Here is a 54,258-nt window from a genome sequence, read left to right as displayed (position 1 = left end):
GGAGTCGCGAGCGTTGGTCAGGCCGAGGTGGCAGAAGAGACCGATAAGTTGATCTACTTTGTAAAGGGCGGGGGTCGTTGTGAGCCAGTGCCTCAAGCCGCAGAAGCCTCAACGATGGCGAGGGCCCTCTGCTTGCGGATCAGGGTGGCGAGCTCCTCGATCGACAGTCCGCCCGGTGTGAAGGCAGCGTGCGCGGCCTCTTCGGGGGAGAGGGCGTCGCGGCGAGCCCGCGCCTGGGCGAGCGTGCGGCCGGCGGCGGCGAGTGCTTGAGCGCGCGTCGTCACCCTGTGATTATCTCACACAATCGACACATTCATACACAGGACGTTCGGGCGGAGCGGCACAGCACGCCGCCGAATCACATCGCTATTACGGTTGCCACAAGGCTGCGCGTGCCTACCCTCTATGTTGCTATAACTCGGAAGCGCGATCGAGGACCGCGCCCGACTCATTCCGGCCATCGGCTACGTGAGAGTGTCGATGATGCTGGAGGAAAAGATCTCGCCAGCCATCCGGCGTGACGCCATTGAGGCATTAGCCGCCCGGCGGGGCTACTGCATCCCGCCGGGCGCATGGCCGGACGGCGGCTGAATTGAAGACCTGGACGTGTCCGGCAGGAGCTTCCAACGGACAATCATGGAGGCCGTCTCCCACGTCGAATCGGGGTTGGCCAAGGCGATCCGCCGGTGGCGAGCTGGTGTCGGCGACCGAAGAGGTGGACGCCAGCACTGCGGTTGGGAAACTGACCCGCGGCATGCTGATGGAGTTGGCCGCGTTCGAGAGCGACCGATCTGGTGAGCAGTGGGCTGAGGCGTACCACAACCGCCTCGCCCGCGGCCTGCCGCCGTTCGGCGCTCAGTACTTCGGGTACGTGCGCCGAGGCCGGCAGCCTCATCCGCTGGATCCGAAGCGCACGCTGCGAAACCCCGCCGATGGCGAAGAACGCTACGTACCCGACATCGGCTCCGGAGCGGCAGAGGCATTAGCTGGCTGATACCAGACATATATGGCGGATCAGAATTTCGCCTACCTGGCCCGCAGGCTCAACCGGGATGGGTACACCACCGAGGGTGGTCTGCCGTGGAGCGCCGAGACTCTTCGCCAGGTCATGGATCAGGGGTTCGCTGCCGGTCTGCTCCGCATCCATGATCCCGAGTGCAGATGTCGCAGAGCGGCCCGCTGCCAGCAGAAGGTGTTCCGGCCCGGGGCACCAACCGCTCATCGAGGCTGAGCTGTGGGATCGGTACGTCAAGTTGAGAGACGCGAAAGTCACGCGCCCCTCGCGCTCGGTGCACGAGTTCACCGGCTTCATCCGCATGTGCGAGAACCACGAGACGCCGCCATCGGAGATGGCCGGAGTTGTCGGCACACTGTCTCGCTTCGCTGTCCGCCGCGAGGGGATCGCGCAGCAGCGCGCCATCCAACGCGTGAAGCGCTACGCCGACCAGCTGTGCCAAACCGGAAGCCGCGCGGTCCTTGGCCGCGCGGCTTTCGCGTGTCGGCGAGCCCCCCACCCCCCACCCCCCGCCTGGAGTTGGTGTCGGGTTTTGGTTCATGCTGGTGGTGTGTGGGTGGATCTTGTGGGTGCGGCTGCGCGGTGTGGGGTGTCGGTGGGATCGGCTCGGCGGTGGGTGGGGGAGGGGTGGTTTGGGCCGGACGCGGCTGGGCGGGTGACGACGCGGTTGGATGCGTCGGGCCGGCGGGTGGTGCGTGTTGATCGGTTGTTGCAGGTGGAGCGTGCGGTGCGGGCGCGGCGCTGCAATCGGGGTGCGCGGCCGGTGGGGAAGAGGGCGCGGTAGGTGCCGATCGTCAGGTGGGTGATGACGAGGGCGAGTGCGATGAGGCCGCCGATGGCGATGATGAGCAGCATGAGCTGGTCGATGGCTTCGCGGGTGGCCTGAACAGCGGAGGGCATGCTGGTCCCTTCCAGGTTCTGGAAGGGACGGCGTTGGCCCTTGGTATTTGGTGCTGCGCCATCCAGTCTGCCACGTTTCGTGGGGCAGGTGGGGGTGGTTGCGTTTGTCTCGTGTCTTGGAAGACGCTGCAGGGGAGGGGGTGTTGTGGTGGCGGATGTGCGTGGAGAGCTGTCGGTGCAGCAGGCGGCGGACATGTTGGACGTGTCGCCGGCGTTCGCGGTGACGCTGTTGGAGGAGGGCGTGATCCCTGCGCGGGTGGATGACGGTGAATGGCGGGTGGCGCGGGCGGATGTCGAGGAGTTCCGGCGCCGGGATGATGTGGAGCGGCGTGCTGCTGCAGACGAGCTGGGGCGGCTGGGCCAGGAGTTGGGGTCTTCACCAGCAGCAGCGAGGCTTGCGCGCCCCGCAACGAACCTACGGCGGGTTCGCCCCGTGGAGAGCGATCCAACCCTGTACTAGGCACGCCTGTGTGATGATGCGGATACCAGCTCAGTGCAAGGCCGCCGACTTGGTGGCTGGAGGAGGTGGACCGTGGAAGTTCTAGCGGTACTGCTGTTGATCGGTCTGGTCATCTGGGCGATGGACGGCTCAGGCAGTGGCTCAGGCAGTGGCTCCGGCGGTAGCTCGGTCGGCAGCACCCGCAGCGCCAACAGGTACGCGAGGCGGGTCCAACGGAAGCGCGCGCGGGAGATCGACAACCTTGTGAGGAAGTCCCGCCAGGCCGAGGGGGGCGCCGGATACAGCGGGGGCCGGGGCGGCGAAGGCTTCGGTGGCGATGGGGGCGACGGCGGCGACTGACCGCTCTGCAGCAGCTCAGCAGGTTACCGGTTGGAGCTTTGACCGGTAACGATCTGTCGCTGACCTGCGATTCTCTGTCAGGTCGGGTGAGGCGCTGGGTGTCAGTTAGAGGACCTATCGAGGCGCCGTGGCGAATGTAATGCAGCGGCTCGGTGCCAGGACTCGGTTTCAGACGGCCTTGCTTGCTAAGGAACGGGGCTTGCTGTGATCAAACACCGTCCGGCATGCGCACGTATCGAAGCCGGGATCCGGGATCTTGCGGATGGTGCTGTGTGGTCGGGGTGTGTCTTCATGATTCCTCTCGACCCCTCATAATCCACGTTATGGGGGTATAGCATGATCGCTGTTGCATACCCGCGAGAGAGCAACTGATCATGAGCGACCCTCACGGTCTACCCCCACAGGCAGATGCGTCTCTTCGGCCTCCCACTCTTGAAACACCTGCATCTCGCGACGACCTCCATGAGGTTGCCGTCCTGGTAAAATGCCAGGACGGCACGCGGGATTGGACCATCGTCTGCGCCTTGCCCATGCGCCGGCCTGCCGAACTCTTGGCCAAGTCACATCTCATGCGCGTCGACGTTCAGGTCGAGGCTGTGCAGATCCGGCACAGGGGAGTGATCGTTGCCGATTACCGCCCCGAAGACTTCTTCGGAGACGCGCCGTGACGGCCGAGCTGGCCCCGCGGCACAGCGGCGAGGTGGCGTTCCCGCCCAAGCTGCTCGGGTACGTCCAGGACCTGTCGAAGGCGTGGCTCCTCAGCTACAACTCCGCGAACACCCGCGCCGCCTACAGGCGCGACATCGAGATGTGGTTCGACTTCCTCACCGAACACGACCTCGACATCGCCGAGGTACGACGCCCGCACGGCGACGTCTACAAGCGGTGGCTCGACCTGCAAGCCCACAAGCCCCTGCCAGCGAAGACGCTCGCGCGGCGGCTGGCCACCGTGTCGTCCTGGTACCGCTACCTGGTCGAGGAGGAGGCGGCCGACTTCAACCCGTTCGACAGGGTGAAGCGCCCGAAGGTCAACCGGCAGCACTCCGAGACGGTCGGTCTCACCGGCGCCGACGCCCGCGACGTGCTCCATGCGGCCGACCACGACCACGGCCGGGAACGCCTGCGCACCGCGGCGCTGATCCGGCTGCTCCTGCAGACCGGCATCCGGGAGACCGAGGCCCTGGCCGCCCAGATCGACGACCTCGGGTACGAGCGCGGTCACCGCACTTTGCGCATCGTCGGCAAGGGCGACAAGCCGAAGACGCGCAAGGTCCCGCCGGCGGCGGCGCACGCGATCGACGTGTACCTGGCTGACCGCGCGGGGCGGGCCGGGGTGGCGGTGGCGGAGCTGACCGGCCCGCTGTTCGCGTCCGCCACGGGGCGGCGGCTCGACCGCAAGGACGTGTACGAGCTGGTCCGGCGCGTCGGTCGTCAGGCCGGGATCGAGGGGCTGCACCCGCACAAGCTGCGGCACACGTTCGCGACGCTCGCCGAGGAGGCGGGCGTCAGCGTGAAGAAGATCCAGGAGGCGCTGGATCACGCTCAGTCCTCGACCACGGACATCTACCTGACGTCCGCTCGGCGGCTGGAGGACGACCCATCCGACCTCGTCGCTGCATCGATCGAATAGGCCACGAGGTCGCCCACGACTGTGATCAGTAGTCGTCCTTCCGACATGCTGATCCAGCGTTGTTCCAGCAGGTGGTCTGCTAGACGGCGTAGCCGTGTGCCCAGGCGGGCCTAACGGGCTATCGGAGCCGTCCTATCGCAACGCCGACGATGAGGGCAGCTCCTGCTACCGCAGCGGCACGCCAGTGCCTCTTGCCCGGTGCGGCTTGTGGAAGGGTTATGGGTACTGCTGGTACCCGAGTAGCGTTCGCCAGCTCTTCGTCCAGTATCCGGGAGAAAGCGCGGGTGCGGACGTTTCGCCGGTCGGCTCTGTACCCGTCGCTGTTCTCCACCCAGTGCCTCCGACCTGCCTCACCTGCGAAGAGACCTGAAGCAAACCGATGGATTTCCGAGTCATCCATCAGCCCGAAGTTGTGCATCGAGCGCCACTGCTCAAGCCAGAGGTTGATCAGGATGCGAAGCCGGAGGGGGAGGTCGTCTTCTGGGCCGTGCCACGGGACTCCCTCGAACTGCACGAGCTTCGGGTCATCGATGACAAGCTTCGCAAGTTCCAGTTGCGTGAGACGCCAGGTCTGCTCGCTGGCGATGCGGACGCTCCGGGCTTGGACGAGCGTCGAGATCATGACACCTACCAGCGACAATGCAGTGAGTCACACTGGGAACCTTGGCCGCCTAAGGTCTGCCCTGCCACACATCACATCACTGGTACAAGTCACGCAAGGCTGCGTGTCCCGACGTTGTACACGGTGGTGGAGCGGGCGAAGGGGCGGATGCGGCGCAGGCCGTCGCCGCCCAAGCGCGAGGCCAGGGTCCTCACCCCCACCTTCTGACAGGATCGCCCCGGCGCCGACCTCATGCGGCGCCGGGGCGATCCTTCGCCAGGTCGTGGATCAGGGGTTCGCCGCGGGTCTGCTCCGCGTCCAGGATCCCGAGTGCAGATGTCGCAGAGCGGCCCGCCGACGGCGGAAGGCGTTCCGGCCCGGGGCGCGTCACGTGTCCCTCGGGGCCGTGCGAACCGCTCTGCCAGCAGGGCGCCTGAGAAGATCGAGCAGGCCACCACAGAGGTAAACGTGAATGCCGTGCCCCGGACGTTCCAGGGCACGGCAAGTGGCGTCAGCGGATCAGATCCGGTCGACTCAGGCGGGCGGCGTGATGTCGACGAAGGGGCTGCAGTTGGCAGGCCAGGGCCGCGTCGTCATGGTGCCCGGAGGCGGGAAGACGGCGCACGTGCTCTGCGCTATGCGGGAGTGTGCGTTGAGCACGGTGACGTGCACGGTCGTCCCCTCGTCGGGCGCAGCCAGAGTGATGTCGACCAGGCGGCCGAAGTTCCTGGGCAGCCGCGAGGACAGGTCGTGCCACCGTGGGGTCGACCGCGGATCCCTGATCAGTACCTTGTCCTCCCGAACGACCCCCACGAACTTGGTCGGGGGCCTCTCCTCGTCCTCCGGGTCCCCCTGGAAGGCCGAGTCGATCGCGACAGCGTTGTCGTCGTCCACCCCGAGGGGGAAGGAGCGATGGTTTGCCTTCGCGACCTTGGCATCCGCGAGGCCGTGACCGCTGACGACCGATGTCGTCTGGACGTCGGCAGAGGCCGGCGCTGGAATGGAAAGAGCCGTGAGTGCGCTGGTCGCCGTAGCGGCAACGGCGAACGCCAACGTACGTGTGATGCTGAGTGGGTGCGAAGCGCGCCCGCTCTGGTGTTGAGCCACGTGTTTCCCCTGTAGATGCCAGATTCGAACGAAAGGGGCCAAGAGCTGGCCCTAAATGGTTGCGCGTTTGAGGTACCCCCTTCGATGTAGCGATAAAGCGCGTGAGTTTTCTGTGGAAGGTAAGGAATATCGAAAGGCAAATAAAAAAGCAATCATTTCAGATATTCGGCAGCAAATAGGGGCTGGCGCTCATATTTGGGCAAACGGTGCCAGGTGAGGCGAGCGGGCTCCGGACTTGCATGAACTGGACCCGGACGCGACCGTCCGACCCTGCCCTCTGTGCACCCGCGCCAGGTTTCGCCCAGGCGGCCCGTCCTCACCGCATCTCAGGGCCTTCCCCTCGACGACCTGCCGTCCGGCTGCGACAGCCAGCAGGGCACCACGCCACGTCAGACGCCTGTTCACGCCGGTGCGCTCTGACTGCTCAAGCACCTGCCCTGTCGATGCCCTCACCGGCGTCGCCCGACCGCATCTTCTGCTCCTCCTGGTCCTCGTCACCGCGACCCTTTGACGGCTTTGCCGTGGTAGACGACGTCGTGACGGCGCGCCGTCACCCAGGCGGTGGCGGCCTGCTCAACCTTGTCGCGCGGCGCCTCGTCGTCGGCGCCCGCGCGAAGATGCGGCCCTCTCAGAGCCACCTGTCCCCGCCGGGATGGGCGGTCAGGCCGCCGTTGCCGGTCTCAGTGACGAACCGGGACCGGTAGACGCCGTCCTTGCCGGCCTGTCGAGGACCGCCGACTCGCCCACCGGGCGGTCGGGATGGAGGTTGAGCGTCACACACGGCCCGGGGTCGACCGGGCCGTGACGTGGCTGAGGGGGCGTGCGCGTGCCGTACCTGACAGGTCTGTCGTCGTCATGACCCGTCGGACGCGTGCAGGATGAAGGCCAGCACATCGGCGAGCAGGGCCTGCTCCTGGTCTCGGTTCGAGCCGGCGCCGTGCCCGCCGTGCTCCTCGACGCGCATCAGCACCGGCCGGCCGGAGGCGGTGGCCGCCTGCAGGCGGGCGGCCAGCTTCGCCGGCTGCCACGGCGGCACCCGCGCGTCGCGCAGGCCGGTGGTCAGCAGCACCGCCGGGTACGGCACGCCGTCCCGGACCCGCAGGTAGGCATCGATGATCAGGAGGGCACGCAGGCCCTCCTCAGTGGTGACGCTGCCGAACTCGGGCACGTTGATCGGCCCGCTCTCGGTGAACTCGTTGCGGGTGGCGTTCACCGTCGGCACCCGCATCGCCATGGCCGCCCACAGATCGGGGCGCCGCACCAACGCGCCGCCGGTGGGGATGCCGCCGGCGCTGATGCCCTCGCCGGCCAGCCGACCCGGACGGGTGTAGCCGAGGGCGATGAGATGCTCGGCGCAGTCGATGAAGTCCGTGATGGTGGCCTCCTTGCGCTCGCCGCGCCCGGCCTCGTGCCACTCGCGGCCGTAGGCGCCGCCACCGCGCAGGTGCGCGACGGCGTAGACGCCGCCACGCTCGTACCAGGCGAGCATCTCGGGACGGAACTCCGGCAGGTCGATGAGCCCGCCGGAGCCGTGGCCGGTGAGCACGGCCGGGTTGTCGCCGTCCAGCTTCAGGTCCTTGTGGTGGATGACGGTGAGCGGGATCGGCGTCCCGTCCCTCGCGGGCACGTGCAGAGTACGGACGTGCACGTCGCCGAAGTGCACCGGTGAGCGGGGCGCCAGCCCGGTGTCCTGGAGTGACCGGCCGTCGTAGCGGTAGAGCCGCGGCGCGTGGGTCCAGCCGGCCACCAGCAGCAGGGCTTCGGGCCGCGTCGGGTGGGTGGTCCACTCCACGATGGCGCCGTCCACCGGCATCGGGAGGTCGGCGGGTTCGCCGCCGGACAGGGGCACGTGCCGTACCCGGCTGACGCCGCCGTCGAGATCGCGCACCAGCAGCCGGTCGCCCACCACCCGCACCGACTCCACCACCCGCTCACCTGCGGGTACGACCACTCGGGCTCGGGACAGATCGGGTGCGGCAAGCGGAACGGCCAGCACACGGGAGCGCGGCGCGTCCCGATGGGAGACCAGGTAGAGGGTGTCGTGGCTGGTGGCGAAGGCGGTTACGCCGTCCGCCACGCCCGCGACCAGCCGCCACGGGCAGGCGGCCGGGTCGGCCAGCCCGGCGCGCGGCGCCACGTACACCGTGCAGTCGCTCAGCTGCTCGCTGGTCCAGGGCCAGGGGCTGAGCGCGCTGTGGGAGATGATCGCCAGCATCCACTCGCCGTGCGGCGGCACCACCAGGAAAGGCCGGTCCCGCGGGGTCAGCTCGACGTGGGGGTTGAGGCCGCGGGCCAGTACCACCGTGTCCTGCGCCGGGTCGGCGCCCAGCTGATGCAGGAAGGAGCGGCTGTCCAAGAGGTGCTGCTCCGCGTAGCGGTGGTAGACGAACGACCGGCTGTCCTCCAGCCAGCTCAGGAAGGCGAAACGGGTCGTGGGCGGGATAGTCTCCCGGAGGACCCCCGAGTCGGCGTCGATCACGTGGATGGAGCTGTCCTCCGACCCGGAGTCGGAGACGGCGCAGGCGACGTGGCGGCCGTCGGGGGAGGGCACGTACCAGTCGATGGCGTGGTGTCCGTCGCCGGGCACCGTTCCGGGGTCGAACAGGACCCTGCTCGCTCCGTCGGCCTCGGTCACCGTCAGCACCGGCAGGCGGGCGTCCGGCTCGCGTACCAGGGCGAAGACCTTGTCGGCTGCCATCACCAGGCCGAAGCACCGCGTGAGCGCGCTGCCCAGTTCGCGGATCCGGGTCAGCAGGCCGGCGCGGTGCGGCAGGGCGTCCAGGTGCTCGCGGGCGTGCCTGGCCTGGCTGTCCAGCCAGTGGTGGAACTCCTCGCCTTCGGTTTCCATCCACCGGTAGGGGTCCTCGAGTGTGAGGCCGTGGAGGGTCTCGCGCACGACGTCCATCCGGGCGATCGCGGGTTCGGTGATGTCGCTCATAGGCGCATGATCATATGCCGGAGATCCAGCGACTTATCGGATCCAGCGCCGCCGGTCGGCTGGTGGTTGCAGAGCGTGCCGGGGCTCACGCCGAGCAGGCGCGCGTGATGGAGCGCTCGGGGTTGGGCAGCGGGTCCGGGCCGCCCGCAGCAGTTCAGGCCTGACCACGGTGGGCCGGCCCCCGATCCGGCCGCGGGCCCGGGCGGCGGACGGCAGGTCGTCAGGCGGCTGTGGAGAGGGCGTCACGAGCCGGAATCCCTAAGTTGCCGGCGAGTTACTTTGCCCCTCGCCGTGGCTCCGGGAGCGCGGGGCCTTCTCGGCGGGCGGATGGGTGGGCTTCAGTACTTCACCGGCGGGGCCGGTCACCACGTTCGAGGCTGTTCCCCACTCTTGCCTGCCAATCCGCGCATTCGCTACGTAGATGCGCGAGTTCCGGGTGTGGTTGAACCCGGGGTTGTCAGCGAAGCTCACCCGACTGAACGTGGCACCACGAGTGAAGGCGGTCCCATTGAAGCGGCTGTAGGTGGCGAAGATCGCCCCGTCGAAGTCGGTATGGCTCGCGAAGATCGCTCCGTTGAACGTGGCCTCGCCGGTGAAGGTCGCCCTGCTGAACCAGGCATCGCCGGCGCCCGATGCATCCGGCAGGAGGTCAACTTGAAGGAGATGAGCACGGCACCGGTGAGATCGAGGCTGATGCCGGGCCAGTAGTGCGGGTTGACGGCGGTGCGGCGCTGCCACCAGCGGCGCCGGTAGCAGCGTAGGTGGTCGGTGAGGAAACGCTGGGCGGTGAGCCGGACCTGTCGTTCCTCGTAGGGTCCCTGCCCGCCCGCGCCTGAGCACGGCCCGAAGCCGGGGTACGGGCAGCGCGCTGGGCGGCGCGGACCTGCTGGGACCGGTCCTGGACGTCCGGCGCTTTCCACGGCATGCGCAGGTAGGCGCAGATGACGTCCACAATGGTCTGGCGCAGCGCGGGGTTGTTCTCCGCGAGTTGTTCGAGGGCGTACAGGCCGCCGAGCCGGACCGGGGCTTGGCCGCTGCCGAGTTGCTCGACCGCCTTGCTGAAGCGGTCGGTGTCGTGACCGCGCTCGCCAAGCTGAAAGGTGCGGCGTGCGGTGTCGGCGTTGCGTGCGGTGTAGAACACCGCCAAGAGCGCGGCCAGGCCGGTGGCGATGGCCAGGACGTTGCCGCGGACGGCCGCGACGGCAGCGGCCCAATCCTTGCCGAGCAGCTCATCGGGAGGCAGGGTCGCCGGCGCGAGAACGTCGTCGTTCAGGGTGACGCCGTCCAGGTTCTCCAGCACCCAGGTAGCTCCCGGACCGAGCATCCATACCAAGGTCGGGACCGCCAGGAGCACCAGCGCTGCCACGACGATCGACGAGGGCCTCACCGTCGGGGCCACCGCTTCGAGCTTTTCTTGGCCATAGGCCTGATGATGCGCGTGCCAGGCGCCTGGCAGATGTGGAGTGACGGGATCGTGACCCCCATGAAGGAGCTGTGCAATGTGCGTGAGCCTCCCCCGATGAGGTCGCTCGGATCACCGGCACAACGGTCAAGGTCTTGCCGCAGCAGTCGTGCGTTTGATCTGTGATGGTGATGGACGCGATCTCCTCGCGCGGCACCGGTCCGGCAGCACCTCGTGCAGGCGCTGCCGGACCCTGGGGAGGAGCCAGAACTCGGTCAGCCTCGGAGGAAGCCGTTGACGATCAGTGGCAGTGAGGCGTCCAGGCCTGCCACGTTGAGCACACCGTCATCCTGGGGGTCGCCGATCGAGTAACCCGCCGCGGTCATCGCGGCCACGATCACACGGGCCCCCGGGGCCACGGCACGGCGGTAGGCGTCCAGTTCCTGCGACGGGTGAGCCCGGCCCGCCCACGTCTCGTTGTCGGTGAAGACGACGATCCCGTCCGTCCGCATGCGCTGCTCGCGCGCCCACCGGAACGGCAGGGACAGGTCGGTGCCACCGCCGGACGGCTGCCATGAGGCGATCTCACGCAGGTTGGTGCGAGGGGTCACCTTCGAGGCGTGGACGCCGGTGTCGACGTCGATGACGTGCACGTTGCCGCGCTCGATGCGGGCGAGCATGACCGCCATGGCGTTGCCGACCTCGTACGGCGACCCGATCGGCGAACCGCCCAGCCGGACGCCGCCGCCCCAGCTCATCGAGCCGGAGGAGTCCACCGCGACCAGCAGTCGCCTCCCGGACGGTTCGACCGCGCCGAACGCCGCCTCGTACGTCTCCTCCAGCGCGTCCAGGATGGCCGGGACGGGATGCCAGGTCTGGCGGCCCGCGCGCGGGTTCGGCTGAGCCTGCCCGGAGGCGTAGACGCGCAGGGCGAGCCAGGCGTCCATGGGGTGGATGCGGGCCCGCAGGACCGCCTGGCGGTCGGTGAGCCGCAGCACCGCACGCGACGTCGCCGCCGCCGTCGGCGTGAGCGTGCCCAGGCGGGTCATCCGTGCCAGGTTACGGATGAGCGCCGTCATGCCGACTGTCTCGATCAGGGCCTCCCACACGGCGGGCTCGCGCAGCATGGCGTCGGGCAGGAACTCCCATGGCACCTTCTCCGCGGTCACGACCCGTACCGCCTCGGACGGACTCGTGACGGCCTTCGCGGTCAGGAACCGGTCCACCGCGGGCAGCGCCTCGCGCGCCCGCTCGTCGCCGACGTTGCCGGCGATCCACCCGAACAGGGTCCTGCGCTGCTCTCCGTCCGCTGCCGGGTGGGCGATGCGGAGAACGTCGCGCAGGTCGAAGGCCTCACCTTGCGGGGTCCTGCGTTGACGGGCCTTGCACGCCTTGAAGGCCACGTCGTCGGCGGTCCCGTTCAGGAACCACGAGCCCAGCGCGGTCCGCAGCGAACGGCCCGCCGTCGGCGCGACACCGCGGGCGGTCGCCTTACCGCCCAGGTTCTTGTAGTAGCCGAAGAACTGGGCCAGATGGTCAGTCGTGCGAGCGACCTTGGCAAGGGCCACCTTGGCGGCCTGGCGGGTGTCGGCGTCGCCCTTGGCGTAGCAGGCGGCCAGCGCGAACAGGGCCGGACGCTGCTTCGGCGCTCGGGGCGGACGCGCCGTGGAGATCGCGGTCAGCAGCTCGACCACGCGGGGGCCGTCCTCGGCGATCGCCTGGAACAACACGCCGGCGTTGTCGGCGGTCAGCTTGTCCGCGCCCACGTAGTAGGTGCCGCCGGTGGTGCCGAGGATCAGGAAGTCCTCCAGCTTGCGCCACACGTCCTTGGCGAAGACGTGGCCGCCTGCCGCGTTCCGAACCTGGTCGGGGCGACCGGGGATGGGCCGGGTCTGCGGCGTCGCGATGGCGGAGACGCCGGCCAGAGGGTCACGGTTGCGGGTCATGGATGTGCCTCCACAAGGGTGTTCGACCCGCCAGGCGGCGGATGTGATGGAACGGCGGACATGGGTGCGTCGACCGGGTCAGGACCGGAGCTCCACCGCTGAGCTGTGCGCGAGACCTCGCGCAGCGGGGACTCGAACCCCGCGACCGCCGGTGCCGGAGATGACCGAACGACTTCGACCCGCCGTCGATCCGTCGCCAGCCGGCCGACGGCACGGATGTGGGGTTTCCGACCGGGTGCCCAGCCGATCTGGGCGGCCGGCCCCATGAGGAGGGGCCGGAAGGAATCGAACCCTGTGGTAACCGACCGGATTCGACCCGTGCCACCGGGCCATGCTGACTTGACGGACCGGCGAGGCCTGGAGAGGACACGGATGTGGGACGTTCACCGGCGTTCAGGTGCTCTGCCGACTGAGCTACCGGAGCGTTGGCCCCGGGCAGGACTCGAACCTGCGACCGCCCCATTAGAAGTGGTAACCGACGAACTTCGACCCGTGCCCTCACCAGACCCGACGGATCTGAGGGGGACTTGCGAAACAAACGCTAGCGGATCAGTCGTCGGACCTCGATCCATTTTCTGGCGATCACCACCACCTGCCGGACGGCACGGAGAACATCTCGCGCGGCGGTGTTACACGTCGTTGTAGGTGACGCTCTGGTCGAACAGCGTCCTGAAGGGGGCGAGGCTCTCGTGGATGACGGCGCGGGTGGTCACCTGTGCGCCGCCGGCCGCCCCTGGGGTGCCGTTGACGGGGATGTCGGAGCATCCGGTGAGGTCGGACCAGCCCATCGGCTGTCCGGGCGAGAAGGCGTAAGTGAGCCTGGCTCATGTCAGGGCCGGGAAACACGTGTGAAGCGTACGGCAGAGCGACGAGATAAAGCGGCCAGGAAAAGCAAAGAAGGCTTCTGATGACGGCTTCGGCGGCCTACGAGAAATGCGATTCAGCGTTTAGGGTGAAGACATGCGTTCGGCGGCGGAGAATAAATTCCGGGCTTGTGTATTGACGCGTCCCCACAATGGCGGGCCACGATGGAGGGGCCAGAGGAAGATGTCCTGCGGGAGGAAACGTGTTCAAGGAAGCATGCGCTGTCAGCGCCCTTGTCGCTGCCGCCCTCGCCCCTTCGATGGCCTCGCAGGCGCTGGGGGCCCAAGCCCACACCGGCGCCACCACGCCCACCATGCCCACCACATCCGTCGCGCTCGCCGACTGTGCCGCCGCCAGTGCCACCGGTCGCGCTCCGAAGTGCAAGTGGCTGGAGGAGGGCAACAAGAGGTGCTACTACTGCCGTGACATGAAGGGCGGCGGGTTCAAGAAGCAGTACTGCGAGCAGAAGACCCAGAAGCAGGAGCAGTCCACCGAGCGCGAGTGCACGACCACCAAGGAACCGCTCCCGGCGAGCCCGAACCGTACCTGCAAGACCTGCACGGACGCCAAGACCGGCAAGGTCCTGTCCAGGGAGTGCAACAGCTAGCGGAGTGCGACAGCCGGCGTCCGGCGACGGTCGTGTAGGCCGGAAGGCGGGGGGAGGCGGTGCGGAGTCGGCGTGACCCTCCGTGCCGCCCCCTCCGCGTCGCCGATCTGTGGCACGGCCCGCTGAGCGAGGGGCCGCCCGTCCGGCGGGCAGCGTCAGAGGCCGGCGGGTTCGTACGCACGCGGCCCCGGCCGCCTGCCGGATGGTGGACGTGACCCGCCGTGCGGCCTGTCGGCTGCCGCGGATCGGCAACATCGAGCCGATCTGCGGCAGCCGATCGCGGCACGGCGGGTCCGGTGTCTGTCCGTCCCGGGCGGCGGCGGGTGGCCGGCGCGGTTCACAGCCAGGAGCGTGCGGTCACTTCTTGAAGGCGTCCCTGACCTTCTTGCCGGCGTCCTTCGCCTTCTCGCCCGCCTGCTTCAGGCCGCCCTTGGTCTGGTCGGCGCGGCCTTCGGCCTGGAGCCGTTCGTTGTCGGTGGCGTCGCCGACGTTCTTCTTGGCGCGTCCCTTGAGCTCCTGGGCCTTGTTACGGATCTTGTCGTCGGTGCTCATGTTCATGCCTTTCTGGTCGTTTCCTCGCGACCTCCTGTACTTACCGGCCAGGACAGGCGGAAACATGGTTCCGGTCCGGCCGTATGCAGGACGGTGCTGGTCAGGGGTCGTTCGCGAGGCCGGCGGGGCCGCATGGGAACCGGTGACCCCCGCGGTGACCGCAGTCGCGGGACGGGCCGTGCGGACTGGATGCGGTGCCGGTAACGGGGTGTGAATACACTTGTCCAACGTGACTTCCAAGCCGCGCATCCCGAACGTCCTGGCCGCCCGCTACGCCTCACCCGGGCTGGCCCGCCTGTGGTCTCCCGAGTACAAGATCATCGCTGAGCGGCGGTTGTGGCTGGCGGTGCTGCGGGCGCAGGCCGAGCTCGGGGTGGCGGTGCCCGAGGGCGCGATAGCCGACTACGAGAAGGTCGTCGAGCAGGTCGACCTGGAGTCCATCGCGGCGCGCGAGCGCGTCACCCGCCACGACGTCAAGGCGCGCATCGAGGAGTTCAACGCGCTGGCCGGGCACGAGCAGGTGCACAAGGGCATGACCTCGCGCGACCTGACCGAGAACGTCGAGCAGCTGCAGATCCGCGACAGCCTGCTGTTGGTACGTGACCGCGTCGTGGCGCTGCTGGCCCGCCTGGCCTCGCTGGCCGGGGAGCACACGGCCACGGTCATGGCCGGACGTTCCCACAACGTGGCGGCGCAGGCCACGACGCTGGGCAAGCGGTTCGCCTCGGCAGCCGACGAGCTGCTGGTGGCCTACCACCGGCTGGAGGAGCTGATCGCGCGCTACCCGCTGCGCGGCGTCAAGGGCCCCGTCGGCACCTCCCAGGACATGCTCGACCTGCTGGGCGGCCGGCAGGACAGGCTGGCCGAGCTGGAGGACAAGGTCACCGCCCACCTGGGGTTCTCGCGGCGGCTGACCAGCGTCGGCCAGGTCTACCCGCGTTCCCTGGACTTCGAGGTGGTCTCGGCGCTGGTGCAGCTGGCCGCCGCGCCGTCCTCGCTGGCCAAGACGATCCGGCTGATGGCCGGGCACGAGCTGGTCACCGAGGGGTTCAAGGAGGGGCAGGTCGGCTCCTCGGCGATGCCCCACAAGATGAACACCCGCTCCTGCGAGCGCGTCAACGGCCTGACCGTGGTGCTGCGCGGCTACGCCTCCATGGTGGGCGAGCTGGCCGGCGACCAGTGGAACGAGGGCGACGTGTCCTGCTCGGTGGTACGCCGGGTCGCGCTGCCGGACGCGTTCTTCGCCTTCGACGGGCTGGTGGAGACGATGCTGACCGTGCTGGAGGAGTTCGGCGCGTTCCCGGCGGTGATCTCGGCCGAGCTGGGCCGCTACCTGCCCTTCCTGGGCACGACCAAGATGCTGATGGCCGCCGTCCGCGCCGGCGTGGGGCGCGAGCAGGCCCACGAGCTGATCAAGGAGCACGCGGTGGCCGCGGCGCTGGCGATGCGGTCGCGGGGCGCGTCCAACGAGCTGCTGGACCTGCTGGGCGGCGACGAGCGCTTCCCGCTGGACCGCGGCGAGCTGGAGGCGCTGCTGGCCGACCGGGTGTCCTTCACCGGCGCGGCCGCCGCGCAGGTCGAGGAGCTGGTGCGGCTGGTGTCCCAGGTCGTGACCGAGCACCCGGAGGCCGCCGCGTACCGGCCCGGCGAGATCTTGTGATCCATCGGCTGCGCGACCTGGACGTGCTGCGCGCCGCGTGCGGCGACGACGACCTGGTCATGTGGACCGCCCAGGACCTGCGCGGCCAGGCCCGCGCCTGGGCGCTGGGGAACGCGGTGGTGGCCGGCGCGCCGCGCATCTCCCTGCACGACCGGCTGGCGGTGTGGGGCGACCCGGACGATCCGGACGACGCCGTCGAACTGGTCCGGCACGCGCTGGCCGAGCTGGGCCCCACCTTCCGGCCGCTGGGCGAGCGCGAGCTGATGCGGCGGGTGGCGGCGGGGCTGGAGGGCGTGCGGGAGAGCGGCGCGTTCTCCTGGATGAGCCTCAAGGCCGCGCCCGCCGCGCCGCCGCCGGAGGTCGGCTGGCTCGGAGGTGAGGCCGACCAGGAGGTCGCGGCCCTGCTGGCCGGTGACGCGCCCACGTCGTACGCGGTGCCGGGTGCGCCCGGCGTGCGGCGGTGGGCCGGTGTGCGCGTGGGGCACGAGCTGGCGGCGGTGGCGGCCGACGCGTGGTCCGCGCCGTCGGTGGGGCTGCTGGCCGGGGTCGCCACCGCCGCCCGCTTCCGCGGGCGGGGGCTGGCCGAGCGGGTGTGCGGGTGGGTGTCGTCCCAGCTCGTGGCCACGCACGGACGCGCGGCCCTGATGGTGGACGACGTCAACACCGCGGCGGTCAAGGTGTACGAGCGGATCGGGTACCGCCGCAGGCCGGTGCTGGCCTGCCAGGTGACCGGCCCCGATCCCGCCGGGGTTCAGATGATGGCGCGATAGGTCAGGTGGGTGGCCAGCGGGGAGAAGTGCGTCTCGACCGGCTCCCACTGGCGCGGACGTACCCGGGCGAACAGACGGGTGCCGGCGCCCAGCAGCAACGGCACCAGGTGCAGGCGCAACTCGTCGAGCAGCCCCTCGTCGGCGGCCTGGCCGATCAGGTCGGCGCCGCCCATGATGACGATGTCGCCGTCCCCCGCCACGGTGCGGGCCTGCTCGACGGCCGCGGCGGGGCCGTCGGTGACGAAGGTGAACAGTTCGGGCCGGCGTACCGCCGAGGGCGGGACGTGGGTGACGACGAACACGGGCGGCGCCTGCGGCTGGTCGCGGGCCGGACCGTAGGCGAGCGGGTCGCCCCAGCCGTAGGGGCCGTCGACCACGTCGAAGGTGCGCCGTCCCATGATGACCGCTCCGGTGGCGCGGACGGCGCCGCCCAGGACGCGCGCGTCGACGTCGGTGGGCTGGCGGGCCCAGGCGTGCAGGAGTTCGCCGCCGGTGCCGAGGCCGTGCTCCAGGCCGGGGTCGGGGCCGGTGACGTAGCCGTCCAGCGATACGGAGATGTCGGCGACGACCTTGCTCAACGGGTCCCTCCCCCTGGCGTGTCCGGTCGCGGACCACGCTGTCACCGGCGGCGGGAAAACCGGGTGAGGTTCGGGCGGTGCTCGTGCAGAGTTGACGGCGTGATGTCCAACTTTGTGCCTGGTATTGAGCTTTCTCGCGCCTTCTACGGCGAGGTCGTGGCGCCGCTGCTGCCCGGGGTGCGGCACAGCGCCGCGCTGATCGGCCCGGGGTCGGAGGTGCTCGAATTCGACACGGCCCGCTCGGCCGACCATGACTGGGGGCCGCGGGTCCTGCTGTTCGTGCCCGCCGGCCAGGTGGAGCCGGTACGCGAGCGTGTCACGGCGGGGCTGCCCGACCGGTTCGGCGGTTTTGACACGGTCTTCGAGTATCACGGGGTCCGCCAGCCGGGCGTCGTGGTCGCCGAGCTGGGGGAGTGGCTGGTGGGACGGCTCGGGTTCGACCCGCGCCAGGGGGTGTCGCTGCTGGACTGGTTGTCCGTGCCGTGGCAGAGCCTGGCCGAGGTGACGGGGGGCGAGGTGTTCTGCGACGGTCTGCCGGGCGAGGGGCTGGAGGCGGTCCGGCAGGCGTTGCGCTGGTATCCGCAGGACGTGTGGCGCTACGTCCTGGCCTGTCAGTGGCAGCGCATCGGCCAGGAGGAGCCGTTCCCGGGGCGGTGCGCGGAGGTCGGGGACGAGCTCGGTTCTGCCGTGGTGGGGGCGCGGCTGGCGCGGGAGGTGATGCGGCTGGCGTTGCTGCTGCGGCGCCGCTATCCGCCGTACGCCAAATGGCTGGGCAGCGCGCTGGCGCGGTTGCCGGGCTCGGCCGAGCTGGGCGAGGCGCTGGAGGCGGCGATGGCGGCGCGCTCGTTCCGGGAGCGCGAGCAGGGCCTGACGGCGGCCTACGGACGGCTGGCCGCGCTGCAGAACCGCATGGCGCTGACGGGACGGCTGGAGGAGGGGGTGCGGGGGTTCTTCGACCGGCCGTTCCAGGTGATCGGCGGGGAGCGGTTCGCGCGGGCGTTGATGGAGTCGGTGACGGACCCGGTGATCAGGGGGTTGCCGGTGGCGGGATGCATCGATCAGTTGTCGGACACGGTGGAGCTGGTGACCTCACCGCGCCGGGCACGGGCGCTCACGGCCGCGGCTCTGGATCTCGGAGCTTAGGAATCTACATTGTAAAGCTGATGGGTTTGTACAAGATCATAACATAAACAGCACAAAACCATCACCGAGGTCAGGAGGGCGGCGCTCCTGACTCTGTGGGGTGTCCGTCGCGGGGTTCTCATTGTTGTGCCGGCAGTCCTGGTGGTTGAGGAGTGCCGGCCGCGTTCCCCGGGCGGCGAACGGCGGGGTCAGGCGGGCCTGTCTACTTCTGCTGCCGGGCGCTGTTGGCGTGGATGGCTTGGCGGTAGTAGGCGGCCAGGCCGCGGGCGAGGCGGTCGTAGTGGGCGGTGAAGCGGGGGTCGGTGGCGTAGAGGTCGCCGAGGCGCCGGTGGTGTTCGGGGGTGCAGTCGTAGAACCAGCGGGTGATGTGGGCGCGGTGGCGTTCGGCGATGTCCATGACGTGGGGGCTGTCGGGGGCGTGGCCGCGGGTGTGGGCGGCCCGCAGGTCGTCGTCGATGGCGGCGGCTTGGGTGGTGAGGTGGAGCCAGTCGGTTTTGGTGTGGGTGGCGGCGCGGCGGCGGCTTTCGGCGTAGGTGTCGGTGTCGCCCCAGCGGCGTTGGACTTCGGGTTGGTGGTCTTCGGGGTGGAAGTCGCCGAAGATGTCGAAGCGCTCTTGGGGGGTGAGGGTGATGCGCTGGGTGTGGGCGTGGATGGCGCGTTCGACGTTGGTGATGACGTGGTGGAGGCGTTGGGCTTTGCGGGTGAGGAGTTCGTGTTGGCGGTGGAGGTGGGTGAGTTCGTCGGTGTGGGGGTGGTCGAGGATGTCGGTGATCTCTTCGAGGGGGAAGCCGAGTTCGCGGTAGAGGAGGATTTGCTGGAGGCGGAGGAGGTCGTGGTCGGTGTAGCGGCGGTAGCCGGCGGTGGTGCGTTGGCTGGGGGTGAGGAGGGCGATCTCGTCGTAGTGGTGGAGGGTTCGTACGGTGATGCCGGCCAGTTTGGCGACTTGGCCGATGGACAGGGTCATGGGTCTGACGTTACGTGAGGGTGTGTGCTGGTGGATGAGGAGTTGCTGTCGATTGGGCAGTTCGCGCGGCTTGGTCGGTTGAGTGTGAAGCAGTTGCGGCATTACGACGAGTTGGGGTTGTTGCGTCCGGCGTATGTGGATGCGGGGACGGGTTATCGGTATTACCGGGCTGGGCAGGCGCGGGAGGCGTTGTCGATCGGGTTGTTGCGGTCGTTGGATGTGCCGTTGCCGGTGGTGGGGCGGGTGTTGTCGGGGGAGACGGGGGCGCTGGAGTCGGTCCGGGTGTCGTTGGAGGCGGAGTTGGCGCGGCGGCGGCGGACGTTGGCGTCGTTGGAGCGGGTGCTGGCTGAGGGGTTGCCGGCGCCTGAGGTGGGGTTGGTGCGGGAGCCGGGGTGGCGGGCGGCGTTCGTGGGTGAGCGGGCGGCGGGGTTGGAGGATGTGGGGCGGGCTACGTCCGCGGCGGTGGCGCGGTTGCTTGAAGGGGTGCGGGGGGCGGTGCGGTTGGTGGGGTTGTTCCCGGTGGATGTGGGCGAGGTGGTGCAGGTCCGGGTGGGGTTGATTCTGGAAGGTGACGCCGAGCCCGGTGGCGGGGCCGAGGTGGGGGTGTTGCCGGGTGGGGTGTTCGCGCGTGCCACTCATGTGGGGCCTTATGACCAGATCTCGTTGACGGTGCATGCCGTTCTGGCGTGGTGTGCCGAGCGGGGGCTGGCGGTGAGCGGCGCTTTGCGGGAGGTGTATGTGTCGGATCCGGCGTGCACGCCGGTTGAGGAGCTGGTGACGGATCTGCTGGTTCCGGTGCGGGAGGAGGGGGGAGCGGATGGGTGAGGAGCGGGCGTTCGGGGTGGGGCCTTCCCGGGTGGAGATCGTGTACGAGCGGCTGGGGGATCGGGGCGCGCCGCCCGTGTTGCTGATCATGGGGGCGGGCGGGCAGTTGATCAGCTGGCCTGACGGGTTGTGTGCGGCGCTGGTGGGGCACGGCCTGCAGGTGATCCGTTTCGACGGTCGTGACTGCGGGCGCTCGACGCGGTTCGACGGTGCGGGGGAGCCGGATTTCGGGGCGGCGCTGGCGGGTGATCTGTCGTCGCTGGCGTACACGCTGGACGATCTGGTGGCCGACACGGTGGGCTTGCTGGATGTTCTGGGGCTGGACGGCGTGCATCTGGTGGGCGCCTCGCTGGGCGGGATGATCGCTCAGGCGGTGGCGATCGGGCATCCGGGCCGGGTCAGGTCGCTGACGTCGATCATGTCCACCGCCGGTGACCGGATGACGCCGCCGCCGCGTCCGGGTGTCCCGCCGCCTGTTGCCGGGCCGCCGCCGACGACGCGGGAGTTGTATGTGGAGCGGATGGTGGCCGGGGCCGTGACCGGTGGTGTGGCGGCCGATGTGGAGGCGGTTCGGGCGTTGGCGGGGCGGGTGTGGGATCGGGGCTGGTCGCTGGCGGGCATGTTGCGGCAGGCGGCCTCGGTGATCGGGTCGGGTGACCGGCGGGAGGGGTTGGGCGGGGTGGCGGTGCCGGCGTTGGTGATCCATGGCGCGGCTGATGCCGTCGCCGATCCGGCCGGTGGGCGGGCCACGGCGCAGGCGATCGCGGGTGCGGAGTTCCTGCTGGTGGACGGCATGGGGCATGGGTTCCCGCCGGGGGTGTGGCCGCTGGTGAGCGCGCGGATCGCCGCGTTGGTGGAGCGGGCGGAGCGGGGTCAGGAGGAGGGGCGGACGAGTCCGCTCTCGTAGGCGAAGACCACGACCTGGGCGCGGTGGCGCAGCCCGAGTTTGAGCAGGACGCGGCTGAGGTGGGTCTTGACGGTGGCTTCGGCCAGGTGCAGTGAGGCGGCTACTTCGGCGTTGGACAGTCCGCGTGCCACCTGGACGAGGACGTCGTGTTCGCGGGCGGTGAGCTGTCGCAGCCGCCGGTCCTGTTCGCGGGGGTCTGGGGTGAGCTGGGGGGCGAATTTCTCCAGCAGGCGGCGGGTGACGCGTGGCGACAGGACGGCTTCGCCGGCGGCGACGTTGCGGATGGCGCTGAGCAGGTCGGCGGGCGGGGTGTTCTTGGGCAGGAATCCGGCGGCGCCGGCTTTGAGTCCGGCGAAGGCGTACTCGTCGAGGTCGAAGGTGGTCAGGATGAGTACGCGGGAGGTGGGGCAGTCGCGGGCGATCTGCCGGGTGGCCTGGATGCCATCGAGGCCGGGCATGCGGACGTCCATGAGGACGACGTCGGGGCGCAGGTGCCGGGCCAGGCGGGTGGCCTGGTCGCCGTCGGTGGCCTCGCCGGCGACGTGGAGGTCGGGTTCGGCGTCCAGGATCATGCGGAAGGCCATGCGCAGGAGTGCTTCGTCGTCGGCGATCAGCAGCCGGATGGTCATGGCGTGTCCGGGGCGGTCAGGTCGAGGGTGGCGGTGATCTGCCAGCCGCCGTCGGGGGCGGGGCCGGCGTGCAGGGTGCCGTTGTAGGCGGTGACGCGTTCGCGCATCCCGGCCAGTCCTCTCCCGGCGGGTTGGGGGGTGGTGGGGTGGCGGCCGTCGTCGGTGACCTCGATGTCGGCCCGCGCGGGGGTGAGGCGCACCTGGACGTGGGCCTGGGCGCCGGGGGCGTGCCGCAGCGTGTTCGTCAGCGCCTCCTGGGCCAGCCGGTAGAGGGTGAGCTGGGCCGCGGCGGGGACGTCGGCGGGATTCCCGGTGATGTGGAGGCGGGTCGGCAGGCCGGCGGAGCGCATGCGGTCGGCCAGGGGGTGGAGCTGGGCGATGCCGGGCGCCGGGTGGAGGGCGGCCTCCTCCTGGTCGGCCCCCTGGCCGGTCTCCTGGTCGGCCCCGTGGTCGGCGCCGAGGGAGCGGCGCATGTCGCGCAGTGCCTGGCGGCCGGTGTCGGCGATCTGGGTCATGGCGGCGGCGGCCTGGCGGGGTGCCCGGTCGTGGACGTAGGCGGCGCTGTCGGCCAGGGCCACCATGACCGACAGGTTGTGGGTGACGATGTCGTGCATGTCGCGGGTCATCCGGGCGCGTTCCTCGGCGACCGCCAGGCGGGCCCGCTGGTCGCGGTCGCGTTCGAGGAAGGTGAGGTGGGTCTGCCGTGCCCGCGTCCACAGGCCGGCGGCCAGGGCGGCGGCCGACATCGCGCTGAGCGCGGCCACCGTGAACGGCGTCTGTCCCGGTGGCGCCCAGCGGGTGGCGGCCAGCACGACGCCGGTCTCCAGTGCGAGCGTGGCGGCCAGCGCGGCCCGCCAGGGGCGGTGGGCGGCGACCGTGTAGAGCGCGACCAGCAGGGCGGCGTCGGCGGGGAGTTGCACGCCGGCAACCCATTGGAGGGCGGCCGCGCCGCCGGTGGCGCACAGGACGAGTAGCGGGGCGCGCCGCCGCCATGCCAGTGGCGCCACCAGGGCGACCTGGAGCGCGAGCATGTGCGGGCCGCCTTCGGTCACCCGTCCGGGGCCCAGTGTGACGGTGAAGATGACGGCGGCCAGCAGTGCGTCGGCGGCCGTGGGCGGCACCGAGCGGATCGTCGTGGTCAGGCGGGCGGCCGGGTTCATGCGCCCACCCTAGAGGCCGGGCCGTGGCGCCCCCCATCCTCCTCGGGGATGAACATCGGGGGCTCTCATCCGAAAGTCGTACCCGCAGGTCAGCCTGTGGCCGCTGGCCGGTCGGCGGGCGCGGCTGCCAGTGTCGGCGCACATCCCCGTTGTCGTTCCGTTGGAGGAGAACCGGCATGTCCGTGATGACGTACGCGGCTCATCTGGCCGTCGCCGCCCTGGCCCTCGCGCCCGCCACCGCCGTGCAGGAGCAGCAAGGGCGGCCCGCGGTCACGCTCACCCTGCCCGCGCCGGCTGGTCCTCTCCCGGTGGGGACGGTCGCCGTGCGCCTGGTCGACCGGTCGCGTCCCGACCCGCTGGTGAGGTCGAAGCGGTATCGGGAGCTGATGGTCAGCCTGTGGTACCCGGCCGCGCGCAGCACGCTGCCACCGGCCCCGCACATGGCGCCGCTGGCCGCCGCCGACTGGGATCGTCGTTCCGCGCCGCCCATGGGGATCGCCAAGGGGGCGGTCGACTGGGCCGCCACCGTCACCGCGGCGCGTTCCGGCGCGCCGGTGGAGCGCGGCGGAGGCAGGCTGCCCGTGGTGCTGTTCGGTTCGGGGGACGGCGGGCCGCGCACGCTGGGCACGGCGCTGGTGCAGGATCTGGCCTCGCGCGGCTATCTCGTCGTCACGGTGGATCACACCTTTGAGGCCGATCAGGTGGAGTTCCCCGGTGGGCGGGTGGTGCGGGCGTTGCCGTTGCCGGCCAAGCTGACGCCGCGGGTCATCGCCGGGTTGCTGGAGCGGCATGCGCGGGCGCGGCTGGCCGACATGCGGTTCGTGCTGGATCGGGTCGCCGCTCTGGGGCGGGGGGAGGCGATCGGGGGTGTGGCGTTGCCCGCCGGGTTGCGGGGTGCGCCGGATCTGTCGCGGGTGGGGGCGCTGGGGCAGTCGCTGGGCGGGTCGGTGGCGGCCCAGCTCGTCCACGACGACCGGCGGGTGGTGGCGGGGGTCAATCTGGACGGCGGTTATGTGGGGCCGGTGGCCGTCACCGGGGTGGCCAGGCCGTTCCTGCAGCTGGCGGCCGAGGCGCACACGCGCGAGAGCGAGCCGAGCTGGAGGTCGTTCTGGCGGGCCTCGACCGGGTGGAAGCGGGAGCTGCGGTTCAAGGGCGCCGCGCACGGTTCGTTCACCGACTTGCAGGTGCTGCTGCCGCAGGTCGCGGCGGCGCTGCCCAAGGGCGGGGTGGCGGTGGCCGATTTCGTCGGGACGATCGATGCGCGACGGTCGGTGGCGGCTCAGCGCGCCTATGTCGGGGCGTTCTTCGATCTGCACCTGCGGGGGAAGGCGACGCGCCTGTTCGAGGGGTCGGGTGGTGGTTTCCCGGAGGTGTCCCGCATCCCCTGACCCGACCCCCGCGGGGGCGATAACAATACCGGTATAAGTATCCCGGGGGTGTAGGCTGGGGGCATGGTGCGATCCCCGCTGACCCCCGAGGAGCGGCTGCGCGGCGAGCAGCTCGGCCACATGCTGCGTCAGGCCCGAGGCGAGCGCAGCATCGTCGAGATCGCCGCCGCCGCCGGTATGTCCGCCGAGACCCTCCGCAAGATCGAGACCGGGCGCATCGCCACGCCGGCGTTCTTCACCATCGCCTCGCTGGCCGACGTGCTGGGCATCTCCCTCGACCGTCTGGCCGTGCGCGCCACCCCTGCCCGCACCTGAAAGGTCAGTCGGCCGTCTGCGGTGAGCGGCGCACCTGGTCCAGCACCTCCTCGATCAGCCGCCAGGCCTCGCGCGCCGAGGCCGGGTGGAAGCTGTCGCGCTCGTCGGCGGCGAACCCGTGGCCGGCGCCCGGATACACCACTGTCTCCAGCCGTTCGCCGATCGCCTCCTGCTGGCGTGCGTCGATGATGGGGTCGTCGGCGCCGAGCAGCACCACCAGCCGTCCCGGCGCCCGCGCGGCCGGCTCCAGTGTCGGTTCCGGCCGGCTGAGCGGCAGGTCGGTGCCCGTCAGCCAGCCCGGGTAGAGCGCCACCGCCGCCGACAACCCCAGCTCGCCCGCCACCGAGCACACGACGTGCCCACCCAGGCTGAACCCGACGGCCGCCGCCGGGAAGGCCCCCAGGCTCCGCAGGTGTTCCGACGCGGCCCGCGCGTCGGCCAGCACCTGATCGCGTCGTAGCAGCCAGGCCAGCTCCAGACCCCGCTCCCGACCGGCGGCGTCGGCAGGCAGCTCCACCACCCGCCCCCACGGGACGTCCGTCGCCGGATCGGCGGCAGGCCCCAGGTCGTGCCGGTGGTTGAAGTCGGGCACGACGACCGCGTGCCCGAGCCCGGCCAGCCGGTCGGCCATCCGCCGCGCGTACCGGCTCACCCCGAAGATCTCACCGGCGACCAGCACGCCCACAGGCCGCCGCGTTCCCACGGGCAGGGCCGTGTAGGCCGTCATGCCCGCGATGTCCACCCATCCGGTGGTGATCTGTGCGTTCACGCCGCCGAGCCAACCAGCCCCGCCCGCCTCCCGGCCAATCACCGGACCGATGTCCGCCATCACCATCCCGATCACCGGCCCGCGCAAGGCCGGTGACCGCTCACCGGGAGGGTTTGTCACGCAGCAGCGGATGCGACCGCATGGCCACCTCCAGCTCCCCGGGCAGCTCGTCGCGGTAGCGCCCCAGCGTCGACAGGTCGCTGTGCCCCAGCACCCGCCGCACCGCGTCCATGTCGACGGCGTCGGCCAGCAGATGGGTGGCCGTGGTGTGCCGCAGCCCGTGCGGGGTCACCGAACGCCGCTGGTCGGGATCGACGTGCCGCTGCACCCGGTCGATCACCGCCTGCACGTCACCCCGCGCCAGCCGCCGCCCCCGCCACGACAGCAGCAGCGCCTTGTCACCGTCGGCGCCGGCCACCTGCCCCCGGCCACGCGCCAGATAGGCCTGCAACACCTCGGCCACGTCGTCGGGCAGCGGCACGTCACGCGTACGGCCGCCCTTGCCGAAGATCCGCCAGTAGCGCACCCCGTCGTTGGTGTAGAAGTCCTCCACGTTGGCGCGCACCAGCTCCGACACCCGCGGCCCCACCGTCGACAACAGCAGCACGATCACCGCGTCACGCAGCTGCGTGCGCTGGTCGCGCCGCTTGCCGTCCTGCTCGGGCGCCTCCCGCAACTGCCGGGCCGCCCCGATCAGCCCCTGGGCCTGCTCCCGCGTCAGCGCCCGCCGCTCCGGACGCAGCCCGCCCCGCTGCTTGGCCGTCACCGTGGCCGCCGTCATCGGGTTGATCTGCACCCACCCGGCCAGCGTGGCGTGCTTGAACAACGCCGAGATCGACCGCCGGAACCGCGCCTGCGAGGACGGCGACTGCCCCGACCCTGACCCGGGACCGGACCTGGGGGCGGCCGCCTGCCGCGCGTCGGGCTTGCGCGCGAACGCCAGCAAGATCGCATCGACGTCCTCGCCGGTCAGGTCGTCCAGCACCACCTCCGCGCCGGCCAGCGCCACCAGCGTGGCCACGTCACGCGCGTAGACCTCGGCCGTGGCCGGGGACAGCGCCCCCGTGGACGTCTTGGCCACCACCAGCTCCACGTAGCGGTCAGCCGCCTGTCCCACCGTCAACCTGTCGAGCTCCGCGGGCCGCACCGGCTCCCCTCCTCACATCTCGGCGACGCATGCAGATGATGTTGCCTGCAGAGGAGACGGTAGCGGCCGCCACCGACGAAAATCAGATGTCGCGGAAGGTCTCGATGCGCGCCCCCAGCGCGTTCAGCCGCTCGGCCAGGTCCTCGTAGCCGCGGTTGATCACGTACACGTTGCGCAGCACCGACGTGCCCTCGGCCGCCATCATCGCCAGCAGCACCACCACCGCCGGACGCAGCGCCGGCGGGCACATCATCTCCGCGCTGCGCCAGCGCGTGGGCCCCTCCACCAGCACCCGGTGCGGGTCCAGCAGCTTGACCGAGGCGCCCAGCCGGGTCAGCTCCGTCAGGTAGATGGCCCGGTTGTCATAGACCCAGTCGTGGATCAGCGTCGACCCCTGCGCCGCGGCCGCGATCGCGGCGAAGAACGGCACGTTGTCGATGTTCAGCCCCGGGAACGGCATCGGATGGATCTTGTCGATGGGGGAGGCCAGCTTGGAGGGCCGCACCGTCAGGTCCACCAGCCGGGTACGCCCGTTGGCCGCCCAGTACTCACCCGTCCGGTCGCAGTCGAGCCCCATCTCCTCCAGGACCGCCAGCTCGATCTCCAGGAACTCCACCGGCACCCGGCAGATCGTCAGCTCCGAACTGGTCACCACCGCCGCCGCCAGCAGGCTCATCGCCTCGACCGGGTCCTCCGAAGGGGAGTAGTCGACGTCCCGCTCGATGGAGGCCAGCCCGTGCACCGTCAGCGTCGTGGTGCCGATGCCCTCCACCCGCACGCCCAGCTGCTCCAGGAAGAAGCACAGGTCCTGCACCATGTAGTTGGAGGAGGCGTTGCGGATCACCGTCACCCCCGGATGACGGGCCGCGGCCAGCAGCGCGTTCTCCGTCACGGTGTCGCCGCGCTCGGTCAGCACGATCGGCCGCGCCGGAGCCGCCCCGCCGTCGACCTTGGCGTGGTAGAAACCGCCCGTCGCGGTGATGTCCAGCCCGAAGTGCTTCAGCGCCGACATGTGCGGCTGCACCGTACGCGTCCCCAGGTCACAGCCGCCCGCGTACGGGATCTGGAACTGGCCCGTACGGTGCATCAGCGGACCCAGGAACATGATCACGCTACGGGTACGGCGGGCCGCCTCGGTGTCCATCGCCTCCAGCTCCAGCCGGGCCGGCGGCACGATCTCCAGGTCGTTGCCCTCGTTGATCCACCGCGCCCGCACCCCGATCGAGGCCAGCACCTCCAGGATCCGGTAGACCTCCTCGATCCGCGCCACCTTACGCAAGATCGTCCGGCCGTTGTTCAGCAGCGACGCGCACAGCAACGCCACGCACGCGTTCTTGGACGTCTTGACGTCGATGCTGCCCGACAGCCGCCGCCCGCCCACCACCCGCAGATGCATCGGACCGGCATACCCCAGGGACACGATCTCGCTGTCGAGCGCCTCCCCGATCCGGGCGATCATCTCAAGACTGATGTTCTGGTTGCCGCGCTCGATCCGGTTGACCGCGCTCTGACTCGTCGCCAGCGCGTCGGCCAGCTGAAGCTGCGTCCAACCGCGATGCTGACGCGCGTCCCGGATGAGCCTGCCGATCCGCACAAGATAATCATCTGCCACAACACGAGACCATATCTCACATATGAGATGCGAACGGGACCGAGGGGTCCGACGCGCCGGACAACTCCCGAACACCCGCCAGATGCGGGGGAGTGGCCGACGCCTTCACCTTCCCCACGAACGCCCGCCGCGCCGCCCGGAACCCGTGACGATCGTCGAACATGTCCCGGCTCATCTCCGCCAGCTCCTCGGCCCGATAGGCGTCCAGCGGCTTACGCCGGTCATCGGCCTCCCGCACCTGCCGCCGCGCCGCCAGCAACCCCTCATAGGAGGGGTCCTGGGCCAGCCGATGAGCGTAATCCAGCACCCGCCGCTCGAACTCCTGCCGCGACCCGCCCACCGCCCGGTCGGCCAGCCCCAGCTCCACCGCCTCCGACGCCCCCACCGGCAACGCCCGCCCGGTCAGCTCCAGCGCCCGCTCGGCCCCCACCCGCCGCGGCAGCACGTACGTCCAGAACTCACTGCCGAACAACCCCATCGTCCGGTAATGCGGATTGAGCACCACCGGCTCCCGCACGATCACCCGGTCGGCCCCCAGGCCCATCATCACCCCGCCCGCCCCCGCGTTCCCCGCGATCGACGTCACCACCAGCTGCGAGGTGCACGCCACGATCTCCCGGCACACCGCGTTGATCGCGTTGATGTTCATCCACGCCTCCAGCTCCGGATGACGCGCCGCCTCGATCACGTTCAGATGGATGCCGTTGGAGAACACCTCACCACCGCGCACCACCAGCACCCGCGTGTCCTGCGCCGCCGCGTACCGCAACGCCGCCGCCAGCCGCCGGCACTGATCGGTCGACATGGCGCCGTTGTAGAAGTCGAAACTCACCACCCCCACGTCCTCGCCACGCTCATAGGCGATCTCCCGGTAACCGGCCCGCTCACCCACCCCCGTCAGCCGCTCACCCAGCACCATCGACGCCGGCAGCTTCACCCCGCCCTCCTCCAGCAGATGACCCACCCACACCGTCCCGGAACCGGCGTGCACCAGCACCGCCCCCTCACGCCGCGCCGCCACCGCCCCCGGCGCACCCGCCAGATCGGGACCCCGGTGCACGTCGAACACCCGCACCGGCAGCTCGCACAACCGCGCCCGCCCGCCCGGCGAACCGTCGGCCGCCCGCACCACCCGCACGATCTCCTCGGCCGGCTGCTCCCAGGAGAACTCCCGGTCGGCATGCCGCATCGCACGCCGCAACCGTCCCGTCACCTCGGGGGAGCGGTAGTCCAGCGGCACCGGCGCGAACAACGGGTCGGCCGCCTTGACCGCCACCTCCGCCACCAGCTCCACCGCCGCGTCGGCCACCGGCCCGTTGTACAGCGCCGACTTGCGCGGCGGCTCCGGCGGCATCGGGAACGTCCGCCACCCCCAGATGGGGCCCGCGTCCATCTCCTCCACCGCCTGCAGCGCCGTCACCCCCCACTCGCGCTCGCCTTCGGCGATCGCCCAGTCCAGCGAGGAGGGCCCGCGGTCACCGGGCGGCCCCGGATGGATGATCACCGTACGGTGCCCGCGCCACAACGCCTGCGGCACCCGCTCCTTCAGGAACGGGCAGATGACCAGATCCGGCTTGGCCAGCTCGGCCGCCTCCACCATCGCCTGCTCCGAGACCGCCAGCTCGACGCTCACGTCATGGCCGGCCCGCCGCAGCTCCAGCCAGGCACGCTGGGTCAGGCCGTTGAACGAGGAACAAAGGAGCAGGATACGCAACGCGGAACTTCCTTCGCGGAGACGTCAAAGGGGCAGCGGGCAAAGGGGGAGCGGGGGTGTCAACCGATCGCGACCGGAGGAACACCACCAGTACCGCCGTCAACGGCAGTCCCATGAGGCCCAGACATCTCTAGATGTTGACACGAATCTTCCACCGATGCTGACAAATCACCACAGACACCTGCACTGAGCAGCCATATTGCCCTGATATGCCCGGAAAATCCCGGCGGGGGAGACCACCTCAACCCCGACCAGGAACCCCAACCCGCCCACAATGGTCCCCATGGACACCCAGACAGCCGCCCAGCACTTCGCCGACACCTGGCAACACGGCTGGACCCACCACGACACCACCGCCATCATCGCCCTCTACAGCGACGACGCCACCCACACCAGCATGCCCTTCCGCCCACCCCACCACGGAAGACACGCCATCGCCGACTACATCCGGCAATCCTTCACCGGCGAAAGCGACCCCCACGTCACCTTCACCACCCCCATCGTCGACGGCGACCAGGCCGCCATCGAATACCGGGTCCACGCCCTCGACAACGGCCACCCCGTCACCCTCGCAGGCTGCGTCTTCGCCCGCTTCAACCCCGACGGGCTGGCCGTACAGACCCGCGACTACTGGCACACCACCCCCGGCCACCGATGAGACACGGCCGAGACACGGCCGAGACACGGCGGGGACTCAGCCGAAACTCAGCGCCGCCCCATCGGCACCGGCGCCACCACACCCTGCACCACAGGCTGCGCCACAGAATGGGCCGGCATCGGACGCGCCACCTGCCGCGTCTGCTCCACCTGCTCGACCTGCGCCGCCTCGGCACGCCCCTCGGCGTGCCCGCCCGCGCAGTACCCGTTCGTCACGATCAACCGGCCCCGCAGCGGGGTGTACGCCTCCCTGCCCGAAGCGGGCAGAACCCCCTGACACACCGGACATAAAGCCGATTCGGTCCCCACGTGCTGCTCCTCTCGCTGAGCGAATAGGCAGGAGCTCTACCCTAAATCCACCCACCATGACAAAGACAGCGAATCAACACAGCGTCAAACACCCCGTCAGCACCCAGGGGAGCACCGCCGGACCCACGAAACCCCAGATCACGCCGCACCCCGATCCGGCCGCCAAGATCACGACGGGGGCGGGAACGGCAGAAAAAACTTCACAGCTTCCCCACGAGCAACGCCCGCCGGCCCGAGGCCGCCCCCCGGGCCGTGACCGGAAGGCGGAGGAGGCCCTCCATTCGATCTACTTGACATAATGTTCATTATCGAGCAACCAGCCACACGCCACGACCCGGCAAAAACACCCCGCATGAACGGTCACACGCCGGGCAGATTCCTGCCATGTCCAGCCTGACGACGTCCAGCCGGATCCTCACGGCGCCGACGGCCCTGATGGCCTCGACGGCCGGCCTCGTCGCACTCACCGCCGTCGTCGTCGCCGCCGTCATCTGGCTGATCATCTTGGCCGTCCGGCTCACCAAGAGCCCCCGAAATCGCCCCAACCCGAGTGTCGACCTGGTCGACCAGGCCCGCGAGCTGAAGGCGGTCGGCCAGATCCAGGAAGCCGTCTTCCTGGTACGCGGCGAGACCGGCATGAGCCAGCGGGCCGCCTCCCGCTTCGTGAACCGCCTCTAGCTGGACAAACTGCTCATACCGTACAGAACGTGGATTCTGTTTGGTTTGGGTAAATCGTCCTTAAAAGGCGCTGGTCGTCCCGTTCTGGAGATCCCGGCGATTACGCACGGCGGTCGGACGGCTGCTCTATGCTGTCGGGGTGCGAGTGTGTGAATGGGGGGCGTGAAACCCCTCCGGCCTCGGTGGGGCTGCCTTGGTCCTTGGGGGGTGGCGGCCTCGGTGGGGCTCACCGGCCGCACGGTCCACGGTCCACTCCCCTGTTTGCGAAGCCGGGCATGTGAGAGCCCGGGAATGGCGGCTTTGTCGTGAATACCCCGGACCCCCTCGGGTGCGCGTCCCTCCCCCAACTCCTCTACGTCGACCACCAGTTGCGCATCACGTGCTGCCCGATGCCCGGGCCGTCGATCATCTCGCTGGTGGGCGAGGTGGACGCGACCAACCAGGCGGCGCTGGCCGAGGCGCTGGAGCGGGCGCGGCGGATCGACGAGTCGCTGGTGGTGGACGTGAGCGGGCTGGCTTTCCTGGGGGTGGAGGGGGCGCGGCTGCTGGTGCTGTCGTGCCGGGCGGGGCGTACGCAGGTGGTGGGGACGCCGCCGCATGTGTTGCGGTTGTTCCGGTCGATGGGGTGGACGGGCGGTCAGGGGGTGTAGGGGTGGGTGGCGGTGACGGCGGTGAGCGGGAGGGGGCCGTACAGGTGGGGGTAGCCGTTCTCGGTGCGGATGTCCAGGCCGGTGGGGTCGATGTCGAGGACGAGGAGCGGCTGGGTGACGGCGGTGTAGTAGGTGTCGTGGACGGTGCGCAGCTGGGTGTGGTCGCGGCTGAGGTGGATGAAGCCGATGTCGTCGAGGGTGTGGCCGAGGGTGGAGATGCGGTACTCCCCCGCTTGCTGGGCGTGTTCCCAGTCGGTTTGCAGGGCGAGGTGGTGGACGGTCATGGGGTCCATTCGGTTTCGAGCATGGCGTAGATGGTTTCGCTGGTCCATTCGCCTTTGACGATCTCATTGTCGACGAGGGTGGCTTCGTGGCGCATGCCGAGTTTTTCCAGGACGCGGGCGGAGGGTTTGTTGCGGGCGTCGAGGCGGCCGGTGATGCGGTGGAGGCCGAGGTGGGTGAAGCCGAGGTCGAGCATGTGGCGGGCGGCTTCGGGGGCGTAGCCGTGGCCGTGGTGGTCGGGGTGCAGGACGTAGCCGATCTCGCCTTGGCGGTGTTGTCTGCTGGTCCAGATGAGCAGGGTGTTGCCGATGAGCTGGCCGGTGGTGCGCAGGGTGATGGCCAGGTCGAGGGCGTCGCCTTCGTCGTGGAGGCTGTGGCGGGTGATCTTCTTGTCGAGGAAGGTGGCGGTGGTGTGGTGGTCGCGGGGTTCCCAGTAGAGGTAGCGGGCGACGTCGGGGCGGGATTCGTAGGCGTGGAGGGCGTCGAGGTCGTCGGGGGTGAAGGGGCGTAGGTGGAGGCGGGGGGTGGTGATGGGGTATTCGGGTGTGAGCACGGGGGGCAGTGTAGGGAGGGGGTGGGGGGTGTTCAACGCGTTTTCTGGGTGCCTGATTGTCAGTGGCTGCCGGCGAGGTTGAGGACGATGACGCCGCCGATGATGAGGAGGATGCCGCCGATTTTGAGGGGGGTGAGGGTTTCGCCCATGAGGGTGGCGCCGATGAGGGCGATGGCGGCGGTGCCGGCGCCGGACCAGACGGCGTAGGCGGTGCCCATGTCGAGTTGGAGTTTGAGTGCGCGGGCGAGCAGGACGAAGGAGGTGATGTAGCCGGTGGCGACGGCGATGGTCCAGCCGATGTGGGTGAGGCCGTTGCTGAGTTTGAGTGCGGTGGTGGCCAGGACTTCGGAGGCGATGGCGAAGGCGAGCAGGATCCAGGCCATGGGGGTTCCTCGGGGGCGGGGTAAGTGGGACGGGTGTGCCAGTTTAGTGGGGGGGTTCCGCTTGAAAAGGCAGTCGAATGCGTGTTCCACTGGTCGGGTGGGTTGGGATGCGCTGGCGCTTGTCGAGGCCGTCGACGACCGGCCGCTGATCGAGCGGCGTGCGGTGGTGCGTGACGGTTTCTATGAGACGCAGGCCCGTACGGTGATCGAGCGGGTGCCGGGGAGTGCGGGCATCGCCGAGCGGTGGGCGGTCTCGCCTTATCGGGGTTGTGCGCATGCGTGTCTGGGGTGCGGGGCGCGCGACGGTCATCGCAGGTGGGGGTTGGACGCGGGGGCTGATTTCGACACGCGGATCGTGGTCCGGGCGAACGTGGTGGAGCGGTTGCGGTCGGAGCTGGAGCGGTGGGCGGGTGAGCCGCTGGCGGTGGGGGTGGGTGGCGACTGTTATCAGGCCGCTGAGGAGAGGTACCGGTTGATGCCGGGGGTGGTGGGGGCGCTGGGGGCGGCGGGGGTGCCGTTCACGGTGTACACCAGGAGTGCGTTGGTGTTGCGGGACGCGTCCGTGCTGGCGGGGGCCGGTGCGCGGGTGGCGGTGTCGATCGCGTTCGTGGACGAGCGGATCAGGCGTGCGGTGGAGCCGGGGGCGGTGGGGGCGCAGGCGCGGTTGGAGTTGGTGTCGGCGCTGGTGGAGGCCGGGGTGGAGTGCCGGGTGCTGATGGGGCCGGTGTTGCCGTTGCTGAGTGATGCCGCTGATCAGTTGACGGCGACGGTGCGGCGGATCGCGGGTGCGGGGGCGGTGGCGGTGGAGCCGGTGGTGTTGCGGTTGCCGCCGGGGACGCGTCAGTGGTATTTGCGGTGGTTGGCCGGGGCGCATCCGCACCTGGTGGAGCGTTATGAGGAGCTCTACGATCGGGCGGGTCTCCCCTCCCCGGGCTATGAGCAGCGCATCACGGGGCAGATTGCGCAGTTGTGCCGGGTTTATGGGATGCGGTGCGGTGCGCCGGAGCCGGTGGGGCGGGGGCCGCGGGCGGCGCAGCTGGCGCTGGTGTGAGGCCCTGGCCCGGGTCGGGCCGGGGGGCGGGGTTCAGGGGCGGTGGTGGAGGATCATGCCGGGCCACTCCCCCACGGTGAAGGGCGCCTCGCGGGTGAATCCGCAGCTTTCGTAGTAGGAGACGAGGCGGCCGTCGTCGCCGGCGTAGCAGTCGACGCGGACGAGTCCGAGGCCGCGGTCGCGGGCTTCCTGGAAGGCCCATTGCAGCAGGTGCCGTCCGACGGCTCGGCCGGAGTGGCGCTGGTCGATGACGAGGACCTGGACGTAGAGCTCGGGTTCGGTGGCGGGGGTGACGTAGGGCAGGGCGTCGCCGACGACGATGCAGCCGGCCGGCTCGCCGTCGAGTTCGGCGATGCGCATGCCGCCGCCGGCGAGCCAGTCGGTGGCCTGCTGGGTGCGGCGGGGGTCGCCGGTGAAGGGGCGGGTGCCCCATTGGCCGGTGCGTCCCTGGCTGACGAGCCATTGCACGGCGCTGTCGAACATGGTCAGGAGGAGCGCGTCGTCGCCGGGGCGGCCTTGTCTGATCTTCACCGGTGTCACTGTAAGGGGTGCCGTCGGGGGTGGGTGCTGACGGGGTGGTCGTCGGGTCCTGACTGTGTGTCGAGGCCCTCAGGGTGCACTCCCCCGGCCTCGATCACCGGTGCCCCGGGTGTGCCTGTCGTCGCCCCTCTCCCCTGTCTCGCGGTCGCTTTGAGATCGGCGGCTGGGGGGCGGGTGGTCACGGTTCTCATAAGTGGTGATTCCTCTACCCTGGCACCGCAGGTGTATCGGTGGGAGGGGCGAGCGGTGGGCGAGAGTGCGTCTGGTGTCGTCGGTACCGAGCTTTCCGCCGTGCTGGAACGCATCACGTTCGCCAGTGAGGAGACGGGGTACACGATCGCGCGGGTGGCCACCGAGCGGTCGGGGGCGGAGCTGTTGACGGTGGTGGGGCCGCTGCTGGGGGCGCAGGTCGGGGAGTCGCTGCGGTTGCGGGGACGGTGGACGTCTCATCCTCGGTACGGACGGCAGTTCGAGGTGTGGTCCTACACGACGGTGTTGCCGGCCACGGTGCAGGGTATCCGGCGTTATCTGGGGTCGGGGCTGATCAAGGGGATCGGGCCGAAGATGGCCGAGCGGATCGTCGATCATTTCGGTACCGGGACGCTGGAGGTGATCGAGCAGGAGCCGCAGCGGCTGGTGGAGGTGCCGGGGCTGGGTCCCAAGCGGACGAAGATGATCGCGGCCGCGTGGGAGGAGCAGAAGGTCATCAAGGAGGTGATGATCTTTTTGCAGGGGGTGGGGGTGTCCACCTCGATCGCGGTGCGGATCTTCAAGCAGTACGGTGAGTCGTCGATCTCGGTGGTGCGTGAGCAGCCGTACCGGCTGGCCGATGAGGTGTGGGGTATCGGGTTCAAGACGGCCGACACCATCGCTCAGGCCGTCGGCATCCCGCACGACAGTCCTGAGCGGGTCAAGGCGGGGCTGCGGTACACGTTGTCGCAGGCGGCCGATGACGGCCACTGTTACCTGCCCTCGCCCAATCTGGTCGCCGACGCGGTGAAGATCCTGGAGGTGCCGGCGGAGCTGGCCGCGCGGTGCATGGAGGAGCTGGCGGCCGAGGAGGGGGTGGTGCGTGAGCAGGTGCCGGCCGGGGACAACAGTGTGCCGGCGGTGTATCTGCCGCCCTTCCATCGGGCCGAGGTGTCGCTGGCCGGGGGGTTGTTGTCGTTGCTGCACAGTGGTCATGACCGGTTGCGGGCCTTCGCCGAGGTCGACTGGGAGCGGGCCGAGCGGTGGCTGGCCGCCCGGACGGGTGCGGAGCTGGCGCCGGAGCAGCGTCAGGCGGTGCGGCTGGCGCTGACGTGCAAGGTGGCGGTGCTGACCGGCGGGCCGGGTTGCGGCAAGAGTTTCACCGTGCGGTCGATCGTGACGCTGGCCAGGGCCAGGCGGGCCAGGGTGATCCTGGCGGCGCCGACGGGCCGGGCGGCCAAGAGGTTGTCGGAGCTGACCGGGCACGAGGCCACCACTGTTCACCGGTTGTTGCAGTTGCGGCCGGGTGGGGAGGCCACGTTCGATCGTGACAATCCGCTGGATGCGGACCTGGTGGTGGTGGACGAGGCGTCGATGCTGGATCTGCTGCTAGCCAACAAGCTGCTCAAGGCCGTGGCGCCGGGCACGCATCTGTTGCTGGTGGGTGATGTGGACCAGCTTCCGTCGGTGGGGGCCGGGGAGGTGCTGAAGGATCTGCTGGCGGCCGCGGACGTGCCCCGGGTGCGGTTGACGCAGATCTTCCGTCAGGCGCAGGAGTCGGGGGTGGTCACCAACGCTCACCGGGTGAACACCGGGCATCATCCGGTGCTGGCCGGTATGTCGGACTTCTTTCTGTTTCCGTGTGAGGAGCCGGAGGAGATCGCGGCGATGACGGTGGATGTCGTGGCGCGGCGCATCCCGGCCAGGTTCGGGCTGGACGCCCGGCGTGAGGTGCAGGTGCTGGCGCCGATGCATCGTGGTGCGGCGGGGGCGGGCGCGCTCAACATGGCGTTGCAGGAGGCGTTGACGCCGGCGCGGGAGGGCATGCCCGAGCGGCGTTACGGGGGGCGGGTCTTCCGGGTGGGTGACAAGGTCACCCAGTTGCGCAACAACTATGACAAGGGTGCGGCGGGGGTGTTCAACGGGACGGTGGGGATCGTCACCGGCATCCGTCCCGACGACCACAGTCTCACCGTGCGCACGGACGAGGACGAAGAGGTCGACTACGCCTTCGACGAGCTGGACGAGCTGGCTCACGCCTATGCCGTCTCCATCCACCGCAGTCAGGGCAGTGAGTATCCGGCGGTGGTGATTCCGCTGGCCACCAGTGCGTGGATGATGTTGCAGCGCAACCTGCTCTACACCGCGATCACCCGGGCCAAGAGGCTGGTGGTGATCGTGGGGTCGCGGCGGGCGCTGGCCCAGGCCATACGGACCAAGGGGGCCGGTCGGCGGCACACGAGCCTGACCCATCGGCTGGAGCGGCCCTGACGCCGTGTTGATCGGCGCGTTGACCCCGGTTGACCTGGGGTTGACAGCAATTAGTGATGCAAATGTGACCGAACTCTCCTAAATGATTCTGCGTCATACATGCAGGAGCATTAAAGTCTTTGGGGTGGGTTTGCCGCCCTGGGGGAGAGGACAGTCTTGAACGTTGCGCCCGCATGGACGAAGTCTGCCGCCGGCCTCGCGCTGCTGGCGGTGGCGGCCCTGACGGCCTGCTCGAGCGGCAACGCCGCCTCGCGCGGGCCCGAGGCGCCCGATGCCACCACCGTGGCCACCCCGCAGGCGCCCACCGTCACCATCAGCCCCGCCGAAGGCAGTGCCAAGGTCAGCCCCGACAAGAAGGTCGTGGTCACCTCCGCCGGCGGCGCGCTGGAGCAGGTGACCGTCGAGGGCGGCGGCCACACGGTCGAGGGCAAATTCAACGCCGACAAGACCAAGTGGGTCTCGCGGACGCCGTTGAAGCCCTCCACCAACTACAACGTCTCGGCCAAGGCCGGCGCGACCGACGCCACCAGCACCTTCACCACGGTCAAGCCCGCGCGGGAGCTGCAGGTCGCCGACGTCACCCCCAACGCCAAGGGCGAGACCCTCGGCGTCGGCGCGCCGATCATCGTCACCTTCAACCAGCCCGTCACGGGCAAGGCGGCCATCGAGCGCGCCCTTGAGGTGGAGGCGGACAAGCCCGTCACCGGCGCCTGGCGGTGGATCAACGACACCACCGTCATCTACCGCACCGCCAAGTACTGGCCCGCCCACCAGAAGGTCACCCTCAACGCCCGCATCACCGGCGTCAAGGCCGGCGAGGGCCTGTACGGCGTGAAGGACTACACCGCCAACCTGAAGATCGGCGCCAAGGTCATCAGCAAGGTCGACACCAAGACCCACATGATGTACGTCTACAAGGACGGCAAGCGCGTGCAGACCATGCGCATCAGCGCCGGCATGGCCACCACGCGCGAGTACACCACGACCTCCGGCGTCCACCTGACGATGGAACGCGGCAACCCGGTGCGCATGATCTCCCCCGGCCGCAAGAAGGGCGACCCCGGCTACTACGACGTGATGATCGACCACGCCGTGCGCATCTCCAACTCCGGCGAGTACGTCCACGCCAAGGACAACGTCTGGGCCCAGGGCACGCGCAACGTCAGCCACGGCTGCATCAACTCCCGCCCCGACCAGGCCAAGTGGTTCTACGACAACTTCCAGCGCGGCGACGTCGTCGACATCTCCGGCACCGACCGCAAGCTGGAGTGGAACAACGGCTGGGGCTTTTGGCAGATGCCCTTCTCGCAGTGGAAGAAGGGCAGCGCCCTGAACGCCAAGGCCTGACCGCTCCCCCGTTCCCGCCGGCTCCCCCTCGCTCCCCCGGCTCCGGGACGTCTTCCGGCCGCTCATCGCCGCCGAACCATTCGCGGCGGTGAGCGGCTGTTGTTTTGCGGTCCGCCGAACGGTGCTGGGCCGGCCTTTGCCGTCGCCATCAGCGAAAACGCCTCGACGTGCACGGAGGGTTGCCATACGATGACTGGCCGTAGGCATTCGTCAGGAACCCCGAAGGAGAACACGTTGAAGAAGATCCTTCTCGTCCCCGCGATCACGGCCGGTCTCGTCCTGGCCTCGGCCGGCGCCGCGTACGCCTCCCAATACGTCGCCTACGAAGGCCGCGGCTTCACCGGCCGCTCGGTCGTCCTGGACGCCTGCGGCGTGTCCAACATCCCCTACCACGGCTCCTACAAGTGGTACGGCGACGGCCAGAGCGGCCGCATGTACAACCAGCCCAACGCCACCGGCGTGATGCACTTCGAGCTGGCCTCCAACCGCAACGCCGAGCAGCGCACGCCTGTCGGCTGGAAGAGCATCTTCATCGTGTGCTGACCAGCCGCCCGCGAGGCCGGCCGTCCCCTCAGGCGCCCCGGGGGCGGCCGGCCTCGGGGCGCGCGCGTACCGGCCGGCGGCGCAAGGCAGACTGGCGGTAGGACCATCGGCACGCGCAAGGGGGCGAGATGGGCAGGAGCGCCGCCGCCACGGCCTTGCTGATGCTCGTGCTGGGCGTGCTGCCGTCCGGCTGCGCGACCCCCTCCCGGCCGGGCACCGGCCGGCCGCCGTCCCCGGCCGCCACCTCGCTGCCGGGCCGGGCATCCGCGCCGGCCCAGGCACAAGGCCGAGCGCGGGAGCGGTTGCGGGCCACGGTGAGCCGTGGGTGCGCCGCCTCTGCGCACCGGCTCACCTCCGGCTCCCACCAGCTCACCTTCGCCGGCCTGACCCGCCGCTACCTGCTGGCCGTCCCCGACTCCCCCGGCCCCCACCCGGTGCTGCTCAACCTGCACGGCCTGGGCTCCGACGCCGCCGAACAGGCCGCCTACAGCCGCCTGCCCCGGATCGGCCCCGAACGCGGCTACATCGTCATCACCCCCCGATCGGCCCCCGGACGGCTGGCCTGGACCCTGCCGCACACCGCCGGCCCCGACGACGCCGCCTACCTGGCCGCCCTGCTCGACGAGGTCGAAGGCCGCCAGTGCGTCCACCCCGGCCGTGAGTTCGCCGCCGGCCTGTCCTACGGCGCGGGCCTGGCCGCCTCCCTGGTCTGCGCCCTGGACGGCCGCCTGAGCGGGGTGGCCGCCGTGGCCGGCATCCCCATCGCCCAGCCCTGCCGCACCCCCGCCCCCACCACGATGGTCGCCTTCCACGGCACCGCCGACCGCCTGGTCCCCTACGGCGGCGGCCACCCTGAGACCGGCGGCGAGCTCAGGAACCTGGCCGCGCTCGTCGTGCTGCCCCCCGTGGAGCAGACCATGGACGCCTGGGCCGCCGCCCAGCGCTGCTCGCCCCCCGCCACCACCAGCCCTCAGCCCCGCGTCCGGCTGCGCGTGTGGGCGTCCTGCCCGCGGGGGGCCACGCTGCGCCTGTACACGGTCGAGGGCGGCGGCCACACCTGGCCCGGCCCCATCGAGGTGCCCCGGCTCGGCCGCACCGCCCGCGACCTGGACGCCAGCCGGCTCATCCTCGACACCTTCGACCGCGCCCCCGCCCACTGACCGCCCACTGACCGCCCACCGGCCGCCCACCGGCCGTCCCGGGGAAAGGCCCACGGGGGTGAGCCGACGGGTGCGCACCGGGTGGACGGTCGACGCCGCTAGTCTGTCGCCATGAGTCAGGTGGGACAGGTGACGGCCCGCGCGCTTTTGCGCAGGCTGGCCGTCGAGCAGGCCGAGTGCAGGGTGCCGTCGCTGACGGCGGCGATCGTCCGCGACGGGCGGACGGTGTGGTTCGGCGGCCGGGGCCGCGTCGGCGACGGACCGCCGACCCAGGCCACCCAGTACCGGCTGGGGTCGATCACCAAGTCGATCGTGGCCGTGGCCGTCATGCGGCTGCGCGACGAGGGCAAGATCGCGCTGACCGACCCGCTGGAGCGCCACGTGCCCGGCACCGCCGCCGGGCAGGCCACCATCGCCCAGCTGCTGTCGCACACCTCCGGCCTGACCGCCGAGCCGCCGACCGAATGGTGGGAGCGCACCCCCGGCCTCGACGTGCCCGACCTGCTCAAGCAGGTGGGCCCCGACCAGGTCAAGCACCGGGCCGGCCGCCTCTACCACTACTCCAACGTCGGGTTCGCGCTGCTGGGCGAGCTGGTGGCCCGGCTGCGCGGCACCGGCTGGCAGCAGGCCGTGCGGCAGGAGGTGCTGGCGCCGCTGGAGATGAACGCCACCACCGCCCGTCCCCGCGCCCCGCACGCCACCGGCTACGCCGTCCACCCGTGGGCCGACGTCGTGCTGACCGAGCCCGAGCACGACGCGGTGGCCATGGGGCCGGCCGGGCAGCTGTGGTCCACCCCGCACGACCTGGCCCGCTGGGCCGCCTTCGTCGGCGGCGACACCGGCGGCGTGCTGTCGCCCGACACGCTGGCCGAGATGCGCGAACCGGCAGGCGTCGCCGACGGCGACTCCTGGACCGCCGGCTACGGGCTCGGCCTGCAGCTGGCCCGCGCCGGCGGGCGCCGCCTGGCCGGGCACACCGGGTCCATGCCCGGGTTCCTGGCCACCGTGTGGGCCGACCCGGCGCAAGGCGTGGGCGTGCTGTTCATGGCCAACACCACCAGCGGCATGAGCTACACCCTGCCCACCGACCTGCTCGACATCCTCGACGAGCACGAGCCGCGCCTGCCCGAGGAGTGGCAGCCCGCCCCCGCCGACCCCGCCCTGCTGGCGCTGACCGGGCTGTGGCACTGGGGGCCCAAGCCGTACGCGCTGCGGCTGCTGCCCGGGCGCGGGTTGTCGCTGGCGCCCGTCGACGGCAGCGGGCGCGCCTCCCGCTTCGTGCCCCAGGACGACGGGACGTGGCTGGGGCTGGACGGCTACTACGCCGGTGAGACGCTGCGCGTGGCCGCCGACCACCTCGACCTCAACACGTTCGTCTTCACCCGCGAACCCTACGACCCGGCCGCGCCGGTGCCGGGCGGCGTGACCGGCTGGCACGCCTGAGCCCTTCGGCTCGTCTGCCCGTCGGGGAGGGCGTCAGCCCGGCGGGCCGGCCAGCGCCCGGGCCAGGGCGGTGGCCGGGCCGGGCGGCAGCGTGCCGTGCAGCAGTTCCACCCGGTGCACCAGGCGTGGCGCCACCAGCGGCACCCCCGGCCCGGCCGAGGCCGGCAGCAGCGTCAGCCCGTGCCCGGCGGCCACCAGGTTGAGCACGGTGTGCACGTCGTCGCCCTCGTAGACCATCGCGGCGGCGAAGCCGTCACCGGCCAGGTCGCGCAGGCGCGGCAACGGGCACAGCGGCGTCTGCAGCCAGCGGGCGTCGACGAGGTCGGCCAGGCGCAGGGCCCGTCTGCCCGCCAGCGGATGGCCCGGCGGCAGCGCCACCACCAGGTCCTCCTCGCCGACCCCCACCGTGGTCATCGGCCCCGACTCCGGCAGGCGCAGCGGGTCGCTGGGGGCGGCGATGCCATCAGCCAGCCCCAGGTCGGCCTCGCCCTCGGCCAGCAGCTCGGCCAGGTGTTCCCGGCCGCAGGTGCGCACCACCACGTGCAGGCGCGGCTGGGCCGCGCGCGCTGCGGCCAGCCGTTCGGCCAGCACGGCGTTGACGGCCAGCGGGGTGGCGGCCAGGCGCAGGCGGTGGGCCGGCTGGGCGGCCGCCCGCAACACGTCGGCGCGTGCCGCCCGCAGGCGCAGCAGCAGCGGCGCCGCGTGCTCCAGCAGCCGTTCGCCGGCCGCGGTGGGCTCCACCGGGCGGCGGTTCAGCAGCGGCAGGCCCAGGTCGGCCTCCAGCGCCGCGACCTGCTGGGAGATCGCCGACTGGGTGTAGCCGAGCTCGTGGGCGGCGGCCGAGAAGGACCGGTGGCGGGCCACGGTCACGAAGGTGCGCAACAGATTCGGGTCCATCAGTAATGCTTATAGCAGGTGCAGACATCATCGTTGGTGCTTAAGCGGGGGTGGGGGCCACGATGGGGGCATGAGAATCGCCCTGGTGGGAGACCGTTCTCCCAGTGTCCGTTCGCATGTCCGCATCCCCCGGCTGATCGAGGCGCTGCGTGAGCGTGACGGCATCGCCCTGGACCCGTACTGGATCCCGAGCACCGAGGCCGACGACCTCGGCGGCTTCGACGGCATCTGGATCGTGCCCGGCAGCCCGTACGTCAGCGAGGCCGGCGCGGTCAACGCCGCCCGCACCGCCCGGGAGCTGGGCATCCCGTTCCTGGGCACGTGCGGCGGTTTCCAGCACATGCTGCTGGAGTACGGCCGCAACGTGTGCGGGCTGGACGTCGCCCACGCCGAGAACACCCCCGGCGCCGCGCAGGCGTTCCTGGTGGAGCCGCTGTCGTGCTCGCTGGTCGGGCACGAGGGCCTGGTGCGCCTGACCCCCGGCTCGCGGGTCGAGCAGATCATGGGGGCCACCTCCGTCGTGGAGGCCTACAGCTGTTCCTACGGCCTCAACGACGCCTACCGCCGGACGCTGGCCGAGCACGGGCTCGTCTTCTCCGGCCACGCCGAGGACGGCATGGTGCGGGTGGCCGAGCTGCCCGGGCACCCGTTCTTCGTCGGCACGCTGTTCCAGCCGGAGCTGGCCGGCGACGGGCGGCGGCCGCACCCGCTGATCGGCGCGTTCGCCGCCGCCGTACGCCGCCACGCCCACCCGCCGGTGCCCGTCTCCTGAGCGCAGCCGGGTCAGCGGCTGCGGCGGGCCAGGAGCGCCGGCAGGGTGGCCACCGCCAGCCCGAGCACGGCCAGCCCGGCCCGGTCGGCGACCGTCTCGGCGTTGGCCAGCACCCCGAACGCGGTGTGCCCGGCCAGCGCGCCACCGGCCAGGGCCAGGCTGTGGCGGTCCCGCCAGGCGCCGCCCACCGCCCACCGCCGGAGCAGCAGCCCTGCCGTCACCGCCAGGAGCGCGGCGGCCACCATCGGCGCCACCACCCAGCCGCCCTGGGTGAAGGCCGGATGGCGGGCGCCGCCGAAGGGGAACAGCAGCGCCAGGTACCCGAACGCGACGACGGCCGCCCCGGCCGCGACCACCGCCGGGGCGGGAACGTCCCCCGCAACCCCGGCGGGCGGGGGTGCGGTCGGCGGCAGGACGCGCAGCGCGAGCACGGCCAGCGCCGCGACCGCCAGCAGCAGCCCCGCCGTCATCGGCCACGGCGCCAGGTAGCCGGGGTCCATGAAGGTGGCCGTCCAGCGCAGCAGCAGCCCGCCCAGGACGAACACCACACCCGTCGCCGCCAGCCCGGCCCGCCCCAGGTAGGGGCGCTCGCGCAGCGACGGGAACAGCAGGTCGGCCAGCAGGATCGGCAGCGCCACGCTGAACACCGCGTGGTAGGGGATGTTGAGCTCGGCGTAGGCGCTGTTGAGGCCCAGGACGCGCGGCGCCCAGCCCGCGGCGCCGTACAGGGTGGGGCTGGTCAGGGCCTGCAGCGCCAGCCCCTCCTCCACGATCCCGTACGCCGCCCCCAGCAGCAGCACCGACCCCCATCCGCGGCCGGCCCGGCGTACCAGGTCGCGGATCAGCAGGGTGCCGGCGCCGTAGATGGGCGTCCACACCAGCAGCAGCCACGCCTGGCGCAGCGGCGGATTGCCGAGCGTCAGCTCGGCGAGGACCGGGGTGAGCCCGGCCAGCACAAGCGCGGCCCACCGGCCGCGTGCCCGAAGGGAGACCATGACCTCACGCTCGCCCGCGGCGGGGGCTCGGCGCTGCTGCCTTGCGGCCGGTCCGTGGCCACCGCGGTCGTGAGCCGGAGGTGACTTTGGTTGTCATGGCCGGTGACCGGGGTTGCCGGCCGGCTCGGCGGGCGCGGGCTACGATCGGCCATGGTGTTCGGGGCGGGCGGCCCGCAGACGGGCGGCGAGGATCAGGCCGGGCAGGCGGCGGGAAGACGGGCGCTGGTGGGGCAGGTCGGCGGGCGGTCGTGGCGGGCGGGGGCGGCGGCCGCGGGCGGGGTCGTGCTCGCCCTGGCCGCGGCCGTCTCGGTGGTGGGGGGAGACCTGACCCCCGGCACGCCCGGCTGGTACCTGTGGGCGGATGTGGCGGGCGGGGCGGCGGCGTGCGCGGCGCTGTGGTGGTGCCGCCGCAGTCCGGTGGCCGCCGGGCTGGTCGCCGTCGCGCTGTCGGTGCCGGCGGCCGCCGCGTCGGTGGCGGCCGGGATCGCCACGCTCCTGGTCGCGCTCCACCGGCGCCCGCCCGCCGCCGTCGCGGTCGGGCTGGCGTGGGTGGCCGCCTCGCTGGCCAGGTTCGCGCTGCGGCCGCCGGGGCTGGCGCCGTACCCGGTGTGGGCGCTGGTCGCCGTGCTGTTCGGCGGGGCGGTCACCGGCTGGGGCATCCTGGCCAGGACGCGGCGGCAACTGCTGGCCTCGCTGGCCGAACGCGCCCGCCGCGCCGAGGCCGACCAGCGGCGCCGCGCCGAGGAGGCCCGCCGCGCCGAACGCCTGGACATCGCCCGCGAGATGCACGACGTGCTGGCCCACCGGCTGTCGCTGCTGGCCGTGCACGCCGGGGCGCTGGGCTTCAACGCCGCCGCCACCCCCGGTGAGGTCGCCGAGGCGGCCGAGGTCATCCGCTCCAGCGCCCACCAGGCGTTGCAGGAGCTGCGCGGCGTCATCGGGGTGCTGCGGCAGAGCCCGTCCACGCCGCCGGCGCCGGCGGCCCTGGCGCCGCTGGTGGAGGAGTCACGGCGGGCCGGGATGCGCGTGGACCTGCGCCAGGACGGCGTACGCTTCGCCGATGTGCCCGAGGCGACCCGGCGCACCGCCTACCGCGTCGTGCAGGAGGGTCTGACCAACGCCCGCAAGCACGCCCCCGGCCGTCCCGTCACCGTCGAGGTCGGCGGCGCCGCCGGCCGGGAGCTGACCGTCGAGGTGCGCAACCCCGCGCCCGCCGGGCCGCGTCCGGCGCTGGCCGCCACCGGCGCCGGAGCCGGGCTGGCCGGACTGGAGGAACGCGTCACCCTGGCCGGCGGCCGGCTGGAACGGGGACCGGCCGCGGACGGCGGGTTCCGGCTGGCCGCACGGCTACCATGGCCCCGTGAGCCAGCCGCCCAGTGAGCCGCCCAGTGAGCCGCCGAGTGAGCCCGGCCCGATCCGGGTGCTGATCGTCGACGACGACGCGCTCGTCCGCACCGGGCTGACGCTGATGCTCAAGGGCGCCCCCGACCTGCGCGTGGTCGGCGCCGTGGCCGACGGCGCCCACGTCCAGGCCGCCGTCGGCGAGCACGCCCCCGACGTGGTGCTGATGGACATCCGCATGGCCGGCCTCGACGGCATCGAGGCCACCCGGCGTCTGCGCGCCCGCACCGGCGCCCCGCACGTCATCATCCTGACCACCTTCGACGCCGACGAGCACGTCCTGCGGGCGCTGCGCGCCGGAGCCGGCGGCTTCCTGCTCAAGGACACCCCTCCCGAGGGCATCGTCGAGGCGATCAGGCGGGTGATGGCCGGCGAGCCCAGCCTGTCGCCCAGCGTCACCCGCAGCCTGATCGCCCACCTGATGCCCGAGGAGGACGACCAGCGGCGCGCCGAGGCCCGCCGCGTGCTGTCGGCCCTCAGCGCACGCGAGCGGCAGGTGGCGCTCGCGGTCGGGCAGGGCAAGCCCAACGCGGTCATCGCCGGCGAGCTGCACATGAGCGTGGGCACCGTCAAGGGGTACATCTCCCGCATCCTGACCAAGGCGGGCCTGGACAACCGGGTGCAGCTGGCCCTGGTCGTCCACGACGCCACCTAGTCCGGGCCGGGCGGCAGCAGGCGTGCCAGCCGGAGCAGCGAATGCCGGGCCAGGGCCGTCACGATCGGCCGCGTCACCGGCCACAACGCCCGTCCGGCCGCGCCCAGCGGCAGCAGCAGCTCCTCGGCCCAGATCACCCGGCTGCCGCCCCGCCACGGCCGCACCCGGATCGCGCCCCGGCCGCGCACCAGCCGCCCGGTGTGCTCCATCAGCACGTACGACGGCGGCTCCCACACCAGGATCGTCATCGTGTCCAGGAACCCCACCGGCCGCACCCCGGTGTAGGCCTCCACCCGCCGCTCGCCCACCTGCCGAGCCGACGTCATGAACATCCATTCGCGATGCCGCGGCCAGTCGGTGATCAGCGCGAACACCTCCTGCGGCGGCGCCGCGACCTGCACGGCCGCACCCGCGTACACCGGTCTCATCGCCCGCCTCCTCGTGCTGGCTATCCTCGGGGACATGAAGTACGTGCTCATGATCGGGCTGGACGAATCCGACGTGCCGGAGGAGATCGCGCTGCACGGGTGCGGCGGCTGGAGCGCGGAGATGACCGGACGCGACGTCGTCCGGGGCGGCGTGGGGCTGCGACCGGCCGCCGAGGCCACCACCGTGCGCGTGCGCGCGGGCGACGTGCTGCTCACCGACGGGCCGTTCGCCGAGACCAAGGACCAGATCGGCGGGTTCACCCTGATCGAGTGCGAGGGCATGCGGGAGGCGGTCGAGATCGCCGCCGCCCACCCGGTGGCCCGCTACGGCTCGATCGAGATCAGGCCCGTCCTGGAGCCGTGAACGACCTGGAGGCGGTCTTCCGCGCCGAATGGGGCACGGTCGTGGCCGCCCTCATCCGGCTCACCGGCGACTGGGACCTGGCCGAGGAGTGCGCCCAGGACGCCTTCGCCGCCGCCCTGGAACGCTGGCCGCGCGACGGCGTACCGGACCGGCCGGGGGCCTGGCTGACCACCACCGCCCGCAACCGCGCCCTGGACCGGCTGCGCCGCGAGCGGGCCGGAGCCGTCAAACTCCGCCAGGCCGCCCTGGCCGCGCAGGCCGGTCCCCCACCGGCCGACGACTTCCCCGACGACCGGCTGCGGCTGATGTTCACCTGCTGCCATCCGGCGTTGCCGCTGCCCGCGCAGGTCGCCCTCATCCTGCGGACGCTGGCCGGGCTGGGCACCGCCGAGATCGCGCGGGCGTTCCTGGTGCCGGAGGCGACGATGTCGCAGCGCCTGGTCCGCGCCAAACGCAGGATCCGCCAGGCCGGCATCCCCTTCCGCGTGCCGCCGCCGCACCTGCTGCCCGAACGTCTCCAGGCTGTGCTGGGCGTTCTGTACCTGCTGTTCAACGAGGGCTACTCCGGCCTGCCCGCATGGGACGAGAGCGAGGGGCGCTCCGGCGGCGGGCCGGGTGAGAGCGAGGTCCGTTCCGGTGTCGGGCCGCGCGGGCCGGGTGAGGAGGCGATCCGGCTGGCCCGGCTGCTGGCCGGGCCTGCTGCCCGGCGAGCCCGAGACCGGCGGCCTGCTGGCCCTCATGCTGCTGCACCACGCCCGCCGCCCCGCCAGGACCTCCGGCGACGGCACGCTGGTGCCGCTGGAGGAGCAGGACCGCACGCTGTGGAACCGCGCCGAGATCGAGGAGGGCCTGCTCGTGCTGGAGACGGCACTGGCCCGGCGGGCGGCCGGGCCGTACCAGGTGCAGGCCGCCATCGCCGCCTGCCACGCCACCGCGGCCGAGCCCGCCGCGACCGACTGGCCGCAGATCGCCGTCCTGTACGGGCGGCTGGCCACGCTGCTGCCCTCCCCCGTGGTCGAGCTCAACCGCGCCGTGGCCGTCGCCATGGCGGACGGCCCCGCGGCGGGGCTCGCGCTGGTGGACCGCCTGGCCGCCACCGGCGCGCTCGGCGACTACCACCTGCTGCACGCCACCCGGGCCGACCTGCTGCGCCGCCTGCAACGCCGGGACGAGGCCGCCACCGCCTACCGGCGGGCGCTCGGCCTGGCCCCCGCCGAGGCCGAGCGCCGCTACCTGGCCAGGCGGCTGGCGGAGGTGACACGGGCGGGTGCATGAGAAGGCCCCGCCGCCGGGGCTGAGGACTGGGGAAGTCAGCATCGGCGGCGGGACCGGCCTCGGGATCACGACCCGGGCAAGGAACTCCCGCCGTGGCCGGCCAGACCGTACGCGGTGAGGTACGGCCTGGCGTGCCCGGCCCGGCGGTACGCGGCCCTGCTGCGCACAGCGGCCTGCCCCGCGTCATGGGGGTGAACGTCGGGGCGACCGTGATGGCCGCAGCGGCCCGCGGCCCTGCCCGGGAACGTGCCCGGGCCCGTCGCGACCTGGGCCGCGACACCGCCGCCTGCGAGCGTGGCCGCCGGCACCTCGACGACGGCCCCCGGCTCGCTGACGGCTCTGCCTGTCATGCGCTCCTCCTCCCTGCCCGAGCGGGCGACTCTGCACCGTGACTACCCCATGTCACTCTCCGTGAAGCTCGATGGCCGGGTAAAATCCCTCGTCCGCAGCTCAAGGCCGGGGTGGCGATCACGTTGGGTGATGGAAACGGCCGCCTTGCGGGCGTGCCGCCGGAGAACTGTCGGTGCCTGGTGGCACACTCGGCGGGCATGAGCGATGACGTGCGGCTGCGGCCCGTCCAGGAGGCCGATCTGGAGGTGTTCCTGGAGCAGGAGCACGACGAGGAGGCCGTCCGGCGGTCCAGGTTCGTCCCGCGTGAGCGGGCGGCCTTCATGACCCACTGGGCCACCCGGGTGCTCGGCGATCCCACCGTCCTGGTGCGCGCGGTCACGGTCGACGGGGAGGTGGCCGGGAACATCGTGTCCTGGTGGGAGGGCAGGCGGCGGTTCGTCGGCTACTGGCTGGGCCGCTCCCACTGGGGCCACGGCGTCGGCACCACGGCGCTGGGGCTGTTCCTGGCGGAGGAGAGGACCAGGCCCCTGCACGCCGACCCCTTCGCGGGCAACACCGGTTCGGTGCGGTTGCTGGAACGTCACGGGTTCCGGCACGCGGGCACGGTCTTGCACGGCGACGACGAGCATCTGCTGATGGTGCTGGGCGACGACCTGCCCGCCTGACTTCGGGTGGGCCTTTACCGGGCGGGGCCGTCGCCGACCGGCTTCCGGCGAGGGCGCGGGGCTTCCCGGGGTGTGGGTTTCGCCTGGGGGCTGGGTTTGGCCTGGGGGGCTGGATTTGGCGGGGGCGTCCGACGGGGTTGCGGGGTCAGCCGCGGCCGCCGGTGAACGGGGGCTCGCCCTCCTTCAGGGCGCGGAAGCGCAGCGCCGACCACACCTCGTCCACCGCCACCTGGCCGTTGGGACGCAGCCCGTACTCGCCGACGATGGGCCACAGCGTGTCGCGGTTGATGTCGGACTTGTTGCCCTTGGGGTAGGCCACCCAGACCACGGGCGGGGTGGTGAGCTCGTCGCGGTGCTCGTCCAGGATGCGGTGGGCCGCGGCGGCGTCGGAGGCGAAGATCAACGCGACGTCCGCGTCCCTGACGGCTTCGGCCTCCTGGGCGCCCTCCGGCAGCGGCCCCAGGAGCGGCCGGTGGGCGGGGTCGGAGACCCACACGCTGCTTCGCGGCTTGATGAGCAGCTTGTCGGCGACGGTCTTGGCGGTCATGTCATGCCTTCGTGTAGATCAGGTTCAGCACGCCGGTGCTGAAGGTGGTGGAGGTGGTCAGGCGGAGCGGGATCTGCTCGCGCGCGTCGTCGAACAGCCGCTTGCCCGAGCCGACGACGATCGGGTGGAGCAGCAGGTTGAGCTCGTCGAGCAGGCCCTCGCGCAGCAGCGAGACGACCAGGGTGCCGCTGCCCACGACGGAGATGTTCCCACCGGGGCGCTCCCGCAGCGCCGCCAGGTCGGCCAGGCTGACGACCTCGGTGTTCTGCCAGGACGGCGAGGTCAGCGTGGTGGAGACGACGTACTTGGTCTGCGAGTTCATCGCCTCGGCCATCGGCTCCTTCTCGGGGTCCTGGTTCGGCCAGTAGGCGGCGAACTCCTCGTAGGTGTTCCGGCCCAGCAACATGGCGTCGGCGGCCTGCATCTGCTCGCCGACCGACTGGCCCATCTCGTCGTTGAAGTACGGGAAGTGCCAGGTGTCGGGGGCCTCGACGACGCCGTCGAGGGAGATGAACAGGCCCGCGGTGATCTTTCTCATGATTGTCGCTCTCCTTGAGTCCTTGAGGTGGCTCAACCTTCCCACCGACAAATGAAGTTGTCAAGACGACTTCCCTTGTCCGACATTCTGGGGCGTGGAGGTGGCCGGTGGCATGGGATACGCGCTGCTCAACGGCGCAGCGGCCACGGGAGCGGGCCGTGAAACGCGGCGACGGCGCGGGCTTGGGGGCGGGACCGCGAAAGGCGACGGTGGCGCGGCCTCGGGCCGGACGGCGACACCCGAAAGCCTCCGCGCGGGCGGGGCCCTGGGCGGGCGGCGAGAGGCGAAGGCGGGGTGGCGTTCGGGTGGGGTGGTGAAGACGGGCGGGGTGGTGAGCACGCGAGAGCCCCCGCGTGGGTGCGGATTGTCGGGCGCGCAGAACGGCTTCGAAGGCGGGCGGAGGGCCCCCCGCCGCCGGTTGTTACGGAACGGCCCCCATCGCGCACCAAGGACGGTCGGCTGAGTTCGGGACTGCGCGGGGCGGCCCTGGGGGCGGCCGGTCGCAGCCAGGCGAAGCGCAGCGAGGCGGGGCAGGGCAGGGTGGAGCGCGACAGGGCGGAGCGCGACAGGGAGAGGCGTGCGGGCCGGGGACTGGGGTTGCTAGGTGTGGGGTGTGGCGGCGGAGAGCAAGGTCAAGGCGGCTTGGCGGGCCTGGTCGGCGGCGTCGGTGCTGTCGTGGTGGGCTGCCACGACGGTAGCGCCCTCGACCAGCATCAACAGCTGCCGTCCCAGAAGTCGCGGATCGGCGGCCCCGGCGCGTTCGGCGATGCCGGTCAGCAGCTCAAGGTAACGGTCCAGGTGGCGGGCGGTGATGGCCCGTACGGGATCGGTGTGGTGCTGGGCGGCGGCGTTCAGCAGGGCGCAGCCGCGGAAGACCGGGTCGTCGTACCACTGCCGCAGAGCGTCGAACACCGCGGCCAGCCGGGCGCGCGGATCGTCGCCCGCGGCTTGGGCGCAGGAGGCCAGCCGGTGTGCGACCCGGTCGCTGCGCTCCCGCAGCACGGCTTCGACCAGGCCGTCCTTGGTGCCGAAGTGGCGGTAGAGGGTCTCCTTGGAGATGCCGATGCCGGAGCACAGTCCGGCGACGCCGATGCCGTCGAGGCCGTGCTCGTACAGCAGCTCGGTGGCGGCGCCCAGGATGGCGGCGCGAGTGCGGGCGGGGTCGATCGTGGAGCCTTTGGCCACGGGCATGGCACAGATAGTACCGGTCGGTTCGATCCGATGCTAACGTCTCGGCTCGTACCGATCGGTTCGATCTCGGGGAGTTCACCCATGTTTGATCCGCTTGCCGCCGACCCGCCGCGTGACCCCGAATTCCCGGCCACCACGCCGGAGGTGACGTTCGACAGCGGAGGCGAGCGCCTGCTCGGCGTGCTGCACGTGCCCGCCGGACGCGGCCCGCACCCCACCGTCGTGCTGCTGCACGGATTCCCCGGCAACGAACGCAACTTCGACCTCGCCCAGGCACTGCGTCGCGCCGGGTACGCCGGCCTGGTGTTCCACTACCGGGGATCGTGGGGCGTCGGCGGTTCGTGGTCCTGGGGGCACGTGCTGGAGGACGCGGCCGCCGTCGTCACCGGGCTGCCCGGCCTCGCCGAGGCTCATCGGCTCGACCTGCGGCGTCTGGCGCTGGCCGGTCACAGCATGGGCGGGTTCGCGGCGTTGATGACGGCGGCGGCCCATCCGTCCGTGGCCGCCGTCGCCTCCGCCGCCGCGTTCGACCTCGGCGCGGCCGCCGCGCTGTGCCGGGACGACGCCGAGGTTCGCGCCCGGTACGTCAAGGCGTTCGACGGCGAGCTGGCTCCCTTGCGCGGCACCAGCGGGCAGGCGCTGGTCGGCGAGATGGAGGCGGCCGGCGACACCTGGCAACTGGCCCGGCTCGCACCACGGCTGGCCGGACGCCCCGTGCTCCTCATCGGCACCGGCCACGACGCCGTCACCCCGAACGAGTTGCACCACGATCCCCTCGTCGCCGCCTACCAGGCACAACCCGTCGAACGCCTCGAACACCACCTCTTCCCCACCGACCACGCCCTGTCGGACCACCGCGTCACCCTGGCCCGCACGATCCTGGCCTTCCTGGACCGCGTCCTGTGACGGGACATGATCGGCGACCGGGCGCCTGCCGCACCCGGATGTCGATGTCGGCGCGTCGTGTCAGCGGGTCACGACGGTTTCGTGTTCGACCCGCGACAACTTGCCGGGGTTGCGCACGGCGTACAGGCCGCTGATGAGACCGTCGTCCAGGCGGATGGCCAGGACGGAGTCGACCTCGCCGTCGATCTCGACGATCAAGGCCGGATGCCCGTTGACCTGGGCCGGGCGCAGACGGGCCGCGCCGGCGATCCTGGACAGCACCTCGGCCACCGTGAGCGCGCCCTCGACCGGCGCGAGCGCGGCCCGCACCACGCCGCCGCCGTCGGTGAGCAGGACGACGTCCGGCGCCAGCAGGTCGAGCAGGCCCCGCAGGTCGCCGGTCTCGATCGCGCCCTGGAAGGCCGTCAGCGCCTGGCGGGCCTGCTCGGCCGAGACGCTCGCGCGGGGACGGCGCGCGGCCACATGGCCCCGGGCGCGGTGGGCGATCTGCCGCACCGCCGCCGGGGTCTTGGCGACGGCCTCGGCGATCTCGTCGTAGTCCAGGCCGAACACCTCCCGCAGCACGAACACCGCGCGCTCGGTGGGATGGAGCGTCTCCAGCACCAGCAGCATGGCCATCGAGACGCTCTCGGCCAGCTCGACGTCCTCGGCCACGTCCGGCGAGGTCAGCAGCGGCTCGGGCAGCCACGGGCCGACGTAGGACTCCTTACGCCGGCGCAGGGTGCGCAGCCGGGTCAGGGCCTTCCGGGTGACCATGCGGACCAGGAACGCGCGCCGGTCACGCACGCCCTCCAGCTCGATCGACGCCCACCGCAACCAGGTCTCCTGCAGGATGTCCTCGGCGTCGGCGGCCGAGCCCAGCATCTCGTAGGCGACGGTGAACAGCAGGTTGCGATGGGCGACGAACGTCTGGGTCGCGCTGTCGGACTGGTCCGCCGGTTCGGCGCTCTGGCTCACAATCTGCTCCTGCCTGTCGGTTCTCGACCCTGCCACACGCACAGGACGCCGGCCGCCGCCGCCCTGTGACATCCGGCGACGGTGGCGTGCGTCACAGGGCGCGGGCGGTCAGCGGGACTCGGCGGCGGTCTTCAGGTCGCGCAGCCACGCCTCCAGCCCCGCGCCGAGGAGCTTGGTGGAGGTGGCCACGTCGGCCTCGACCTGGGCGCCGGTCCAGGTCTCCTCGGTGTGCACGCGCACACCGCCCTTGACCCGGGTGAACGTCCACAGGTGCACGCCCTGGTCGATGCGCACGCCCTCGCCGACCGCCGGGCCGCT

General features: G+C 71.3%; 60 protein-coding genes and 1 pseudogene (1 of these 61 cut by a window edge). 30 read left to right on the top strand and 31 right to left on the bottom strand.

Annotated elements, in window-relative coordinates:
* Positions 1 to 92: 92 nt before the first annotated feature.
* Complete coding sequence (locus ABZ815_RS20010) at positions 93 to 284, bottom strand: hypothetical protein (RefSeq protein WP_357699845.1); 192 nt, start codon at positions 282 to 284, stop codon at positions 93 to 95.
* Between the two features lie 413 nt (positions 285 to 697).
* Between ABZ815_RS20010 and ABZ815_RS20005 the strand changes: the two genes are divergently transcribed.
* The gene (locus tag ABZ815_RS20005) at positions 698 to 994 is read left to right on the top strand and encodes a hypothetical protein (RefSeq protein ID WP_357699843.1); all 297 of its coding nucleotides are present in this window, start codon (positions 698 to 700) and stop codon (positions 992 to 994) included.
* Positions 995 to 1,006: 12 nt separating this feature from the next.
* Positions 1,007 to 1,231, top strand: a complete 225-nt coding sequence (locus tag ABZ815_RS20000) for a hypothetical protein (protein WP_357699841.1) — start codon at positions 1,007 to 1,009, stop codon at positions 1,229 to 1,231.
* Between the two features lie 321 nt (positions 1,232 to 1,552).
* On the opposite strand, the gene ABZ815_RS19995 is transcribed toward ABZ815_RS20000, so the two are convergent.
* A complete protein-coding gene (locus tag ABZ815_RS19995; RefSeq protein ID WP_357699840.1) occupies positions 1,553 to 1,915 on the bottom strand; it encodes a hypothetical protein in 363 nt (120 codons plus the stop codon).
* Positions 1,916 to 2,063: 148 nt separating this feature from the next.
* Here ABZ815_RS19995 and ABZ815_RS19990 point away from each other — a divergent pair, with 148 nt between their 5' ends.
* Both ABZ815_RS19990 and ABZ815_RS19985 read left to right on the top strand, forming a co-directional pair.
* Positions 2,064 to 2,375: a helix-turn-helix domain-containing protein gene (locus ABZ815_RS19990; RefSeq protein WP_357699838.1), complete on the top strand. Its 312-nt coding sequence runs from the start codon at positions 2,064 to 2,066 to the stop codon at positions 2,373 to 2,375.
* A gap of 1,003 nt (positions 2,376 to 3,378) precedes the next feature.
* A complete protein-coding gene (locus tag ABZ815_RS19985; RefSeq protein WP_357699837.1) occupies positions 3,379 to 4,344 on the top strand; it encodes a tyrosine-type recombinase/integrase in 966 nt (321 codons plus the stop codon).
* Positions 4,345 to 4,462: 118 nt separating this feature from the next.
* On the opposite strand, the gene ABZ815_RS19980 is transcribed toward ABZ815_RS19985, so the two are convergent.
* From ABZ815_RS19980 to ABZ815_RS19970, 3 genes are all read right to left on the bottom strand, one after another.
* Positions 4,463 to 4,984 (bottom strand): DUF6082 family protein, encoded by a 522-nt coding sequence (locus tag ABZ815_RS19980; RefSeq protein WP_357699835.1) that lies wholly within the window; start codon positions 4,982 to 4,984, stop codon positions 4,463 to 4,465.
* A 495-nt stretch (positions 4,985 to 5,479) separates the two neighbouring features.
* Positions 5,480 to 5,998, bottom strand: a complete 519-nt coding sequence (locus tag ABZ815_RS19975; protein WP_357699833.1) for a hypothetical protein — start codon at positions 5,996 to 5,998, stop codon at positions 5,480 to 5,482.
* A 907-nt stretch (positions 5,999 to 6,905) separates the two neighbouring features.
* On the bottom strand, positions 6,906 to 8,990 hold the full coding sequence (locus tag ABZ815_RS19970) for a prolyl oligopeptidase family serine peptidase (RefSeq protein WP_357699831.1): 2,085 nt from the start codon (positions 8,988 to 8,990) through the stop codon (positions 6,906 to 6,908).
* 523 nt (positions 8,991 to 9,513) lie between these two features.
* Between ABZ815_RS19970 and ABZ815_RS19965 the strand changes: the two genes are divergently transcribed.
* On the top strand, positions 9,514 to 9,648 hold the full coding sequence (locus ABZ815_RS19965; protein ID WP_357699829.1) for a hypothetical protein: 135 nt from the start codon (positions 9,514 to 9,516) through the stop codon (positions 9,646 to 9,648).
* Here the strand turns inward: ABZ815_RS19965 and ABZ815_RS19960 are convergent.
* The 3 genes from ABZ815_RS19960 to ABZ815_RS19950 form a co-directional block, all read right to left on the bottom strand.
* Positions 9,640 to 10,290 carry a hypothetical protein gene (locus ABZ815_RS19960; RefSeq protein ID WP_357699827.1) on the bottom strand — a complete coding sequence of 217 codons (651 nt, stop codon included), beginning with the start codon at positions 10,288 to 10,290 and terminating at the stop codon, positions 9,640 to 9,642. The genes ABZ815_RS19965 and ABZ815_RS19960 overlap by 9 nt on opposite strands.
* A gap of 377 nt (positions 10,291 to 10,667) precedes the next feature.
* On the bottom strand, positions 10,668 to 12,338 hold the full coding sequence (locus ABZ815_RS19955; RefSeq protein WP_357699825.1) for a TROVE domain-containing protein: 1,671 nt from the start codon (positions 12,336 to 12,338) through the stop codon (positions 10,668 to 10,670).
* A 629-nt stretch (positions 12,339 to 12,967) separates the two neighbouring features.
* Positions 12,968 to 13,126, bottom strand: a complete 159-nt coding sequence (locus tag ABZ815_RS19950; protein ID WP_357699823.1) for a hypothetical protein — start codon at positions 13,124 to 13,126, stop codon at positions 12,968 to 12,970.
* Positions 13,127 to 13,515: 389 nt separating this feature from the next.
* Between ABZ815_RS19950 and ABZ815_RS19945 the strand changes: the two genes are divergently transcribed.
* Entirely contained in the window at positions 13,516 to 13,809 is a 294-nt protein-coding gene (locus ABZ815_RS19945; protein WP_357699821.1) for a hypothetical protein, read from the top strand.
* 357 nt (positions 13,810 to 14,166) lie between these two features.
* Here the strand turns inward: ABZ815_RS19945 and ABZ815_RS19940 are convergent, their stop codons facing one another.
* Entirely contained in the window at positions 14,167 to 14,361 is a 195-nt protein-coding gene (locus tag ABZ815_RS19940) for a CsbD family protein (RefSeq protein WP_357699819.1), read from the bottom strand.
* 229 nt (positions 14,362 to 14,590) lie between these two features.
* On the opposite strand from ABZ815_RS19940, the gene purB reads away from it, so the two are divergent.
* Positions 14,591 to 16,021, top strand: coding sequence for an adenylosuccinate lyase (gene purB, locus ABZ815_RS19935; protein ID WP_357699817.1), 1,431 nt, complete (start codon positions 14,591 to 14,593; stop codon positions 16,019 to 16,021).
* Positions 16,018 to 16,791, top strand: coding sequence for a GNAT family N-acetyltransferase (locus ABZ815_RS19930; RefSeq protein ID WP_357699815.1), 774 nt, complete (start codon positions 16,018 to 16,020; stop codon positions 16,789 to 16,791). Before purB ends, ABZ815_RS19930 begins: the two co-directional genes overlap by 4 nt.
* Here ABZ815_RS19930 and ABZ815_RS19925 read toward each other — a convergent pair.
* Complete coding sequence (locus ABZ815_RS19925) at positions 16,773 to 17,369, bottom strand: dihydrofolate reductase family protein (protein WP_357699813.1); 597 nt, start codon at positions 17,367 to 17,369, stop codon at positions 16,773 to 16,775. The two genes, ABZ815_RS19930 and ABZ815_RS19925, sit on opposite strands and share 19 nt — an antisense overlap.
* A 102-nt stretch (positions 17,370 to 17,471) precedes the next feature.
* Between ABZ815_RS19925 and ABZ815_RS19920 the strand changes: the two genes are divergently transcribed.
* Positions 17,472 to 18,512, top strand: coding sequence for a DUF4037 domain-containing protein (locus tag ABZ815_RS19920; protein WP_357700089.1), 1,041 nt, complete (start codon positions 17,472 to 17,474; stop codon positions 18,510 to 18,512).
* A gap of 202 nt (positions 18,513 to 18,714) precedes the next feature.
* On the opposite strand, the gene ABZ815_RS19915 is transcribed toward ABZ815_RS19920, so the two are convergent.
* A complete protein-coding gene (locus tag ABZ815_RS19915) occupies positions 18,715 to 19,476 on the bottom strand; it encodes a MerR family transcriptional regulator (RefSeq protein WP_357699811.1) in 762 nt (253 codons plus the stop codon).
* Positions 19,477 to 19,506: 30 nt separating this feature from the next.
* On the opposite strand from ABZ815_RS19915, the gene ABZ815_RS19910 reads away from it, so the two are divergent.
* Both ABZ815_RS19910 and ABZ815_RS19905 read left to right on the top strand, forming a co-directional pair.
* A complete protein-coding gene (locus tag ABZ815_RS19910) occupies positions 19,507 to 20,301 on the top strand; it encodes a MerR family transcriptional regulator (RefSeq protein ID WP_357699809.1) in 795 nt (264 codons plus the stop codon).
* Positions 20,294 to 21,208 (top strand): alpha/beta hydrolase, encoded by a 915-nt coding sequence (locus ABZ815_RS19905; RefSeq protein WP_357699807.1) that lies wholly within the window; start codon positions 20,294 to 20,296, stop codon positions 21,206 to 21,208. Before ABZ815_RS19910 ends, ABZ815_RS19905 begins: the two co-directional genes overlap by 8 nt.
* On the opposite strand, the gene ABZ815_RS19900 is transcribed toward ABZ815_RS19905, so the two are convergent.
* A complete protein-coding gene (locus ABZ815_RS19900) occupies positions 21,175 to 21,837 on the bottom strand; it encodes a response regulator transcription factor (protein WP_357699805.1) in 663 nt (220 codons plus the stop codon). The two genes, ABZ815_RS19905 and ABZ815_RS19900, sit on opposite strands and share 34 nt — an antisense overlap.
* Positions 21,834 to 22,997: a histidine kinase gene (locus ABZ815_RS19895; protein ID WP_357699803.1), complete on the bottom strand. Its 1,164-nt coding sequence runs from the start codon at positions 22,995 to 22,997 to the stop codon at positions 21,834 to 21,836. The genes ABZ815_RS19900 and ABZ815_RS19895 overlap by 4 nt, the downstream gene beginning before the upstream one ends.
* Before the next feature lie 176 nt (positions 22,998 to 23,173).
* On the opposite strand from ABZ815_RS19895, the gene ABZ815_RS19890 reads away from it, so the two are divergent.
* Positions 23,174 to 24,385 carry a lipase gene (locus ABZ815_RS19890; protein ID WP_357699801.1) on the top strand — a complete coding sequence of 404 codons (1,212 nt, stop codon included), beginning with the start codon at positions 23,174 to 23,176 and terminating at the stop codon, positions 24,383 to 24,385.
* Between the two features lie 63 nt (positions 24,386 to 24,448).
* Complete coding sequence (locus ABZ815_RS19885; protein WP_357699799.1) at positions 24,449 to 24,700, top strand: helix-turn-helix transcriptional regulator; 252 nt, start codon at positions 24,449 to 24,451, stop codon at positions 24,698 to 24,700.
* Between the two features lie 4 nt (positions 24,701 to 24,704).
* Here the strand turns inward: ABZ815_RS19885 and ABZ815_RS19880 are convergent, their stop codons facing one another.
* The 4 genes from ABZ815_RS19880 to ABZ815_RS19865 all read right to left on the bottom strand — a co-directional run bounded on the left by ABZ815_RS19880 (position 24,705) and on the right by ABZ815_RS19865 (position 29,942).
* The gene (locus ABZ815_RS19880; protein ID WP_357699797.1) at positions 24,705 to 25,469 is read right to left on the bottom strand and encodes a dienelactone hydrolase family protein; all 765 of its coding nucleotides are present in this window, start codon (positions 25,467 to 25,469) and stop codon (positions 24,705 to 24,707) included.
* A 100-nt stretch (positions 25,470 to 25,569) separates the two neighbouring features.
* A complete protein-coding gene (locus ABZ815_RS19875) occupies positions 25,570 to 26,616 on the bottom strand; it encodes a tyrosine-type recombinase/integrase (RefSeq protein WP_357699795.1) in 1,047 nt (348 codons plus the stop codon).
* 82 nt (positions 26,617 to 26,698) lie between these two features.
* On the bottom strand, positions 26,699 to 28,210 hold the full coding sequence (locus ABZ815_RS19870) for a UDP-N-acetylglucosamine 1-carboxyvinyltransferase (protein ID WP_357699793.1): 1,512 nt from the start codon (positions 28,208 to 28,210) through the stop codon (positions 26,699 to 26,701).
* A gap of 34 nt (positions 28,211 to 28,244) precedes the next feature.
* Positions 28,245 to 29,942: an enoyl-CoA hydratase-related protein gene (locus ABZ815_RS19865; protein WP_357699791.1), complete on the bottom strand. Its 1,698-nt coding sequence runs from the start codon at positions 29,940 to 29,942 to the stop codon at positions 28,245 to 28,247.
* 283 nt (positions 29,943 to 30,225) lie between these two features.
* On the opposite strand from ABZ815_RS19865, the gene ABZ815_RS19860 reads away from it, so the two are divergent.
* Positions 30,226 to 30,600: a nuclear transport factor 2 family protein gene (locus tag ABZ815_RS19860; protein WP_357699789.1), complete on the top strand. Its 375-nt coding sequence runs from the start codon at positions 30,226 to 30,228 to the stop codon at positions 30,598 to 30,600.
* Between the two features lie 47 nt (positions 30,601 to 30,647).
* On the opposite strand, the gene ABZ815_RS19855 is transcribed toward ABZ815_RS19860, so the two are convergent.
* Entirely contained in the window at positions 30,648 to 30,908 is a 261-nt protein-coding gene (locus ABZ815_RS19855) for a hypothetical protein (RefSeq protein ID WP_357699787.1), read from the bottom strand.
* A 384-nt stretch (positions 30,909 to 31,292) separates the two neighbouring features.
* Here ABZ815_RS19855 and ABZ815_RS19850 point away from each other — a divergent pair, with 384 nt between their 5' ends.
* A complete protein-coding gene (locus ABZ815_RS19850) occupies positions 31,293 to 31,586 on the top strand; it encodes a hypothetical protein (protein WP_357699785.1) in 294 nt (97 codons plus the stop codon).
* Positions 31,587 to 31,891: 305 nt separating this feature from the next.
* Positions 31,892 to 32,236, top strand: coding sequence for an STAS domain-containing protein (locus tag ABZ815_RS19845; protein WP_357699783.1), 345 nt, complete (start codon positions 31,892 to 31,894; stop codon positions 32,234 to 32,236).
* Here the strand turns inward: ABZ815_RS19845 and ABZ815_RS19840 are convergent.
* From ABZ815_RS19840 to ABZ815_RS19830, 3 genes are read right to left on the bottom strand one after another with little or no spacing between them, the layout of a single operon-like run.
* Positions 32,224 to 32,520, bottom strand: coding sequence for a DUF952 domain-containing protein (locus ABZ815_RS19840; protein WP_357699781.1), 297 nt, complete (start codon positions 32,518 to 32,520; stop codon positions 32,224 to 32,226). The genes ABZ815_RS19845 and ABZ815_RS19840 overlap by 13 nt on opposite strands.
* Positions 32,517 to 33,071: a GNAT family N-acetyltransferase gene (locus ABZ815_RS19835; protein ID WP_357699779.1), complete on the bottom strand. Its 555-nt coding sequence runs from the start codon at positions 33,069 to 33,071 to the stop codon at positions 32,517 to 32,519. Before ABZ815_RS19835 ends, ABZ815_RS19840 begins: the two co-directional genes overlap by 4 nt.
* A 59-nt stretch (positions 33,072 to 33,130) precedes the next feature.
* A complete protein-coding gene (locus ABZ815_RS19830) occupies positions 33,131 to 33,454 on the bottom strand; it encodes a multidrug efflux SMR transporter (protein ID WP_357699777.1) in 324 nt (107 codons plus the stop codon).
* Between the two features lie 97 nt (positions 33,455 to 33,551).
* Here ABZ815_RS19830 and ABZ815_RS19825 point away from each other — a divergent pair, with 97 nt between their 5' ends.
* Complete coding sequence (locus ABZ815_RS19825) at positions 33,552 to 34,505, top strand: radical SAM protein (protein WP_357699775.1); 954 nt, start codon at positions 33,552 to 33,554, stop codon at positions 34,503 to 34,505.
* 33 nt (positions 34,506 to 34,538) lie between these two features.
* On the opposite strand, the gene ABZ815_RS19820 is transcribed toward ABZ815_RS19825, so the two are convergent.
* On the bottom strand, positions 34,539 to 35,036 hold the full coding sequence (locus tag ABZ815_RS19820) for a GNAT family N-acetyltransferase (protein WP_357699773.1): 498 nt from the start codon (positions 35,034 to 35,036) through the stop codon (positions 34,539 to 34,541).
* A gap of 300 nt (positions 35,037 to 35,336) precedes the next feature.
* On the opposite strand from ABZ815_RS19820, the gene ABZ815_RS19815 reads away from it, so the two are divergent.
* The 5 genes from ABZ815_RS19815 to ABZ815_RS19795 all read left to right on the top strand — a co-directional run bounded on the left by ABZ815_RS19815 (position 35,337) and on the right by ABZ815_RS19795 (position 41,998).
* Positions 35,337 to 37,505: an ATP-dependent RecD-like DNA helicase gene (locus ABZ815_RS19815; protein ID WP_357699771.1), complete on the top strand. Its 2,169-nt coding sequence runs from the start codon at positions 35,337 to 35,339 to the stop codon at positions 37,503 to 37,505.
* Positions 37,506 to 37,661: 156 nt separating this feature from the next.
* Complete coding sequence (locus ABZ815_RS19810) at positions 37,662 to 38,852, top strand: Ig-like domain-containing protein (RefSeq protein ID WP_357699769.1); 1,191 nt, start codon at positions 37,662 to 37,664, stop codon at positions 38,850 to 38,852.
* A 234-nt stretch (positions 38,853 to 39,086) separates the two neighbouring features.
* Positions 39,087 to 39,395 carry a MiAMP1 family antimicrobial peptide gene (locus ABZ815_RS19805; RefSeq protein WP_357699767.1) on the top strand — a complete coding sequence of 103 codons (309 nt, stop codon included), beginning with the start codon at positions 39,087 to 39,089 and terminating at the stop codon, positions 39,393 to 39,395.
* A gap of 128 nt (positions 39,396 to 39,523) precedes the next feature.
* A complete protein-coding gene (locus tag ABZ815_RS19800) occupies positions 39,524 to 40,555 on the top strand; it encodes a PHB depolymerase family esterase (protein WP_357699765.1) in 1,032 nt (343 codons plus the stop codon).
* Between the two features lie 111 nt (positions 40,556 to 40,666).
* A complete protein-coding gene (locus ABZ815_RS19795; protein ID WP_357699763.1) occupies positions 40,667 to 41,998 on the top strand; it encodes a serine hydrolase domain-containing protein in 1,332 nt (443 codons plus the stop codon).
* A gap of 33 nt (positions 41,999 to 42,031) precedes the next feature.
* Here ABZ815_RS19795 and ABZ815_RS19790 read toward each other — a convergent pair whose 3' ends face one another.
* A complete protein-coding gene (locus ABZ815_RS19790; protein ID WP_357699761.1) occupies positions 42,032 to 42,895 on the bottom strand; it encodes a LysR family transcriptional regulator in 864 nt (287 codons plus the stop codon).
* Between the two features lie 70 nt (positions 42,896 to 42,965).
* On the opposite strand from ABZ815_RS19790, the gene ABZ815_RS19785 reads away from it, so the two are divergent.
* The gene (locus tag ABZ815_RS19785) at positions 42,966 to 43,667 is read left to right on the top strand and encodes a hypothetical protein (protein WP_357699759.1); all 702 of its coding nucleotides are present in this window, start codon (positions 42,966 to 42,968) and stop codon (positions 43,665 to 43,667) included.
* Positions 43,668 to 43,678: 11 nt separating this feature from the next.
* Here ABZ815_RS19785 and ABZ815_RS19780 read toward each other — a convergent pair whose 3' ends face one another.
* Positions 43,679 to 44,662 (bottom strand): hypothetical protein, encoded by a 984-nt coding sequence (locus ABZ815_RS19780; protein WP_357699757.1) that lies wholly within the window; start codon positions 44,660 to 44,662, stop codon positions 43,679 to 43,681.
* A 90-nt stretch (positions 44,663 to 44,752) separates the two neighbouring features.
* Between ABZ815_RS19780 and ABZ815_RS19775 the strand changes: the two genes are divergently transcribed.
* On the top strand, positions 44,753 to 46,042 hold the full coding sequence (locus tag ABZ815_RS19775; protein ID WP_357699755.1) for a histidine kinase: 1,290 nt from the start codon (positions 44,753 to 44,755) through the stop codon (positions 46,040 to 46,042).
* Positions 46,023 to 46,718: a response regulator transcription factor gene (locus tag ABZ815_RS19770; protein ID WP_357699753.1), complete on the top strand. Its 696-nt coding sequence runs from the start codon at positions 46,023 to 46,025 to the stop codon at positions 46,716 to 46,718. Before ABZ815_RS19775 ends, ABZ815_RS19770 begins: the two co-directional genes overlap by 20 nt.
* On the opposite strand, the gene ABZ815_RS19765 is transcribed toward ABZ815_RS19770, so the two are convergent.
* Positions 46,715 to 47,146, bottom strand: a complete 432-nt coding sequence (locus ABZ815_RS19765) for an SRPBCC family protein (protein ID WP_357699751.1) — start codon at positions 47,144 to 47,146, stop codon at positions 46,715 to 46,717. The two genes, ABZ815_RS19770 and ABZ815_RS19765, sit on opposite strands and share 4 nt — an antisense overlap.
* Positions 47,147 to 47,180: 34 nt before the next feature.
* On the opposite strand from ABZ815_RS19765, the gene ABZ815_RS19760 reads away from it, so the two are divergent.
* The 3 genes and pseudogenes from ABZ815_RS19760 (at position 47,181) to ABZ815_RS19750 (ending at position 48,785) form a co-directional block, all read left to right on the top strand.
* Positions 47,181 to 47,510 carry a YciI family protein gene (locus tag ABZ815_RS19760; protein ID WP_357699749.1) on the top strand — a complete coding sequence of 110 codons (330 nt, stop codon included), beginning with the start codon at positions 47,181 to 47,183 and terminating at the stop codon, positions 47,508 to 47,510.
* Positions 47,417 to 47,920 (top strand): annotated as a pseudogene (locus tag ABZ815_RS19755) (sigma factor); the annotation flags it as partial. The gene ABZ815_RS19760 and the pseudogene ABZ815_RS19755, both read left to right, overlap by 94 nt.
* Before the next feature lie 226 nt (positions 47,921 to 48,146).
* A complete protein-coding gene (locus ABZ815_RS19750; RefSeq protein ID WP_357699747.1) occupies positions 48,147 to 48,785 on the top strand; it encodes a DUF6596 domain-containing protein in 639 nt (212 codons plus the stop codon).
* A gap of 65 nt (positions 48,786 to 48,850) precedes the next feature.
* Here the strand turns inward: ABZ815_RS19750 and ABZ815_RS19745 are convergent, their stop codons facing one another.
* The gene (locus ABZ815_RS19745) at positions 48,851 to 49,135 is read right to left on the bottom strand and encodes a hypothetical protein (RefSeq protein WP_357699745.1); all 285 of its coding nucleotides are present in this window, start codon (positions 49,133 to 49,135) and stop codon (positions 48,851 to 48,853) included.
* A 198-nt stretch (positions 49,136 to 49,333) separates the two neighbouring features.
* On the opposite strand from ABZ815_RS19745, the gene ABZ815_RS19740 reads away from it, so the two are divergent.
* On the top strand, positions 49,334 to 49,801 hold the full coding sequence (locus ABZ815_RS19740; RefSeq protein WP_357699743.1) for a GNAT family protein: 468 nt from the start codon (positions 49,334 to 49,336) through the stop codon (positions 49,799 to 49,801).
* Positions 49,802 to 49,946: 145 nt separating this feature from the next.
* Here ABZ815_RS19740 and ABZ815_RS19735 read toward each other — a convergent pair whose 3' ends face one another.
* From ABZ815_RS19735 to ABZ815_RS19725, 3 genes are all read right to left on the bottom strand, one after another.
* Complete coding sequence (locus ABZ815_RS19735) at positions 49,947 to 50,348, bottom strand: hypothetical protein (RefSeq protein WP_357699741.1); 402 nt, start codon at positions 50,346 to 50,348, stop codon at positions 49,947 to 49,949.
* Between the two features lies 1 nt (position 50,349).
* The gene (locus ABZ815_RS19730; protein WP_357699739.1) at positions 50,350 to 50,886 is read right to left on the bottom strand and encodes a dihydrofolate reductase family protein; all 537 of its coding nucleotides are present in this window, start codon (positions 50,884 to 50,886) and stop codon (positions 50,350 to 50,352) included.
* A 600-nt stretch (positions 50,887 to 51,486) separates the two neighbouring features.
* Positions 51,487 to 52,077 carry a TetR/AcrR family transcriptional regulator gene (locus ABZ815_RS19725; protein ID WP_357699737.1) on the bottom strand — a complete coding sequence of 197 codons (591 nt, stop codon included), beginning with the start codon at positions 52,075 to 52,077 and terminating at the stop codon, positions 51,487 to 51,489.
* A gap of 81 nt (positions 52,078 to 52,158) precedes the next feature.
* On the opposite strand from ABZ815_RS19725, the gene ABZ815_RS19720 reads away from it, so the two are divergent.
* Positions 52,159 to 52,983 (top strand): alpha/beta fold hydrolase, encoded by an 825-nt coding sequence (locus ABZ815_RS19720; RefSeq protein WP_357699735.1) that lies wholly within the window; start codon positions 52,159 to 52,161, stop codon positions 52,981 to 52,983.
* Between the two features lie 60 nt (positions 52,984 to 53,043).
* On the opposite strand, the gene ABZ815_RS19715 is transcribed toward ABZ815_RS19720, so the two are convergent.
* Together ABZ815_RS19715 and ABZ815_RS19710 are read right to left on the bottom strand one after the other, a co-directional pair.
* Positions 53,044 to 53,940: an RNA polymerase sigma-70 factor gene (locus ABZ815_RS19715; protein WP_357699733.1), complete on the bottom strand. Its 897-nt coding sequence runs from the start codon at positions 53,938 to 53,940 to the stop codon at positions 53,044 to 53,046.
* A gap of 108 nt (positions 53,941 to 54,048) precedes the next feature.
* Positions 54,049 to 54,258, bottom strand: the end of a protein-coding gene (locus tag ABZ815_RS19710; RefSeq protein ID WP_357699731.1) for an SRPBCC family protein. The gene runs 390 nt beyond the window's last position; the window shows 210 of its 600 coding nt (coding positions 391-600); its start codon lies beyond the right edge, outside the window; its stop codon occupies positions 54,049 to 54,051.

It is taken from the genome of Nonomuraea sp. NPDC047529, assembly GCF_040642995.1.
In the GTDB taxonomy this organism is placed as follows: domain Bacteria; phylum Actinomycetota; class Actinomycetes; order Streptosporangiales; family Streptosporangiaceae; genus Nonomuraea.
Note: the sequence above shows the minus strand (reverse complement) of the source record. Positions and strands in the feature narration are given on the sequence as shown.

What these genes read in the sequence shown, in the direction of transcription:
- ABZ815_RS19730 (WP_357699739.1), bottom strand. Translation starts at nt 50,886, where the DNA reads ATGAGAAAGATCACCGCGGGCCTGTTCATCTCCCTCGACGGCGTCGTC.
- ABZ815_RS19795 (WP_357699763.1), top strand. Translation starts at nt 40,667, where the DNA reads ATGAGTCAGGTGGGACAGGTGACGGCCCGCGCGCTTTTGCGCAGGCTG.
- ABZ815_RS19900 (WP_357699805.1), bottom strand. Translation starts at nt 21,837, where the DNA reads ATGACCATCCGGCTGCTGATCGCCGACGACGAAGCACTCCTGCGCATG.
- ABZ815_RS19725 (WP_357699737.1), bottom strand. Translation starts at nt 52,077, where the DNA reads ATGCCCGTGGCCAAAGGCTCCACGATCGACCCCGCCCGCACTCGCGCC.
- ABZ815_RS19955 (WP_357699825.1), bottom strand. Translation starts at nt 12,338, where the DNA reads ATGACCCGCAACCGTGACCCTCTGGCCGGCGTCTCCGCCATCGCGACG.
- ABZ815_RS19720 (WP_357699735.1), top strand. Translation starts at nt 52,159, where the DNA reads ATGTTTGATCCGCTTGCCGCCGACCCGCCGCGTGACCCCGAATTCCCG.
- ABZ815_RS19740 (WP_357699743.1), top strand. Translation starts at nt 49,334, where the DNA reads ATGAGCGATGACGTGCGGCTGCGGCCCGTCCAGGAGGCCGATCTGGAG.
- ABZ815_RS19895 (WP_357699803.1), bottom strand. Translation starts at nt 22,997, where the DNA reads ATGAACCCGGCCGCCCGCCTGACCACGACGATCCGCTCGGTGCCGCCC.
- ABZ815_RS19885 (WP_357699799.1), top strand. Translation starts at nt 24,449, where the DNA reads ATGGTGCGATCCCCGCTGACCCCCGAGGAGCGGCTGCGCGGCGAGCAG.
- ABZ815_RS19920 (WP_357700089.1), top strand. Translation starts at nt 17,472, where the DNA reads ATGTCCAACTTTGTGCCTGGTATTGAGCTTTCTCGCGCCTTCTACGGC.
- ABZ815_RS19735 (WP_357699741.1), bottom strand. Translation starts at nt 50,348, where the DNA reads ATGACCGCCAAGACCGTCGCCGACAAGCTGCTCATCAAGCCGCGAAGC.
- ABZ815_RS19970 (WP_357699831.1), bottom strand. Translation starts at nt 8,990, where the DNA reads ATGAGCGACATCACCGAACCCGCGATCGCCCGGATGGACGTCGTGCGC.
- ABZ815_RS19830 (WP_357699777.1), bottom strand. Translation starts at nt 33,454, where the DNA reads ATGGCCTGGATCCTGCTCGCCTTCGCCATCGCCTCCGAAGTCCTGGCC.
- ABZ815_RS19840 (WP_357699781.1), bottom strand. Translation starts at nt 32,520, where the DNA reads ATGACCGTCCACCACCTCGCCCTGCAAACCGACTGGGAACACGCCCAG.
- ABZ815_RS19905 (WP_357699807.1), top strand. Translation starts at nt 20,294, where the DNA reads ATGGGTGAGGAGCGGGCGTTCGGGGTGGGGCCTTCCCGGGTGGAGATC.
- ABZ815_RS19745 (WP_357699745.1), bottom strand. Translation starts at nt 49,135, where the DNA reads ATGACAGGCAGAGCCGTCAGCGAGCCGGGGGCCGTCGTCGAGGTGCCG.
- ABZ815_RS19995 (WP_357699840.1), bottom strand. Translation starts at nt 1,915, where the DNA reads ATGCCCTCCGCTGTTCAGGCCACCCGCGAAGCCATCGACCAGCTCATG.
- ABZ815_RS19800 (WP_357699765.1), top strand. Translation starts at nt 39,524, where the DNA reads ATGGGCAGGAGCGCCGCCGCCACGGCCTTGCTGATGCTCGTGCTGGGC.
- ABZ815_RS19945 (WP_357699821.1), top strand. Translation starts at nt 13,516, where the DNA reads ATGCCCACCACATCCGTCGCGCTCGCCGACTGTGCCGCCGCCAGTGCC.
- ABZ815_RS19790 (WP_357699761.1), bottom strand. Translation starts at nt 42,895, where the DNA reads ATGGACCCGAATCTGTTGCGCACCTTCGTGACCGTGGCCCGCCACCGG.
- ABZ815_RS19780 (WP_357699757.1), bottom strand. Translation starts at nt 44,662, where the DNA reads ATGGTCTCCCTTCGGGCACGCGGCCGGTGGGCCGCGCTTGTGCTGGCC.
- ABZ815_RS19890 (WP_357699801.1), top strand. Translation starts at nt 23,174, where the DNA reads ATGTCCGTGATGACGTACGCGGCTCATCTGGCCGTCGCCGCCCTGGCC.
- ABZ815_RS19940 (WP_357699819.1), bottom strand. Translation starts at nt 14,361, where the DNA reads ATGAGCACCGACGACAAGATCCGTAACAAGGCCCAGGAGCTCAAGGGA.
- ABZ815_RS19850 (WP_357699785.1), top strand. Translation starts at nt 31,293, where the DNA reads ATGTCCAGCCTGACGACGTCCAGCCGGATCCTCACGGCGCCGACGGCC.
- ABZ815_RS19860 (WP_357699789.1), top strand. Translation starts at nt 30,226, where the DNA reads ATGGACACCCAGACAGCCGCCCAGCACTTCGCCGACACCTGGCAACAC.
- ABZ815_RS19785 (WP_357699759.1), top strand. Translation starts at nt 42,966, where the DNA reads ATGAGAATCGCCCTGGTGGGAGACCGTTCTCCCAGTGTCCGTTCGCAT.
- ABZ815_RS19950 (WP_357699823.1), bottom strand. Translation starts at nt 13,126, where the DNA reads ATGGGCTGGTCCGACCTCACCGGATGCTCCGACATCCCCGTCAACGGC.
- ABZ815_RS19760 (WP_357699749.1), top strand. Translation starts at nt 47,181, where the DNA reads ATGAAGTACGTGCTCATGATCGGGCTGGACGAATCCGACGTGCCGGAG.
- ABZ815_RS19765 (WP_357699751.1), bottom strand. Translation starts at nt 47,146, where the DNA reads ATGAGACCGGTGTACGCGGGTGCGGCCGTGCAGGTCGCGGCGCCGCCG.
- ABZ815_RS20000 (WP_357699841.1), top strand. Translation starts at nt 1,007, where the DNA reads ATGGCGGATCAGAATTTCGCCTACCTGGCCCGCAGGCTCAACCGGGAT.
- ABZ815_RS19915 (WP_357699811.1), bottom strand. Translation starts at nt 19,476, where the DNA reads ATGACCCTGTCCATCGGCCAAGTCGCCAAACTGGCCGGCATCACCGTA.